The following is a 56661-nucleotide window of genomic DNA, read 5'->3' as shown; positions in this document are numbered from 1 at the left end:
GGCGTGCTCTCCACCGCCGACGTGGAACGCGCGTTCGTCGCGGCGATGGCCCGCCCCGAACCCCGCTGACGCCGCGAGCCGGACACCCCTGCGCGGATACGCCTTGGGCCGTACGGCGGACAGAGGCACCGGATAAACCAGCTAGGCTGAACAACATGTCCGAACCGACCGGTGCCGCCCGCCGACGCGGGCCCTTCAAGGTCGGGGACCAGGTCCAGCTCACCGATCCCAAGGGACGCCACTACACCTTCACGCTCGAAGCCGGGAAGAACTTCCACACCCACAAAGGGTCCTTCCCGCACGACGAGCTGATCGGTGCTCCCGAGGGCAGCGTGGTCCGAACCACGGGAAACGTCGCCTACCTCGCGCTGCGCCCCCTGCTCCCCGACTATGTCCTGTCCATGCCCCGCGGCGCCGCCGTGGTCTACCCGAAGGACGCCGGCCAGATCCTGGCCTTCGCCGACATCTTCCCCGGCGCGCGCGTCGTCGAGGCCGGAGTGGGCTCCGGCTCACTCAGCGCGTTCCTGCTGCGGGTCATCGGCGACCAGGGCATGCTCCACTCCTACGAGCGCCGCGAGGACTTCGCCGAGATCGCCCGGCAGAACGTGGAACGCTACTTCGGCGAACCCCACCCCGCCTGGCAGCTGACCGTCGGAGACCTCCAGGACAACCTGTCGGACACGGACGTCGACCGGGTCATCCTCGACATGCTCGCCCCCTGGGAGTGCGTCGAGACCGTCTCCAAGGCCCTCGTCCCCGGCGGCATCCTCTGCGCCTACGTCGCCACCACCACCCAGCTCGCCCGCACGGTCGAGACCATCAGGGAATTCGGCACGTTCAACGAACCGGCCGCCTGGGAATCCATGATCCGCAACTGGCACGTCGAGGGCCTGGCCGTCCGCCCCGACCACCGGATGATCGGCCACACCGGATTCCTCATCACCGCCCGCAGGCTCGCCGACGGCGTCGAACCGCCCCTGCGCCGCCGCCGCCCCGCCAAGGGCGCCTACGGCGACGACTACGACGGCCCCGGCAGCGCCAGCGGCGGCGCCCCGCGCTGACCCGCACCGGGCCCGTACGAGCGTCTCCAACCCGGCCGCACCGCCGCCCAGTTCTCCCCGCGTGGACGGGAACTGGGCGGCGGTTTCTTTATGTTGACCATACGGACCCCGCTGTTCCGCGCCCCTGTGACGTGTGGCACGATGCTGTCTCCCCACCGGTACCGCCCCCACAGGAGACCCTCCGCGTGCAGCTCTCCGACGTCCCGGACCTCGCGCACACCAGGCCCCGGCCGATGCACTGGCTCGCCACGGCGACCGCGATGGCCGGTGTCGTGGCGGTCGCCGGACTCCTCCAGCCCGGACCCGCGACGGCCTCCCAGGACGGCTCCGCCCCCCGGGCCACCGGCGCCTCCCTGCCCGCCCCCGACCCGGCCGGCGTGACCTTCCCGCTGGAGTGCGCGGGCGCCGGCACCGTCGTCACGGAGAAGGCCTCCGGCGACCTCGACGGGGACGGCAGCCCCGAGACCGTCGCCGCGGTCCGCTGCGTGGCGGGATCCGGCACCCCGCCCAGCGGTCTCTACGTCCTCACCCGGGCCGGGAAGGACACCGCCCGGTCACGGATCGTGGCCACCCTCCTGGACCCCAAGGAGAGGCAGAGCCTCAGCCCCGGCCTCGCCGTCCGCGACGGCGCCGTCATGGCTACCCTGCTGGGTTATTCGGGCCCCGACGTACCCCGCTGCTGCCCGGACGAGAAACAACAGATCACCTGGCAGTGGAAGAACGGCGCCTTCGTACGCGGCACGGGCCCGGGCTCGCGGAGCATATGACCCACGCCCCCCGGTGACCGCTCACCCTGTGTGACCGTAGGCGCGGAACGCGTCACTCCGCGTCGGGGCCGTACACCTCTACCCTGTCCGAAACGCGCCGTACGTGAATGCAGTCGCCCGGGCACTCCTTCGCGGAGTCCACGACGTCACGCAACAGCGTCAGCGGGACCGGAGTCGTCGCTCCCGGTGACTGGAGCAGCTCGTCCCCGGCACTCTTCACGTACGCCAGCCCGTCGATGTCGAGCTCGAAGACCTCGGGGGCGTACTGGACACAGATCCCGTCCCCGGTGCAGAGATCCTGGTCGATCCAGACCTCCAGGGGCTCGCGGACCTCGGTGGCGCCTTCGGCGGTGGCCTCCTGCTGCACGATCATCTCTCCTGCCGTTTCCTGCGCCGGGTGGTGCAATATGGAGTAAGTCGCGCCAGCCCTGACGGGTGTTGAACACTCCGACGATACAACCGGCTGCTTTCCGGTGGCGCCGGGTGGGTATTGCACTGGCGTGAGGGAGCGTGAGGGAGAGCGCAAGAGTGAAGATCGGACACACCCGGCAGTCTTTGTGATCTAGGGGTTTCAATCACCACCCACGCAGGTAGGGTCAGGAAGCGTCCAGCTCCCCTTGGAGGAGGTGAGGACCGTGGCAGCCCACGACGACGACATCAACCGCGGTAACCGGCCGGGGCGGGGGTCAGAAGACCCAGCCGGCCAGGTTGCCTATCTCGAGCAGGAAATCGCCGTCCTGCGACGAAAGCTCGCCGACTCTCCGCGGCACACGAGGATTCTCGAAGAGCGGATCGTCGAGTTGCAGACGAACCTGGCGGGTGTGTCCGCGCAGAACGAGCGGCTCGCCAATACGCTCCGTGAGGCCCGCGACCAGATCGTGGCCCTCAAGGAAGAGGTCGACCGGCTCGCGCAGCCGCCGGCCGGCTTCGGCGTCTTTCTGCAGGCGAACGAGGACGGAACGGCCGACATCTTCACCGGGGGCCGCAAGCTCCGGGTGAACGTCAGCCCCAGCGTCGAGCTCGAAGAGCTCAGACGCGGCCAGGAACTCATGCTCAACGAGGCCCTCAACGTGGTCGAGGCCATGGCCTACGAGAGCGCCGGGGACATCGTCACCCTCAAGGAGATCCTGGAGGACGGCGAGCGCGCCCTGGTCATCGGGCACACCGACGAGGAACGGGTGGTACGGCTCGCCGAGCCGCTGCTCGACATCAACATCCGCCCGGGCGACGCCCTGCTCCTCGAACCCCGCTCCGGATACGTCTACGAAGTCATCCCCAAGAGCGAGGTCGAGGAACTCGTCCTCGAAGAGGTCCCCGACGTCGACTACGACAAGATCGGCGGCCTCGGCGGCCAGATCGAGATGATCCGCGACGCCGTCGAGCTCCCGTACCTCCACCCGGACCTCTTCAAGGAACACGAACTGCGGCCGCCGAAGGGCATCCTGCTCTACGGCCCGCCCGGCTGCGGAAAGACCCTCATCGCCAAGGCAGTCGCCAACTCCCTTGCCAAGAAGGTCGCCGAAGTCACCGGCCAGCCCGCCGGGAAGAGCTACTTCCTCAACATCAAGGGCCCCGAGCTCCTCAACAAATACGTCGGCGAGACCGAGCGGCACATCCGCCTGGTCTTCCAGCGCGCCCGCGAGAAGGCCAGCGAGGGCACCCCCGTCATCGTCTTCTTCGACGAGATGGAATCCCTCTTCCGCACCCGCGGATCCGGCGTCAGCTCGGACGTGGAGAACACCATCGTCCCCCAGCTGCTCGCCGAGATCGACGGAGTGGAAGGCCTGGAGAACGTCATCGTCATCGGCGCCTCCAACCGGGAAGACATGATCGACCCCGCGATCCTGCGGCCCGGACGACTCGATGTGAAGATCAAGATCGAGCGCCCGGACGCGGAGGCCGCGAAGGACATCTTCGCCAAGTACCTCAAGTCCTCGCTGCCCCTCCACGCGGACGATCTCTCCGAGCACCACGATTCCCGCGACGACGCGGTGCACGGCATGATCCAGACCGTGGTCGAACGGATGTACACCGAGTCCGAGGAGAACCGCTTCCTCGAAGTCACGTACGCCAACGGAGACAAGGAAGTCCTCTATTTCAAGGACTTCAACTCCGGTGCCATGATCCAGAACATCGTCGACCGGTCGAAGAAGATGGCCATCAAGGACTTCCTCGACCACAACCAGAAGGGCCTCCGCGTCTCCCACCTCCTCCAGGCCTGCGTGGACGAGTTCAAGGAGAACGAGGACCTGCCCAACACCACCAACCCGGACGACTGGGCCAGGATCTCCGGAAAGAAGGGCGAGCGGATCGTATTCATCCGCACCCTCGTCACCGGAAAACAGGGCGCGGACACCGGACGCTCCATCGACACGGTCGCGAACACCGGTCAATACCTGTAGAAGCGCGGACCGGCTGCGGATGTCCGCGAGGGCATCCGCAGCCGGTTGCTTTCCGCCACCCGTTCCGACCGCACCATCCACCACACCAGGCCAATGACGGAAATGATCTCCCCACCGGCGCTCAGGCGTTCTAGGCTCAGTGATACCGCCGAGTCGCGCAGTGCGGGGACGGGCACCGCACGCGCACCGGAGCACCAGCGGTACTTGAGCGCCGCTCCCGGACGGGAGCGACGCCGGGCAAGGAGGGCCGCATGACCGTACGGCGAGTAATGGGCATCGAGACGGAATACGGCATTTCCGTCCCGGGCCACCCGAACGCCAATGCCATGCTCACCTCGTCCCAGATCGTCAACGCCTACGCGGCGGCGATGCACCGGGCGCGCCGCGCCCGCTGGGACTTCGAGGAGGAGAACCCGCTGCGGGACGCACGGGGCTTCGACCTCGCACGGGAGACGGCCGACTCCAGCCAGCTCACCGACGAGGACATCGGCCTGGCGAACGTGATCCTCACCAACGGAGCACGGCTCTACGTCGACCACGCCCACCCCGAATACAGCTCCCCGGAGATCACCAACCCCCGCGACGCCGTCCTCTGGGACAAGGCCGGCGAACGCATCATGGCCGAGGCCGCCGAACGGGCCGCCCAGCTCCCCGGCGCCCAGCCCATCCACCTCTACAAGAACAACACCGACAACAAGGGCGCGTCCTACGGCACGCACGAGAACTACCTGATGAAGCGGGAGACCCCCTTCTCGGACATCGTGCGCCACCTGACGCCCTTCTTCGTCTCCCGGCAGGTCGTCACCGGCGCCGGCCGGGTCGGAATCGGCCAGGACGGCCACGAGCACGGCTTCCAGATCAGCCAGCGCGCCGACTACTTCGAGGTCGAGGTCGGGCTGGAGACGACACTCAAGCGGCCCATCATCAACACCCGCGACGAACCGCACTCGGACGCCGAGAAGTACCGCAGGCTCCATGTGATCATCGGCGACGCGAACCTCTCGGAGATCTCCACCTACCTCAAGCTCGGCACCACCTCGCTCGTCCTCTCGATGATCGAGGACGGCTTCATCAACGTCGACCTGGCCGTCGACCAGCCGGTCCGCACGCTGCACCAGGTCTCGCACGACCCGACCCTGGCCCGGCTGATCACGCTGCGCAGCGGGCGGACACTCACCGCCGTACAGCTCCAGATGGAGTACTTCGAGCTGGCCAGGAAATACACCGAGGAACGGTACGGAGCCGACGCCGACGAGCAGACCAAGGACATCCTGGTCCGCTGGGAGGACACGCTGAACCGGCTGGAGAACGACCCGATGAGCCTGTCGGGGGAGCTCGACTGGATCACCAAGCGAGAGATCCTGGAGGGCTACCGCCGCCGGGACAACCTGGACTGGGACGCGGCGCGGCTGCACCTCGTGGACCTTCAGTACGCGGACGTACGCCCCGAGAAGGGCCTCTACAACCGCCTGGTGGCCCGCGGCAAGATGTCCAGGCTCCTGGACGACCAGGACGTCGAACGCGCCAGGACCAAGCCTCCCGAGGACACCCGGGCCTACTTCCGCGGCCGCTGCCTGGAGCAGTACGCGGACGACGTGGCGGCCGCCTCGTGGGACTCGGTCATCTTCGACCTCCCGGGCCGTGACTCACTGCAACGGGTGCCGACGCTGGAACCGCTGCGCGGTACACGTAACCACGTCAAGGAACTCCTGGACCGCTGTCGTACGGCGGAAGACCTGGTCCGAGTGCTGTCCGGCGGCTGAAAAGGCCCCCGGAAGGGAATCATGCGGGTGGCCCCCGGACGTTGTAGCAACTGCGGGGCCGATGTCGGACCCGGCTTGTAGGGTCTGATCAAGAAGTCACATCGAGCGGGGCGAACCGAGCGGGGTGTGAGGGATATGGCGACCAAGGACACAGGCGGCGGACAGCAGAAGGCGACGCGTTCCACGGAGGAGGTCGAGGAGCAGACGCAGGACGCGTCCACGACCGAGGACCTCAAGGAACGCCAGGAAAAGCTGTCGGACGACGTGGACTCCGTTCTGGACGAGATCGACGACGTACTCGAAGAGAACGCGGAGGACTTTGTGCGCTCCTTCGTGCAAAAGGGCGGACAGTAGTCACGGATGTGAACGAGGTGAAGGGGTGCTCCCGATCGGGGGAGCACCTGCCTCGTGGGGCGCTCGGGCCGTGTCGCGGCGGCGGTGGTGACGGCCCGTCCGATCCGCGAAGCTGCTCCGGCAGTTCATGTGGATCACTGTCACGAGACGGGTAGGGTCCGTGGCGTACTGTGCTTCAACTGCAATTCGGCCATCGGTAAGTTGGGAGACGATCCCGACACCTTGCGTCGCGCCATCGCTTATCTGGAGGGAAACGCGTGGAAGCCAACACTCGTAGCACCGGGCGTCTACCAGCTGCCTTCCTGACGCCCGGGTCGTCCTCGTTCATGGATTTCCTGTCCGCGCAGTCGCCGGACATGCTGCCGGGCAAGCGGTCGCTGCCGCCTCTCCAGGGTGCGATCGAGGCGCCGCACGGCACGACGATCGTCGCGGTGACGTTCCCGGGTGGGGTGGTGCTGGCCGGTGACCGGCGGGCGACCATGGGGAACATGATCGCGCAGCGCGACATCGAGAAGGTCTTCCCGGCCGACGAGTACTCGGCCGTGGGCATCGCGGGCACGGCGGGTCTGGCCGTGGAGATGGTGAAGCTCTTCCAGCTGGAGCTGGAGCACTTCGAGAAGGTCGAAGGGGCCACGCTCTCCCTGGAGGGCAAGGCCAACCGGCTCTCCACGATGATCCGCAGCAATCTGGCGATGGCCATGCAGGGCCTGGCCGTCGTCCCGCTCTTCGCAGGCTACGACGTGGACCGCGGCAAGGGCCGCATCTTCTCGTACGACGTGACGGGCGGCCGCTCCGAGGAGACGGGGTACGCGTCCACCGGGTCCGGTTCCATCTTCGCCCGGGGCGCGATGAAGAAGCTCTACCACGAGGAGCTGACGGAGCAGCAGGCCACGACGCTGGTGATCCAGGCGCTGTACGACGCGGCGGACGACGACTCGGCGACGGGCGGCCCGGACGTGGCCCGCCGGATCTACCCGATCGTCACGGTGATCACGGAGGACGGTTTCCGGCGGCTGAACGACGCGGACTCCGCCGAGATCGCCCGCTCGATCCTGGAGCGCCGCCTCCAGCAGCCCGACGGGCCGCGCGCCGCGCTGCTCTGACCGCCACCCCTCTTCTGAACACCATGCCACTGACAGAAAGGGACGGATAGCCGGTGTCGACGCCGTTCTATGTCTCACCCCAGCAGGCGATGGCCGACCGGGCGGAATACGCCAGGAAGGGCATCGCCCGCGGTCGCAGTCTGGTTGTGCTCCAGTACGCCGACGGCATCGTCTTCGTCGGCGAGAACCCGTCCCGGGCGCTGCACAAGTTCAGCGAGATCTACGACCGGATCGGCTTCGCGGCCGCCGGCAAGTACAACGAGTACGAGAATCTGCGGATCGGTGGTGTGCGCTACGCGGATCTGCGCGGCTACACCTACGACCGCGACGACGTGACGGCCCGTGGCCTCGCCAACGTGTACGCGCAGACGCTGGGCACGATCTTCTCCAGTGCCGGTGAGAAGCCGTACGAGGTGGAGCTGGTGGTGGCCGAGGTGGGGTCCACGCCGGACGGTGACCAGATCTACCGGCTGCCGCACGACGGCTCGATCGTGGACGAGCACGGCTCGGTCGCGGTGGGCGGGAACGCGGAGCAGATCAGTACGTTCCTGGATCAGCAGCACCGTGAGGGCATGTCGCTCGCGGAGGCGCTGAAGCTGGCGGTGCAGGCGCTGTCGCGGGACACCAACGGTGGTGAGCGGGAGATTCCGGCCGAGCGGCTGGAGGTGGCGGTCCTGGACCGTGAGCGTCCGCAGGCGCGGAAGTTCAAGCGGGTGGTGGGCCGTCAGCTGGCGCGTCTCCTGGAGGCGGACGGGGCGGCGTCGACCCCGACGGACGCGCCGTCGGACACGGAGGACGCGGAGCCCGGCTCCGACTCCGGTTCGGGCTCCGACTCCGGTTCGGGTGGGACGTCGGCGGACTCCGACAAGTAGGTTCCGACAAGCAGGTGAGGTAGCGCGCGGGGCGCTGAGAGCCTCGTACGTACCGGACGGCTTTACGCGCCGGGCGGGCCGAGTGATGGCCTGCCCGGCGTCGTGCTGTCCGGCGCCGGTGCGGGTGCCGGTGCGGTGGAGCCCCGTACCACGAGGGAGACGGGAAGGTCGCCCGGCTCGGGCCGCCGGCCTTCGAGGACGGCCAGGAGCGCCGTCATGCCGCGTTCGCCCACCTGTTCGGCGGGGAGGCGGACGGTGGTGAGCTCCGGTTCGACGGCGGTGGCCAGCGCCAGGTCGTCGAAGCCGGTGACGGACACGTCGTCGGGGACGCGGAGGCCGAGGTGGCGTACGGCCTTGCAGGCGCCCGCGGCGAAGATGTCGCCGTCGCAGACGACGGCGGTGGGGCGGGGGCCGGGGCCGGTGAGGGCGCGCAGGGCGGCCTCCTTGGCGGCGCCGACGTCGAAGGGCGCGGTCACAGTGGTGACGCTCGCGTCGGGGACGTCCCGCACGGCGTCGGCGAGGGCTCCCGCGCGTACGCCGAAGGTCCAGGAGTCGACGGCGGACGCGAGGTGGACGAGGCGGCGGTGGCCGAGGCCGAGGAGGTGGCCGGTGACCTGCCGGAAGCCGTCGGCGATGTCGAGGTTGACCTGGGCGGCGGCTCCGGGGGCGGCCGGATCGCTGTCGAGCATGACGAGGGGCAGTCCGGTGGCGCGGATCGCGGCGAGGGCGTCGGTGGCCATGGAGGAGGCGATGACGCCGTCGAGTGCGGTGCGGGCGGAGCCGAAGGGGTCCCTGGCGGGTCCGACGCCGGCGGGTGAGGGGTAGATGACGACGCCGAAGCCGTGTGCGGCGGCGACGGCCGCGGCGCCGGTGTAGACGCGGGCGAAGAACTCGTTGGTGAGCGCCGGTACGACGAGCAGGGCGGTCCTGGTGCGGCCGAGGCGCAGGCTGCGGGCGGCGAGGTTGGGGGTGTAGCCGAGGGTCCGCGCGGTCTCGCGCACCTGGGCGGCGGTGGGTTCGGAGACCCGGCCGCGCCACTTGTCGCCGAGGACGAGCGACACCGTGGCCTGGGAGACGCCGGCGGCGCGGGCCACGTCCCGGCTGGTGGGCCGCGGGGGCTGTGCTGTCATGGCTGCCGATCTCGGTGGTGTGGACCTGCGGACTGCTCTCATGGTACGTATGACGTCCGCACGTTATACGTAAAACTCGGCAGGCCGGAAGGGATCCGGCCACGCCGGGCACGAGGGGACGGGACATGGCCGCGGGGTACGCAGACATACTCAGGGCGCCGCACGCGGCGCGCCTGCTGACGGGCACGCTGGTGGGGCGGCTGCCGAACGCCACGGCCCCCATCGCGATCGTCCTGCTGGTGCGCGCGGCGGGCGGGAGCTACAGCCTGGCCGGCGGGCTCGCGGCGGTGTACGGCATCGCCAACGCGGTCGGCCAGCCGCTGCTCGGCCGGGCGGTGGACCTGTACGGCCAGCCGCGGGTCCAGCTGCCCGCCGCCGTGGTCTCGGCGCTGGGCGCGGTCCTGCTGGTGACCGCCGGCATCGGGTCGCTGCCGGTGGCGTACGCGGCCGTGGTGGTCGCGGGTCTGGCCACGCCGCCGCTGGAGGGCGGGCTGCGGGCCCTGTGGCCCCGGGTCCTGGGTGCGGAGGAGCGGGTGCACCGGGCGTACGCGATGGACGCGGTGGCCCAGGAGGTGATGTTCACGGTCGGCCCGCTGCTCGTGACGCTGCTGGTCTCGCTGTGGTCGCCGGGCGCCGCCCTGCTGGTCCTGAACGCGGTCGGGGTGCTCGGCGCGCTGTCGGTGGTGCTGTCGGAGCCGTCGCGCGCCTGGCGTTCGGCGCCCCGGGAGGCGCACTGGCTGGGCGCGCTGCGCTCGCCGGGGCTGCTGGCGCTGCTGGGCGCGTTCCTGTTCGTGGGCATCGCGCTGGGGTCGATCACGGTCGCGGGGGTGGCGTACGCGGACGACCACGGCCGGGAGGCGGTGTACACGTGGCTGATGGCCGCGCTGGGCCTGGGGGCGCTGGTGGGCGGGTCGGTGTACGGGGCGCGGGAGTGGACGGGTGCGCCGGAGCGGCGGCTGCGGGTGATCGTGGCGCTGCTGGCACTCGGCTATCTGCCGCTGATCCTCACCCCCGGTGTCCTGGCGATGACGGCGTTCGCCACCGTCGCCGGGGTGTTCCTCGCGCCGGCCATCGCGTGTGCGTTCCTGGTGGTGGACCGGCACGCCCCGCGGGGCACGGTCACGGAGGCGTTCTCGTGGCTCGTGACGACCTTCGGGGTGGGCGCGTCCCTGGGGACGGCCGTCGCGGGACCGGTGGTGGAGCTGGCCGGGACGCCGGCGAGTTTCGCCGTGGCGGGGGCGGGCGGGACCGCCGCGCTGCTGGTCCTGCTGGCCACTCAGCGGGTCCTCTCGGCTCCCGTCCGTCCTTCGAATGCCGTACCCCTGATCGAAAATGATCGAAGCGGGGCGGCCGAACCCGGTTTGGGCTCAGGCCATCAGGCGTAATGTTCAGACATGGACCGCCGCATTTTCGGGCTGGAGAACGAGTACGGCGTCACGTGCACGTTCAGGGGACAGCGCCGACTGTCACCTGACGAAGTGGCGCGCTACCTCTTCCGCCGTGTTGTCTCATGGGGCCGCAGCAGCAATGTCTTTCTGCGGAACGGCGCCCGCCTCTACCTCGATGTCGGTTCGCATCCGGAATACGCCACTCCCGAATGCGACAACGTGACCGAGCTGGTCACCCACGACAAGGCCGGCGAGCGCATTCTCGAAGGCCTGCTCGTCGACGCCGAACGCCGCCTGCACGAGGAGGGAATCGCGGGCGACGTCTATCTCTTCAAGAACAACACCGACTCGGCGGGAAACTCGTACGGGTGCCACGAGAACTACCTCGTCGCCCGGCACGGAGAGTTCTCCCGGCTCGCGGACATCCTCATTCCCTTCCTCGTCACCCGCCAGCTCCTCTGCGGCGCCGGCAAGGTGCTCCAGACGCCGCGCGGGGCGGTCTACTGCGTCAGTCAGCGCGCCGAGCACATCTGGGAGGGCGTCAGCTCCGCGACGACCCGCTCCCGGCCGATCATCAACACCCGTGACGAGCCGCACGCGGACGCGGAGCGCTACCGCCGTCTGCATGTGATCGTCGGCGACTCGAACATGTCCGAGACGACCATGCTGCTCAAGGTCGGGGCCACCGACCTGGTGCTGCGCATGATCGAGGCGGGCACGGTGATGCGCGACCTGACCCTGGAGAACCCGATCCGGGCGATCCGCGAGGTCAGCCACGACATCACGGGCCAGCGCAAGGTGCGCCTGGCGAGCGGCCGGGAGGCCTCCGCCATCGAGGTCCAGCGGGAGTACTACGAGAAGGCCGTGGACTTCGTGGACCGCCGGGGCATCCGCACCGGTGTGGTCGCGCAGGTCCTGGAGCTGTGGGGCCGGACGCTGGACGCGATCGAGGCGGAGGACCTCGACCGTATCGGCACGGAGATCGACTGGGTCATGAAGTACAAGCTCCTCGAGCGCTACCGCGCCAAGCACAACATGACCATGTCCAATCCGCGGGTCGCGCAGATAGACCTCGCCTACCACGACATCCACCGTCGCCGGGGTCTCTACTACCTCCTGGAGAAGCGCGGGCAGGCCGCCAGGATCTGCAACGACATGAAGATCTTCGAGGGCAAGTCCGTGCCCCCGCAGACCACCAGGGCCCGGTTGCGCGGCGACTTCATCCGCCGGGCGCAGGAGCAGCGGCGGGACTTCACCGTCGACTGGGTCCACCTCAAGCTCAACGACCAGGCGCAGCGCACGGTGCTGTGCAAGGACCCCTTCCGGTCGGTGGACGACCGGGTGGAGAAGCTCATCGCGGGGATGTGATCCCCGTCCGTACGGGTGTCCGCCGGGGCACTCGTCACGGGTACGGCAGCACGCCAGGACCGCCGCGGTCCTGGCGTGCCGCTGTGTCGGGCGTGCCGGATGAGGTTGATAGCAAACGCACAAGCCGTAGAGTGGCGGGCGTTGCCCTCACCCCCCTAGCCCGAGTTGGACTCATGAACCACACGAAGAACAAGCGCCGTCTCGCTGTGGCACTGGCCGTGCCCGCCCTGCTGCTGTCCGCCGTGGCGTGCGGTTCGGACGACAAGAGCGGTGGTGGCGGTGACGACGAGGGCGGGTCGAAGCCCGTGGTCAAGGTGGAGGGGGCGTTCGGGGCCCAGCCGAAGATCACCACCCCGAAGGACGCCAAGCCCTCGGACAAGCTGATCGCCACGACGGTCATCCAGGGCAAGGGCGCGAAGGTCACGAAGGACAACTTCGTCCGCCTGGACTTCGAGGGCCAGACGATGAAGGACGGCCAGAGCCTCGGCGGCAGCTGGTCCGCGGCGGCGCAGGCGCAGACGAAGGGGCCGCGGCCCCAGCTGGTGTCGCAGCTGAACGAGCTGGGCATCCAGCAGAGCAGCCAGCGGATCCCCGCCAAGGTCCTGGAGGCGGTCATCGGCCAGAAGACGGGCAGCCGCGTCGAGGTGGAGGGGACCGCCCAGGCGCTCATCGGCGCCGGCCTCAACCCGGAGTCGGGCATCAAGGCGACCGACGGCCTGGTGTGGGTCGTGGACGTGGTGAACGCCGCGTCGGTGGACGCGAAGGCCGAGGTCAAGGGCGCACAGGCGGCTCCGGACGCGGGTCTTCCCACGGTGAAGGCCCCGTCCCAGAAGGCCGCGGAGATCACTATCCCCAAGGGCGAGAAGGCCCCCAAGGAGCTGGAGCAGCAGGTCCTGATCAAGGGGACGGGCCCGGAGGTCAAGGCGGGCGAGGGCCTGATCGGGCAGTACACCGGGGTGAAGTGGGAGGACGGCAAGAAGTTCGACTCGTCCTGGGACCACGGCGGTGCCATCGGCTTCCAGATCGGTACGGGCTCGGTGGTGGCGGGCTGGGACAAGGGCCTCACCGGCAAGCACGTCGGCGACCGGGTCGAGCTGGTGATCCCGCCGAAGGACGGCTACGGCGCCGTGGACGGCAACGAGCTCCAGAAGAACACGCTCGTCTTCGTGGTCGACATCATCGGCAAGGTCTGACGGCCGTCTGCGAGACTGGCACGGTTTGAGACTGCGTTCCTAGGAGTAATCACGTGAGCATCGAGAAGCCCGAGGTCGACTTCCCGGGCGGCAAGCCGCCGACCGAGCTGGACATCAAGGAGATCTGGGAAGGTGACGGGGAGGTCGCCAAGGCGGGGGACACCGTCTCCGTCCACTACGTGGGCGTGGCCTTCTCCACGGGCGAGGAGTTCGACTCGTCCTGGAACCGCGGTACGCCGCTGAAGTTCCAGCTCGGTGTCGGACAGGTCATCAAGGGCTGGGACCAGGGTGTGCAGGGCATGCGGGTCGGCGGCCGCCGCCAGCTGATCATCCCGGCGGACCTGGCGTACGGCGACCGCGGCGCGCCCGGGGCGATCGAGCCCGGCGAGACGCTGATCTTCGTCTGCGATCTGGTCGCCGTCTGATCACAACCGGACACCCCGAGGGCCCATGCCGACCGGCGTGGGCCCTCGGCTTTGTCCCACCCCCCGGTGGCGGTACGGTCAGCGGGGCGGGCAGCGTGTGATCCCGCACGACCGAAGGGGAGCAGAGCGTCGATGGCCATTGCCAAGGCCGAGCGGTTGATGAATCTGGCGCTGTGTCTGCTGGGCACCCGCCGCCCCCTCAGCAAGCGCGAACTGCGCGGCTCCATCGAGGCGTATCTGGAAGCCGGCACCGACGACTCCTTCAACCGGATGTTCGAGCGCGACAAGGACGACCTGCGCGAGCTGGGCCTGGTCATCGAGACGGTCGAGAACCTGGACGGGGACACCGGCTATCTGGCCCGGCGGGACAGCAACCGGCTGCCGGCGATCACGCTGGACGCCGAGGAGGCCGCGGCGCTGGGCCTGGCGGCCAAGGTGTGGCAGCAGGCGCGGCTGGCGGGCGCGGCCAGCGGGGCGCTCCAGAAGCTGCGGGCCGCCGGGATGCCGGAGGCGGAGGACTCGTACGAGGCGCACCACAGCGCCCTGGAGCCGCGCATCCCCGTCCACGAGGCGGCCTTCGAGCCGCTGATGCTGGCCTGCCGTGACCGGCGGCCCGTCGTCTTCGACTACCGCAAGGGCAACGCGGCGACCGCGGAGTCGCGCCAGGTCGAGCCGTGGACGCTGGAGTGCTGGCGCGGGCACTGGTACCTGGCGGGCTGGGACCGCGACCGGGGCGCCGAGCGGGTCTTCCGGCTGTCGCGGATCACCGGCCGGGTCCGCTCCCGGTCGGGGTCGTTCAGCGCGCCGGTGCCGGACGTGGTCACCGTACGGGAGACCGTGGAGAGCTGGGCGGGGGAGACGGCGACCCGGTCGGCGCTGATCCGGCTGCGGGCGGGCGCGGGCTACCCGCTGCGGTCGCGGGCCCTGTCGTCGCGGGAGCTGGGCGACGGCTGGGACGAGCTGGAGATCCCGTACGGGCACGGTCTCGACGCCTGGCTGGTGGAGTTCGGCCCCGACGTGGCCGTGGTGGAGCCCGCGGACCTGCGGGCCGACGTGGTGGAGCGGCTGCGCGCCGTGGCCAAGGGCTAGGGCGTGTCCGCGAAGTGGGGTCTGGCTCGCCCTCCGGGCGGACGACCCCACTTCGCGGACACGCCCTAGGGCTCCGGCTCCGGGCGGGGCCCGGCAAGATCCGATCGACATGGCCTGAGGGGAACGCGTACACCATGGCAGCCAACGCCATCGACCAGACCCGGCGGATGCTCTCGCTGGTGACCTATCTGCGGGAGCGCCCCGGCGCGCACGTCAGCGATGTCGCCCGCGCCTTCGGCATCACCGAGGACGAGCTGATCTCCGACCTCGACGTGCTGCCCATGTGCGGGACGAGTTTCCGGGGCGGTGACCTGCTGGACATCGACACCGACGGCGACCGGATCTGGTGGCACAACCCGGACGACGTGGCGGAGCCGCTGCGCCTCGCGGCGGACGAGGCGACGGCGCTGCTGGTCGCGGCCCGTGCGGTCGCCACGCTCCCGGGGCTGCGGGAGGGCGACCGGCAGGCGCTGCTGCGGGCCACCGCCAAGCTGGAGACGGCGGCGGGGGAGGTGGCGGGGGCCAGTTCCCGGCTGTCCGTGACGTTCGAGTCGGAGGGCGGGGTGTTCGCCGAGGTCGACCGGGCCATCTCCGAGCGGCGCCGGCTGTGGCTGCGCTACTACTCCCCGGCGCGCGACGAGTTGACGGAGCGTGAGGTCGATCCGATCCGGCTCTTCGCGGTCGGGCACACGTACATGGAGGCGTGGTGCCGGCTCTCCGAGGACCGGCGTACGTTCCGTCTCGACCGGGTCGCCGAGATCAAGCTGCTGGACGCCCCGGCGGCGCCCCCGGAGCTGGAGCTGCGTGATCTGTCGGCGGGGCTGGTGCAGCCGTCGGCGGACGATCCCGAGGTGGTCGTCGAGGTCGGGCCCGGCGGGCGGTGGGTGGCGGAGTACTACCCGCACGACAGCGCGGAGGAGCTGTCCGACGGCGGGCTGCGCATCACCCTGCGGACCCCCGCGCCGGCGTCGCTGCGGCGTCTGGCGCTGCGGCTGGGCGGGGACGGCCGGATCGTCTCCCCGCCGGAGCTCGCGGACAGCGCGCGGGCGGCGGCGGGCGAGGCGCTGGCGGCCTACGGGGACGACGCGTAGGCCCGTGGGGGCCGGAGACGGTCGCTGGAGGTCGGAGATGGTCGGAGATGGCGAGAGAATGAAAGATGTCGGCAATGTCTGAGATGTCGGAACTCTCCATGGTGGGCCCGGTCCTTTTCAAGGCGGCCTGCCCGGAGTGCCGTGCCTGCTTCGAACTCTCCGCGGGCGCGCTGCGCCTGGCGATAGGGGCGAGCCGGCGCACCACGTTCTACTCGTTCGTGTGCCCCGAGTGCGACGCGGCGGTGCGGAAGCCCGCGGGGGAGCGGATAGTCGAGCTGCTCACCCGCGGCGGGGTCCGGACGCTCCGGCTGACGACCGCGGTGCCGTCGCCCCCACCCGTACCCGCTCCACCCGTACCCGCCGGGCCCGCTCCGGCGGGCTAGGCTCTGGGCATGTTCTGGCCCATGCTCGCCATCGCCCTCGGTTTCTGCGGGATCGCCGTGCTCGGTGTCCTGGCGGTCCGTGTCTTCCTCGAAGTCCAGCGCCTGGGCCGTCAGGTCGCCACCACGACGGACCGGATCAACCGCGCGGCGGAGGATCTGGAACGCGCGGCGACCCGCCTCGCGGCCACCGGTGACGCGTTGCGCTGAGGCAGGTGGTGGCGACCACCCCCTCCTGATTCACAGGACCGGACGGTACGCTCTGACCGTGGCCCCGACGAGGCATGGGCCCCCACGGGGAGTATGCGCAGGCATTGCCCCGCGTTTACCCACTCGGGTTACGATCGCTGACAGCACCATGACGTGACCTCGGTCCGGTGGTACGGGCAGCACCCACCCAGCCGCCTCAGTGAGAAGGAAGTCGCACATGATCGGCAATCTGAAGCCGCTCGAGATCGTTCTGATCATCGTTGTCATCCTGTTGCTGTTCGGTGCCAAGAAGCTTCCCGACATGGCGCGTTCGCTCGGCAAGTCCGCCCGCATCCTCAAGAGCGAGGCGAAGGCGATGAAGAAGGACGACGACGTGCCGGTGCCGCCCGTGGCCGACACGGTGGTCGACCCGACCGCCCAGCAGCAGCCCGTCGCACGGACGATCCAAGCCGCTCCCGGTGATGTCACCAGCTCCCGTCCGGTCACCGAGCCGAACCGCACCACCCAGGGCTGAACCTCTCCACCGACGGCTGCTGTTACGAGACGAGGAACGTGGGTTGCTCAAGTCTGCCCGCAAGCAGGAGAAGGACGCCGAGGGGCGCATGCCCCTCAAGGAGCACCTGCGTGAGCTGCGAAACCGCCTGCTGAAGGCGGTGTTGGCGATCATGGTCATCACCGTCGTCGCCGCGTTCTACTACAAGGACCTGATCGACTTCATGCTGAAGCCGATCCTCGACTCGGTCGGCTGTGTCGACGGCGCGCGCAGGCAGGTGAACGGCAGGCCGTGCGCGGACATGACCGTGAACGGTCTGATCGCGCCCTTCTCCATCGCGCTGAAGGTCTCGCTCGTAGCGGGTGTGGTGCTCTCCACCCCGGTCTGGCTCTACCAGCTCTGGGCCTTCCTGGCGCCCGGTCTGCACCGCCACGAGAAGCGGTACGCCCTCTCCTTCGTCGGAGCCGGGGTGCCCCTCTTCCTGGCCGGTGCCGTCCTCGCGTACAAGATCCTTCCCCAGACCGCGCAGATCCTGCTGGAGTTCACTCCGGACGACGCGCGCAACCTGCTGCCCGTGGACGAGTACCTCGATCTCGTCGTGCGGATGGTGATCGTCTTCGGGCTCGCCTTCGAGCTGCCGCTGCTGCTCGTCCTGCTCAACTTCACCGGGGTGCTGACCGCGAAGCGGCTCGCCTCCTGGTGGCGGATCATGATCGTGGGGATCACCCTCTTCGCCGCGTTCGCGACCCCCACCGGCGATCCGCTCACGATGCTGACGCTGGCGGCGCCGATCGTGCTGCTGTACTTCATCGCGCTGGGCATCTGCCTGCTCAACGACCGGCGCAGGCGGCGCAACAACCCGGACGCCGGTCTGGACGACGACGAGGCGTCCGACCTCGATCTGACCCCCGAGCCGGTCGGCGGGATCGAGCCCGTCGGATCCGTGCCGATGCTGCCCGAGCAGTCCGACGGCGGCCGGAACCACCGGGTCAACGGATACGACGACGTGACGTGAGACCGGCCGTCCCTCTCCACGGGCGCCACCGGCGGTCCCGGCCGTGGGGGCGGCCGTGACCGGGGAGATCACCCTCCTCGTCAATCCCACCGCAGGGCGCGGCCGGGGCGCGCACGCCGCGCGGCCGGCCGCTTCGGCGTTCCGGGGCGCCGGCCTCTCCGTGACCACCGTCACCGGCACGGACGCCGCCGACGCGCTGCGGCGCGCGCGGGACGCCGTCGCCGCCGGGACCGGCGCGCTCGTCGCCGTCGGCGGCGACGGGATGGTCTCCCTCGCCCTCCGGGCCGTCGCCGGTACGGCCACCCCGCTCGGCGTGATCGCCGTCGGCACCGGCAACGACTTCGCCAGGACCCTCGGACTGCCCCTCCGCGACCCGGCCGCCGCGGCCCGCCTCGCCGCCGACGCGCTCAAGCGGGACGGCGGGTCCCCCGTGGACCTGGGGAAGGTGGCCCGGTCCGCCGGTGACGAGGGACAGGCCGGCGGGACCTGGTTCGGTACGGTCCTGGCCACCGGCTTCGACTCCCGGGTCAGCGACCGGGGCAACCGGATGCGGTGGCCGCGCGGCCGCGCCAGGTACGACCTCGCGATGCTCGCCGAACTGGCCGCCTTCCGGCCCGTGCCGTACCGCCTCACCCTGGACGACGGCGCCGAGCGGGAGATCGAGGCCACGCTCGTCGCCGTCGGCAACGGCTCCTCGTACGGCGGCGGCATGCGTATCTGCGCCGGCGCGCGCACCGACGACGGGCTCTTCGACGTGACGGTCGTCGGAAGCTGTTCCCGTACGACCCTGCTCACCGTCTTCCCGCGGGTCTACCGGGGCACCCACCTCGGCCACCCCGCCGTCACTGTCCACCGCGCCGCCCGGGTGACGCTGGCCGCGCCCGGGCTCACCGGCTACGCGGACGGGGAACCGCTCGGCCCGCTGCCGCTCACCGCGGTCTGCGTCCCGGGCGCGGTACGGGTCCTGCGCGCGGAGAGCACGCCGGAGGCGCTGTCCAAGGACGGATAAAGATCGGGCTGACTGTCAGAGGTGACGGGTAGGCTCGACAGCAAGATGACAGAGGACCTCTCCCCAGCCGAGCGGTACGCCGCTTCCCGGATCCGCGCCGCCGAGCAGGCCACGGCGCTCGCCCCCTTCCGTGAGATGTACGACTTCGGGCTGGACCCGTTCCAGATCGAGGCGTGCGAGGCACTGGAAGCCGGAAAGGGCGTGCTCGTCGCGGCGCCCACCGGGTCGGGCAAGACCATCGTCGGCGAGTTCGCCGTGCACCTGGCCCTGGCCGAGGGCCGGAAGTGTTTCTACACGACGCCGATCAAGGCGCTGTCCAACCAGAAGTACGCCGACCTGTGCAAGCGCTACGGCGCCGGCAAGGTGGGCCTGCTGACCGGGGACAACAGCGTCAATTCGGACGCGCCGGTGGTCGTCATGACCACCGAAGTCCTGCGGAACATGCTGTACGCGGGCTCGCAGGCGCTCCTCGGCCTCGGCTATGTGGTGATGGACGAGGTGCACTACCTCTCCGACCGCTTCCGGGGCGCCGTCTGGGAAGAGGTGATCATCCACCTCCCCGAGTCGGTCACGCTGGTCTCGCTGTCGGCGACGGTGTCGAACGCGGAGGAGTTCGGCGACTGGCTGGACACCGTGCGCGGCGACACCCAGGTGATCGTCTCCGAGCACCGCCCCGTGCCGCTGTGGCAGCACGTGATGGCCGGCCGGCGGATGTACGACCTGTTCGAGGAGGAGAGCGACCACGGCGGCCGGGGCGTGGGCAAGCGGGAGACCAACCCCGACCTCGTCCGGCTGGCCCGGATGGAGAACCAGCGCACGTACAACCCGCGCGACCGCCGCCGCGGCAAGATGGTCCGCGAGGCGGACCGGGAGCGCGAGCGCAGACAGCGCAGCCGGATCTGGACGCCCTCGCGGCCCGAGGTCATCGAGCGGCTGGCGGCCGAGGGCCTGCTGCCCGCGATCACGTTCATCTTCAGCCGTGCCGCGTGCGAGGCCGCCGTACAGCAGTGCATGTTCGCCGGGCTGCGGCTCAACAACGACGAGCAGCGCCGGCAGGTCCGCGAGATCGTCGAGGAGCGCACGGCCTCGATCCCGGGCGAGGACCTGCACGTCCTCGGGTACTACGAATGGCTGGAGGGCCTGGAGCGGGGCATCGCCGCGCACCACGCGGGCATGCTGCCGACCTTCAAGGAGGTCGTGGAGGAGCTGTTCGTCAAGGGCCTGGTCAAGGCGGTCTTCGCCACCGAGACCCTGGCCCTGGGCATCAACATGCCCGCCCGGTCCGTGGTCCTGGAGAAGCTCGTCAAGTGGAACGGCGAGCAGCACGCGGACATCACCCCCGGCGAGTACACCCAGCTGACCGGCCGCGCCGGGCGCCGGGGCATCGACGTCGAGGGGCACGCCGTGGTGCTCTGGCAGCGCGGCATGGACCCGGGCGCGCTGGCCGGCCTGGCCGGGACCAGGACGTACCCCCTGCGCTCCAGCTTCCGCCCCTCGTACAACATGGCGGTCAACCTCACCCAGCAGTTCGGGCGGCACCGCTCGCGCGAGCTGCTGGAGACGTCCTTCGCGCAGTTCCAGGCCGACAGGTCGGTCGTCGGGATCTCCCGGCAGGTGCAGAAGAACGAGGAGGGCCTGGACGGCTACAAGGCGGGCATGACCTGCCACCTCGGGGACTTCGAGGAGTACGCGCGGCTGCGCCGCGACCTCAAGGACCGCGAGACGGACCTGGCCAAGCAGGGCGCGGCCCAGCGCAGGGCCGCCGCCGCGTCGTCGCTGGAGCGGCTGAAGCCCGGCGACGTCATCCACGTACCGACGGGGAAGTTCGCCGGCCTCGCGCTGGTCCTCGACCCCGGCGTGCCGGCCGGGCGGGCCAACGGCCACCGGGGGATGGAGTACCAGGACGGGCCCCGCCCGCTGGTCCTCACCGCCGAGCGGCAGGTCAAGCGGCTGGCGTCGATGGACTTCCCGGTGCCCGTGGAGGTGCTGGAGCGGATGCGGATCCCGAAGTCGTTCAACGCGCGCGCCCCGCAGTCCCGGCGCGACCTCGCGTCCGCCCTGCGCTCGAAGGCCGGTCACATCGTGCCCGAGCGGCACCGCAGGGAGCGGGCCGCCGCGGCGGACGACCGGGAGATCGCCCGGCTCCGCACGGAGCTGCGCGCCCACCCGTGCCACGGCTGCGACGAGCGGGAGGACCACGCGCGCTGGGCCGAGCGGTACCACCGGCTCCAGCGGGACACGCGCCAGCTGGAGAACCGGATCGAGGGGCGGACGAACACCATCGCCCGTACGTTCGACCGGATTGTGGCGCTCCTCACGGAGCTGGACTATCTGCGCGGCGACGAGGTCACCCAGCACGGCAAGCGGCTGGCCCGGCTCTACGGCGAGCTGGACCTCCTCGCGAGCGAATGCCTGCGGGAGGGCGTCTGGGAGGGGCTGGGCCCGGCCGAGCTGGCGGCGTGTGTCTCGGCGCTGGTGTACGAGTCGCGGCAGGCGGACGACGCGGGGCCGCCCAAGGTCCCGGCGGGGAACGCGAAGGTGGCGCTCGGCGAGATGGTCCGCATCTGGGGCCGTCTCGACGCCCTGGAGGAGGACTTCAAGATCAACCAGGCGGAGGGGGTCGGACAGCGCGAGCCCGACCTCGGCTTCGCCTGGGCGGTCCACCGCTGGGCCTCGGGCAGGGGCCTGGACGAGGTGCTGCGGGACGCGGAGATGCCGGCGGGTGACTTCGTCCGCTGGTGCAAGCAGGTCATCGACGTGCTGGGGCAGGTCGCGGCTGCGGCGCCCCGGGAGAACAGCACGGTCGCGAAGAACGCGCGCAAGGCGGTGGACGCGGTGCTGCGCGGGGTGGTGGCGTACAGCTCGGTGGGGTGAGGGGCCGTCAGCGGCTCCAGCCGTCTCCCGGGCCGGGTCCTTCTCGGTCCGGGGGACGGCTTTTCGAGCGTCAGCGGGTGAGGTGGGCGCGCCAGCCGCCGTACCGGGTGATGTCGTCGCTGTCTTCGAGTGCGGAGGGTTCGCAGAGGAAGCCGGGGACGCTGGTGGTGTCGGACAGTTCGACGCGGCCCAGGGTCATCGGCCGGGGCAGCGCTGCCGTCAGGGCGCCGAGACCTTCGGTCGGCAGCTGCCAGATCTCGACCTCGATCGCGTGGCCGTCCCGGGAGCCGGTGTGGACCAGGCCCGGTTTGGGCGGGTCGGTGCGCAGGGCGTGCAGGCGGTAGACCGGGGCCGTCGTGGTGGTACGGATCAAGCGGGCGCCCAGCGCAAGGAGTTGGGGGTTCAGCGGCTGGCCCGTCAGGTGGGCGCCCACCACCGCGACCTGGGCGGGCGGGGTGAGCAGGGCCGCGACGGTGGCCAGGTTCTCGTCCGTGCCCGCCGGGCCCACGAGCATCACGCCGAACGGGCGCCCGTCCACCTCGCCGCCCGGGACCGCCACGGCCGCCAGGTCGAAGAGGTTGGTGGAGTTGGTGAACCGGCCGAGGCGGGCGTTGGCGCCCAGCGGGTCGGCCGCCACCTCGGCGAGCGTGGGATGGCCGGGGGTGGTGGGCAGCAGGAGCGCGTCGGCGTCGCCGAGGGCGGTCAGCGCGGTGGCCCGCAGCGCGGCGAGGGCGGCCTGGTCCGCGTACAGCCGGTGCGCGGGGATGTCACGAGCCCGGCGGACGATCGCGGCGACGGTCGGGTCGAGGTCGGGGGAGTCCTGGTCGACAAAGGCGCCGACCGCGGTGTACCGCTCGGCGACGAACGCCCCTTCGTAGAGCATCGCGGCGGCCTCGGTGAACGCCGTCAGGTCGACGGGCGTCAACCGGGCTCCGGCGGCGGCGAGCCGGGCCGCGGCCGCTTCGTACGCCTGCGCCCAGCCGTCGTCCAGCTCGCCGAGCCGTGCGAGCGGCGGTACGGCGACCCGCCAGGGTCCCGGGGTACGGGGCGGGGTGGCGCGGCCGCCGTCCGGCTCGGACATCAGGGCGAGGGCGAGGCGCGCCTCGGGGAGCGTACGGGCGAACACGCCGACGCAGTCCAGGCTCGCGCAGGCCGGGACCACCCCTTCGGTGGAGACCAGGCCCCGGGTGGGCTTGAGGCCGACGATGCCGTTGAAGGCGGCGGGGACGCGGCCGGATCCCGCCGTGTCCGTGCCGAGTGCGAGATCCACCAGGCCGAGGGCGACGGCGACGGCCGACCCCGAGCTGGACCCGCCGGAGACGCGCAGGGGATCGCGGGCGTTGCGGACCGCGCCGTACGGCGAACGGGTGCCGACCAGGCCGGTGGCGAACTGGTCCAGGTTGGTGGTGCCGAGGACGAGGGCGCCCGCGTCCTTGAGGCGGGCCACGACCGGGGCGTCGTGGTCGGGGAGGTAGGCGTAGGAGGGGCAGCCCGCGGTGGTGGGGAGGCCGGCGACGTCGATGTTGCCCTTGACGGCGAGGAGCCGGCCCGCCAGGGGAAGCGGGGCGCCGGTGCCGCGCCGGGCGTCGAGGACGCGGGCCTCGGCCTCGACGTCGGGCTGCGGGCGCAGCGAGATCCAGATCTCGGGGCGGTCGACGTGCGCGATCCGGGCGTAGGCGGCGCGGACCCGGTCGAGCGCGGAGGGGGCTGCGGGGGCTGAGGCGAGTGTCATCTACGAACTCCTCGGGTCGGGGCGGGGCGGCGACAGCACCAGGAGGGGCGTGCCCGCCTCCACCTGGGCGCCGGGAGCGGTGAGGAGGTGGGTGACCACCCCGTCCGCCGGCGCGTCGACCCGTGACTCCATCTTCATCGCCTCCAGCGCCAGCAGCGGCTGGCCCGCGCTCACCCGGTCGCCCACCGAGACGTTCACCTGCCAGACCGACGCGGCGAATTCGGCCTCCAGCAGGCGGGATCCCGGGGGCAGTGCGATGTCGGTACGGGGGAGCGGCGGCGCGGCCGCCGACTCCGCGCGGGCGAACTCGCCCGACGCCTCCCACGCGTCGCGCTCCGCGCGGAACGCGGTCGCCTGGCGCGCCCGGAAGGCCGCGATCGAATCGGCGTTCTCCGCCAGGAAGCGTTCGTGGCCGGCGAGGGCGAACGTGCCCTCCTCGATGCGGGGGACGAACCGGCCGGCCGCCATGTCCGCGCGCAGCGCCAGCAGTTCGTCCGCCCCGACCGGGTACCACGTGATCCGGTCGAAGAAGCGCAGCAGCCACGGCTTGCCCTCCTCGAACGCGCCGCGCTGCTGTCGGCCCGACCACACCTGGGTCGTGCGGCCCACGAACTGGTAGCCGCCGGGACCCTCCATGCCGTACACGCAGAGGTAGGCGCCGCCGATGCCGACCGAGTTCTCGGCCGTCCAGGTGCGCGCCGGGTTGTACTTGGTGGTGACCAGGCGGTGGCGTGGGTCCAGGGGGGTGGCGACGGGGGCGCCCAGGTAGACGTCCCCCAGGCCCAGGACGAGGTATTCGGCGCCGAAGACCGTGCGGTACACGTCGTCGGGCGAGTCGAGGCCGTTGATCCGGCGGATGAACTCGATGTTCCACGGGCACCAGGGCGCGTCGTCCCGCACCCCCGTCATGTAGCGCTCGATGGCCTCGCGGGTCGCCGGGTCGTCCCAGGACAGCGGGAGGTGGACGGTGCGCGACGGGACGACCAGGGCGTCCGTGGGCGGGAGTCCGGCCTCGATCCGGGTGAGGACGGGGAGGAGGGTCTTCTGGGGGAGGACGTCCGGGTCCAGCTGGATCTGGAGCGAGCGGATGCCGGGCGTGAGGTCCGTGATGCCGGGCAGCGCCTCCGCCCGTACCGCCTCCGCCAGCGCGTGCACGCGCATCCGCAGGGCGAGGTCGAGTCGCATCTCGCCGTATTCGACCAGGACGTTGTCGTCGCCGCTGCGGCGGTACGTGACCGGAGGGGCGTCGGGGCTGTCCGGCCGGGCGCGGCGTTCCCCGCGCCCGAGGATGCCGCCGTCGACCACGCCGAGCCGGTCGGCGACGGGGGGTGTCGCGGGCGCGCGGCGCAGGGCCGCCGCCGCGCGGGCCGTCACGGGGACGAAGCGGACCGTGTCGCCGGGGCGCAGCTGGCCGAGCTTCCAGCGCTGGCCCACCACCACGGTCGCCGGGCAGACGAAGCCGCCGAGGGAGGGCCCGTCGGGGCCGAGGAGCACCGGCATGTCCCCGGTGTAGTCGACGGCTCCGACGGAGTAGGGGGTGTCGTGGATGTTGGAGGGGTGAAGTCCCGCCTCCCCGCCGTCGGTTCGGGACCAGCGGGGTGTGGGGCCGACCAACCGGACGCCGGTGCGGGCGGAGTTGAAGTGGACCTTCCACTCGGCGTCGTAGAACGTCCCCATGTCGTCCTCGGTGAAGAACTCCGGGGCCGCGTGCGGGCCTTCGACCACGCCGATGCGCCAGCCGGTGGGGATGTCGGGCCGTTCGGTACGGGGGACGGGGGCGCCGGGGCCCTTGGATTCGGTGGTGCGTGCGGGGTGCAGGACGTCGCCCGTGCGCAGGGCCCGCCCGCCGTGGCCGCCGAGACCGCCGAGGGTGAAGGTGGCGGCGCTGCCGAGGAAGGCGGGGACGTCCAGGCCGCCGCCCGCGACGAGGACGTACGTACGCAAACCCCGTTCGGCGGGCGCGCCGACGGCCAGTGAGCCGCCGGCGGGGACCGTGAACGGCTCCCACATCGGGGCGGGTTCGCCGTCGACGGTGACGGGGGCGGGCGCGCCCGTCACACAGACGGTGGTGGTGTGGGTGAAGCGCAGGGCCGGGCCCTGGAGGGTGCACTCCAGGCCCGGGGCGCCCTCCTCGTTGCCGAGGGCGCGGTTGCCCAGCCGGAACGACAGGCTGTCCATCGGCCCCGAGGGGGGCACGCCGACCTGCCAGTGGCCGGTGCGGCCCGGCCAGTCCTGCACGGTGGTCAGGGTCCCGCCGGAGGTCACCTCGATGCGCGGGGTCGGGTCGCTGATCGTGGCGAGGGTGGCCGTGGAGTGGGTGGCGGCGCGCACGGACGGGTCGGCCAGGGCTGCCCGTACCAGCCCCAGGTTGGTCTCGATGCCGTCGATCCGGGTCGCGGCCAGGGCCCTGTCCAGGGCGGCCAGCGCCTCGGCGCGGTCGGCGCCGTGCGCGACGATCTTGGCGAGCAGCGGGTCGTACGCCGTGGTCACCTCCGTCCCCGTCTCGATCCAGGAGTCGACGCGGACGTCCGGCGGGAAGGAGACCCGGGTGAGCAGTCCGGCGCCGGGGCGGTGGTCGCGGGAGGGGTCCTCCGCGTAGAGGCGGGCCTCGACGGCGTGGCCCTGCGTCGGGTCCGGTTCCCGTACGACCGACGTCTCGCCCTGCGCGAGGCGCAGCATCCACGCGACGAGGTCGATGCCGTGGACGGCCTCGGTCACGGGGTGTTCGACCTGGAGGCGGGTGTTGACCTCCAGGAAGTACGCCTCGGCGCGGGCGGCGTCGTAGACGAACTCCACCGTTCCCGCCGACCGGTAGCCGACGGACGCGCACAAGTCCCGTGCCCGTGCGGCGAGTTGTTCGCGGACGGCGGGCGGGAGGTCCGGTGCGGGGGCCTCTTCGAGGACTTTCTGGTTGCGGCGCTGGAGGGAGCAGTCCCGGTCGCCGAGGCTGACGACCTGGCCCAGGCCGTCGCCGAAGACCTGTACCTCGACGTGGCGGGCGTTCTCGACCAGCCGTTCCAGGAAGAGTCCGGCGGAGGAGAAGGAGGCCGACGCCACCCGCCGTACCCCCTCCCAGGCCTCCGCGAGTCCCGCCGGGTCGTGGACCGCGCGCATCCCGATCCCGCCGCCCCCGCCGGTGGCCTTGAGCATCACGGGGTAGCCGATCGACTCGGCGGCGGCCAGTGCCGTCGCGAGGTCGGGCAGCAGGTCCGTGCCGGGGGCGAGCGGCACCCCGGCCGCCCGGGCGGCGGCGCGTGCCGTGTGCTTGGCGCCGAACAACTCCAGCTGGTCCGGGGTCGGTCCGACGAAGACGATCCCGGCGTCCTCGCAGCGCCGGGCGAATCCGGCGTCCTCGGAGAGGAACCCGTAGCCGGGGTGGATGGCGCCCGCTCCGGTGTCCTTCGCGGCCCGCAGGATCAACTCCCCGTCGAGATAGGACTCCTTGGGCGCGGCGGGACCGATCCGTACGGCGTGGTCCGCGAGCCGGACGTGGGGGGCGGGGCGGTCGGGGTCGGAGAAGACCGCGACGGTACGGAGGCCGAGGCAGCGGGCGGTGCGGATGATCCGGACGGCGATCTCACCCCGGTTGGCGACGAGGAGGGTGTCGAAGGCGGCGGTGGGCGCGGTGGTCATGAGGCGGCCGCCGTGATCGTCATCTCCACCGGCGTCGGGTCGAAGCCGTTGCAGGGGTTGTTGATCTGCGGGCAGTTGGAGACGAGGACCAGGACGTCGGTCTCGGCGCGGAGGGTGACGCGCAGGCCGGGCGCGGACAGGCCGCCCACGATGCCGAGCGTGCCGTCCTTCTCCACCGGCACGTTCATGTACCAGTTGATGTTGGAGACCAGGTCGCGCTTGCCGAGGCCGTAACGGGCCCCCTCGGAGAGGAAGTTGTCCACGCAGGCGTGCTGCGACCAGGTGTGGTGGCCGTAGCGCAGGGTGTTGGACTCCTTCGAGCAGGCGCCGCCGAGGGTGTCGTGGCGGCCGCAGGTGTCCTCGGTGACCGTCATCAGCGGGGTGTGCTCGTCGGACAGCAGCACACTGCCGGTGGTCAGGAAGATGGAGCCCTGCGCGTGGAGGGTGTCGGGGGCGCTGTAGCGGACGGCGGTGTCGTGGGCGTCGTACACCAGGAAGTCGACGGCCTGGTTGCCGCCGAGGTCGGTGAGGGTGAGGTGTTCGCCCCGGCGGACGACGGCGGACCAGGCGGCGCGGGCGGGGACGACGGCGGAGCGCTGCGTGGTGGTGGGTATGGGCGTCCGGTTCATCGGATCCCCCTGGAGGCCAGTGCTTCGTCGGTGTTGAGGAACGCGCGACGCCCTTCCGGGGTCGCCTCCCGGAGCGGGTCGCCCGGCGGCGTCGGTCCGGCGGCCCAGGCCAGCACCTCCAGCGGGGTGCTCGTGTAGGCGGGGCGCGGGTCGAGCGGGTGCGGCACGTTCGCGATCAGGACGGTCAGGTCCTGCTCGGCGCGCAGAGTGACGGAGCCGCCGGGGCCGTACGAACCGGTGAAGACGAGCGTGCCGTCCTCCCGCACCTGCACGCCCTGGAAGAAGGAGACCGACGGCGGCAGGTTGCGGGGTCCGAGCCCGTGCTTGAGGGCGGCCAGCTTGAGGAGTTCGCGGCCGGCGGGGGTGGCGGAGTGCGGGGCGCCGCCCCCGTACCGCTCGGTGTTCCGCCGCAGGGTCGACGTGCCGCAGAGGGCGTCGTGCCTGCCGCCGGTCGTGTCGGTGACGAGCGAGGCGAGGACGCGGCCCTGGTCGGAGAGGAGCAGCCGGCCCGCGCCCAGGTAGGCGTTCCACTGGACCTTGACGGTGTCCGCCGTGTTGAGCCGCTCCCAGGGGCGGCCGTCCACATGGAGCAGGAGGTGCGCGCAGGCGTCGCCGCGCAGGTCCGTGAGGCGGATCTCGGTGCCGCGCGCCACGGCCCGGTGGGTGTAGCCGCCGCCGGCGACGGTCTCGGCCCACACCAGGTGGCCCGCCTCGCAGGGGGGCGCGGGCCAGTCGGTGGCGGGCACCACCGGCATGGCGTCGGTTTTGGTCCCGGCCTGGGCACGGGCGTGGTCCCTGGCGCCGTACGTCGTGGCTGTCGCTTTCGCTCTCGCCGCCGCTCTTGCCATGGCGTGACCTCCGGTTTCTGTCGTCCGACAGAAATTAGAGGGGCGGGGGGATTCGGGCCGATTGCCCGTCCGTTGCGCGGGAGTTACGGGACGCTCACCGCACGCCGGTCAAGATCCGCCGAAACACCCGTGTGCGACGATCGGTGCCATGGGCACGACGGGACGACGGGTCGGAAGGCCGCGCGCCGCGCAGCGGCCGGACAGCGGGCTCGCGGTGCGGGACGAACTGCTCGGGGCGGCGGCCGAACTGTTCACGACGCTTGGATACGCGGCGACCACGACGCGGACGGTCGCCGAGCGCGCGGGCCTGCGGCAGGCGACGATGTACCACTACTTCGACGGCAAGGAGGACCTTCTCGCCGAGCTGCTGGAGTCGACCGTCACGCCGTCGCTGGCGCTCGCGCGCGGGCTGCTCGCCGAGGCGGGGCGGTCGCCGGAGGCCAGGCTGTGGGACCTGTGCCGCTCGGACGTGGAACTGCTGTGCGGCGGCCCGCACAACCTGGGCGGCCTGTACCTGCTGCCGGAGGTGAGGGCGGAGCGCTTCGCCGGCTTCCACCGGGTGAGGGCCGACCTCAAGGACGCCTACGGTCAGCTGCTCGCCGCGACCGGTCCCGGATCCCTCCTGGACAAGGGGGAGTTGGCGGTCCGTACGGACCTGGTGTTCGGCCTGATCGAGGGCGTGATCCTGGTACACCGCTCGGACCCCGACCGCCCGGTGGAGGCGTTCGCGGCGGCGACGGCGGACGCGGCGCTGCGGATCGTGGGGGTGACGGCGGCGGGAGCGTGAGGGCGCGGGCGCGGGCGCTCCGGCGGGGCGTGCGGCGCTCGGTCGAGGCCGGCTCGCGCCCCGGCCCCCGGTTCGCGCCCCGGCCCCGGCACGGGCGTCGGCCCCCGGCCTGCCCCGGCACCTGCCCCCGGCTCGGCACGGGCCACGGACCCGCCTTCGGCCCGGCTCGGCCCGTCGCCCGGCCCCGGCTCGGGCCTGGCCCCGGGGGCCCGCTCCGGCCCGGCCCCGCTCGGAGCCGACCCAGGTCCGGCTCAGGTCCGGCTCAGGTCCGGCTCAGGTCCGACCCAGGTCCGGGGCAGGTCCGACCTTGGCTCAGAGGTAGGGCCCGCGCCGGGCCCCGTACCAGTGCCTCCGCCAGTGCCACCAGATCCGCCGCGTCCAGCACCCGGTCCCCGAAGCCGGGGAGGGGGACGTGCAGCGGTCCGGTCCAGCGGGGCGGGATCGCGGACAGCCCGTGGAGCGCGCCCGCCAGCATGCCGGTCACCGCCGCCACCGTGTCCGTGTCTCCGCCCAGGTCGATCGCGGCGGCCACGGCCGTCTCGTACGAATCCGTGGTGCGCAGCGCCCAGAGCGCCGAGCCGAGGCAGGGCCAGACGGCTCCGTTGAACTCCGTGGCCAGGCCGGGGTGCCAGTCGGGGGCCAGGACGGTGGCCCAGCGCGGGCGGTGCTCCTCCGTCACCCGGGCGAGGGTGGCCGGTACGGCGGCCACCGGATCGCCGCCGTCCAGCGCGACCCGTACCAGCTCGTGGAGGACGGCCGTGCCCTCCCAGGCCGCCCCGGCGCCGTGGGTGAGCGCGGCGATCCGCCGGGCGGCGGACATCGTGGCCTCCCGGCCGGCGCCGGCGAAGTGGACGGCGGAGGTGGCGGCCCGCATCAGCGAACCGTTGCCCGCCGCCCGGCCGGTTCGCCGGAAGTGGACGGACGCGGCCCGGTCCCATGGTTCGCCGGACGTCAGTACGTCCTCGGTCTGGAGGCCGATGTCCTTCGGGTCGGCGGCCGCCCAGCGCCGGAACCGGTCGAAGACGTCGGCCGGTTCGAGCCGGCCGTGCTCCAGCAGCGACTCGCCGATGAGCACCGCCATCTGCGTGTCATCGGTGGCCTCGCCCGGGTCCCACCCGCCGCCTCCGCACATCGCGCCCACCCCGTCGGGGAACCGCGCGGAGAAGACCCCGGCGGGCCCGAACTCGAAGGAGGCGCCGAGCGCGTCGCCGACGGCGGAACCGACAACGGCCCCCGCCGCGCGGTCCGTTCGGCTGAGGTGATCTGTGCGGGTGGGGTGGTCCGTTCCGGCGGAATGGTCCGGTGGTGTCATCGGGTCAGCGTAGGCAGCGTCGCGCCGCGCCGCGCGCGTACCGTCAGCCAGAGCGTTCCCGCGCCGACCGTGACCGCCAGGAACAGGACCGTGAACCACTGGAAGTACCAGTGGCCGCCCGCCGGATCGTAGACCGGGCCCCGGGGCCAGGCCAGGTTGAGCGTCATCACCGCGCCGTACAGCACCGCGAGGATGTTCACCGGAAGGCCCCAACGGCCCAGGGAAAACAGGGGCTTGCCCGTCTCGTCGAGCCCGGGGGCGGCCGGTGTGTACGTGCCGCGCAGGCGGCGCAGCAGCATCGGGCCCGTGACCATCACGTACGCGAGGTAGAGCATCGCGATGCACGTCGTGCCGATGGCCAGGAACGCGTCCGGCGACGCCAGGTTGAGCAGGCACAGCGCGGCCGCCGCCGCGCCCACCACCAGGGCCGGGCCCGTCGGCATGCCCGTGCGGGGCGAGACCTTCGACAGCGGGCCCGAGGCGGGCAGGACGCCGTCGCGGGCCATGGAGAACAGCATCCGCGAGCCCGACGTCTGGATCGCGAGCGTCGCCACCGCGATCGCGACCACCACGTCGGCGAGCAACGCCCGGCCGACCCCGTCGCCCAGCGTGCTCGTCAGGACGTACGAGAGACCCTCCGTGCCGAGCCGGCCGTCGGTCAGGCTGGGCGCGGCCAACAGCCCCCCGAGCAGCAGCAGTCCGCCGAGGACCCCCGCCGAGGCGAGCGCCAGCAGGATCGTGCGCGGGGCGGTACGGCGCGGTGCGCGCGTCTCCTCGCTCAGTTCGCCCGCGCTGTCGAAGCCGATCAGGACGTATGCCGCCGTGAACGACCCCACCAGCAGCGCGCCGATCGCACCGCCCTGCCCGCCGGTGTGCAGGGTGACGCCGGGACCCCGGTCCGCGTGGGTGAACAGGAGCACCACGATCAGTACGGCCCCGATGATCTCGGCGGTCACCCCGACGCGGTTGACGGCCGACATGACCCGGTTGTCCAGCAGATTCACCGCCGTCGTCAGGACGAGCAGCACCACCGCCAGCAGCGCCGCGTTCGCCGCGCCGCTCGCCGACGCCGGCGACGGATCGCCGCCGACCAGCTGGAAGCCGGACCAGATCGCGGGCAGTACCACCTGGAGCGCGAGCGCGGCGGCCGCCACGACGACCACCTGGCCGATCACCATGATCCAGCCCGCGAACCAGCCGAACACCGGAGTGCTCAGCCGGGTCGACCACTGGTAGACCGCCCCCGACAGCGGGTAGCGCGCGGCGAGTTCGCCGAAACAGGCCGCTACCAGCAGCTGGCCCACGAGCACCACCGGCCAGGTCCAGAAGAAGGCCGCGCCGCCGAACGAGAAGCCGAACGCGAAGAACTGGAACACGGTGGTGAGGACCGAGATGAACGAGAATCCGGCCGCGAACGAGGCGTACCGCCCCATGCTGCGACGGAGCTCCTGCCGATAGCCGAAACCGGCCAGCCCGACCGAGTCGAGCCGGCCGGTCCCGGCCGGGTCAGGCTGTACGTCCGTGGATGCGGTGGCGGTCATGGCGGCCCCTGTCGCTGATTCCTGTCGATTGACAGAAATTAGGGAGGGCCTGTTTCACCGGCGTCACACGCCCGTGTCCGCCCGGGGCACATCTCCTCACGGGAGGGCCCGCCGCCGACCGCCCGGCCCGTACCGCTCACATCTTCGGCATCAGCACCGTGTCGATGATGTAGACCGTCGCGTTGGAGGTCGGCACGTTGCCGCAGACCACACTCGCCGAGTCGTTGACCTTGTACGACTCGCCCGAACCGGCCGTCGCGAGGGTCGACTTCTCCAGCGTCGGGTACGTGCCGCTCTCCAGCTGCGCGGGCGCCAGCTTCTCGCCCACGACGTGGTAGGTGAGGATCTTGGTCAGCGTGGCCTTGTCGGCCAGGACCTTGTCCAGGTCCGCCTTGGGGATCTTGGCGAAGGCCTCGTTGGTCGGCGCGAACACCGTGATGTTCTGGGCGTTGTTGAGCGTGTCGACCAGACCGGCCTTCTTCACCGCGGTGACCAGGGTGGAGAGGTCGGGGTTGTTGGACGCGGCGGTCGCGACCGGCGCCGTCGACATGCCGTCGAAGCTGCCCGCGCCGGTCGCGGGGACCGACGCGCAGCCGGGACCGAACGGCTTGTCCGTCATGCCCGCCGCGTCGTCCGTCGCGCTCTGCGACTCCTTGGGCGCGGCGGCGGCCGAGTCCTTCGACTTGCCGTTGTCGCCGTTGTCCGCGCTGTCGTCGCTCGAACAGGCGCTCAGGGCGAGGGGCAGGACAAACACGCCGACGGCGGCGAGGGCGGCACGCTGAATACGGGTGGTGGTCATGGAATGTCTCCTTGTTGATTTTTCTGGGACGGGATGAGGGGAGTCAGGGGAGAAAGGTCTGAGGGGGTGCTGGGGTGCTGGGGCGTGTCAGGTCACCGCGACCACCACCGAGTGCCTGCCGGTCGCGCCGTTCGGTACGGTCCCGGCGCGGCGGTCCGTCTGGGTGTAGCCGTCCCGGTCGGTCGCGCGGACCTCGAGGGTGTGGCTGCCAGCCGTGGCCGGCCACTCCCACGTCCACTGCCGCCAGGTGTCCCGGCCGCTCTCCTCCGCCAGCCGGGCCGACTGCCAGGGGCCGCCGTCCACCCGGACCTCGACGCGGGCTATGCCCCGGTGCTGCGCCCACGCCACCCCGGCGACCGGCACCCGCCCCGCCTTGGGGCTGGCGAACGGCCTCGGGGTGTCGATCCGCGACTGGGTCTTGATGGGGGCCTCGCGGGACCAGGTCCGCTTCACCCAGTACGCGTCGTAGGCGTCGAACGTGGTGAGTTCGAGGTCCTGGATCCATTTGCAGGCCGAGACATAGCCGTACAGTCCCGGCACCAGCATCCGGACGGGGAAGCCGTGGGCGAAGGGGAGCGGCTCGCCGTTCATGCCCAGCGCGAGCATCGCGTCGCGGCCGTCCATGACGGTCTCGACCGGTGAGCCGATGGTCATGCCGTCCACCGAGCGGGCCACGAGCTGGTCGGCGGGGCCGCCGTCGGACGGCGGCCGGACACCGGCCTCGCGCAGCAGGTCCGCGAGCCGGACGCCGATCCAGCGGGCGTTGCCGACGTACGGGCCGCCGACCTCGTTGGACACGCAGGTCAGGGTGATGTCCCGCTCGATCAGCTCCCTGCGGAGCAGATCGTCGAAGCCGACGGTCAGGGGGCGGGTCACGCCGGTGCCGTGGATCCGCAGACGCCAGGCCGAGGCGTCGACGCGCGGGACGACGAGGGCGGTGTCCACCCGGTAGAAGTCCTTGTTGGGCGTCGTGAACGGACTCAGACCAGGGATACGGAGATCCGCGCCGGCCGGCACCGGACGGGCCGGTGACGCGGGCGGCGGGAGCACGATGTCCTCGCGGGTGGCGGCGGCCTTCGCCAGCTCCGTGGTGTTGAGGTGGCGGCCGACGCCACCCGCGACGGCCGAGGCGGCGACGGCGGCGCTCGCGGCGATGACGAAGCCGCGGCGGTCGAAGGCGCCGGGGGCGGGCTCGGGGGTGGGCTCGGCCAGGACGGCCGTGGATCCGGCGGACGGTCCCTGCGGGGCGGCCGTGGATCCGGGGGCGGGTTCGGGCGTTGCGGTCGTGGTTCCGATGGCGGGCTCAGGTGCCGCGCTCGTGGTTCCGCCGGAGGGCCCGGGTGCCGTGCTCGTGGCTCCGCCGGAAGGTCCCGGCGTCGCGGTCGTGGTTCCGGCCGCCCTGCCGGGTCCGGGCCCGCCGTCGGGCCCGGACCCCTCGGCCGGCTCGCCGTTCCCCCGTGCCGCCGGTACCCTGCGCGCCTCCGGCGCGGTCGGCGCCGGACGGGCGGTCAGCGTGCCGGCCAGCAGGTACAGGACCCCCGCCGCCACCACCGCCCCCACCGCCGACGGCCAGGCGTCCGGCAGATGCCCGTCAGGACGCTCCACCGCCGCCCAGGCCCCGACCACGCCGAACACCAGCACCACCGCGGAACCGGCCACCCGGCGGCGCGCCGCGAACACCCCGGCCGCCAGGGCGAAGAGCCCCAGCACGGCCAGGATGCCGAGCTGGAGCACGAGCTTGTCGTCGGTCCCGAAGTTCCGTACCGCGAACTCCTTGAGCCACGGCGGGGTGCGGTCGATGAAGGCCCCGCCGACCGCCGTGACCGGGCTCGCCTCGGGGCGTACCGCCACCGACACCAGCTCCGCCACACACAGCGCGGCGAGTCCCGCGACCAGCCCGCTCGACGCGGCCGCCGCGTACCGCAGCAGGCGCGCCGGCCGGCCGGGGCGGCCACCCCGGCCGAAGAGGACTTTCCGATCTTTGCTCACGGCGGCTATTCGGCACGGGAAGCAAGGCGGATTGGTCCGTCACTCCAAAGAATTAAAAGTCGGGGAGGCGGCAAGAAAGATCCCGTCCCTCACCAATCCCCGGCGCCCCCTGTCTCGAATGCTCAGTGAGGGGCTGTGCCCGAGCACCCCGGACGACCCCCGAGGCAAGGAGCGACATGAGCGGTGACCAGCGCCGGCGTACGGCGGTGATCGGCGGCGGGATCGCGGGGCTGACGGCCGCGTACGTCCTGAGGCGCGCGCACGACGTGACGGTGTACGAGGCGGACGACCGGCTCGGCGGCCACGCCCACACCCACGACGTCCCCTCCGCCGACGGCCGCGTGCACCACGTCGACTCCGGCTTCATCGTGCACAACGAACGGACCTACCCGTACCTCCTGCGGCTCTTCGTCGAACTGGGCGTGACCACGCAGGAGTCGGAGATGAGCATGTCCGTACGGTGCGACGGCTGCGGGCTCGAATACGCGGGCGCCCGCGGCCCCGCCGGGGTGTTCGCCCAGCCGCGCAACGCCCTCAGCCCCCGCTATCTGCGTCTGCTCACCGAGGTCCCGGCCTTCCACCGGCGGGCCCGAAGGCTGCTGGACACGCCGGACGGCGCCGAAGCCACCCCCACTCTGGGGGAGTTCCTCGCCGAGGGGCGCTTCTCGCCCTATTTCGTCTCGCACTTCATGACCCCGCTCGTCTCCTGCGTCTGGTCCTGCGACGCCCGGACGGCGATGCGCTACCCCGCCCGCTACCTGTTCCGCTTCCTCGCGCACCACGGCCTGCTGTCGGTCGGCGGCTCGCCCAAGTGGCGGACCGTGAGCGGCGGTTCGCGGGTGTACGTGGACCGGCTGGCCAAGCAGCTCGCCGCCGCGCGCACCACCACTCCGGTACGGGCCGTGCGGCGCCTCGCGGACGGGGTCGAGATCACCGCCGAGGACGGGGACGTGCGGCGGTACGACTCCGTCGTCGTCGCCGTCCATCCCGACCAGGCGCTGCGGCTGCTGGCCGACGCCACCGACGACGAGCGCCGGGTCCTCGGCGCGTTCCGGTACTCCCGCAACCCCACCCAACTCCACACCGACACCGGTGTGCTGCCACGTGCCCGGGGCGCCCGCGCCTCCTGGAACTACCTCATGCCGTCCTGCGACGCGGACTCCGGAGCCGTACGGGTCAGCTACGACATGAGCCGCCTCCAGCGCCTCGACGCCCCCGAGACGTACGTCGTCACCCTGAACGGCGCCGACCGCGTCGACCAGGAACGGGTGATCGCCCGCATGGTGTACGAACACCCCGTCTACACCCCGGAGTCGGTGACCGCGCAGGGCAGGCTGCCCGCGCTGAGCGGCCCGGTCACCGCCTTCGCCGGGGCGTACCACGGCTGGGGATTCCACGAGGACGGCTGCCGCTCCGGGGTCCTGGCCGCCGCCGCCCTGGGAGTGGCGTGGTGAGCGCCGCCCCGGCGCCCGGCGGCGCGCCCGGTGCTCCGCCCGCCGCCCCGGCCACCGCCACGCCCGCGCTCTACGCCTGCCGCATCAGCCATGTACGGACCGCGCCCCGCCGCTACGCGCTGCGCCACCGCACGTACATGTGGCTGATCGACCCGGACCATCCGCCCCTCCTGCCACGGGTGTTGCGCCCGCTCGCCCGCTTCGACAGCCGCGACCACTTCGGCGGCAGCCGCCCGACGATCCGCGCCGGACTGGAGGCGTTCCTCGCCGCGCAGGGGATCGAACTGGCCGGCGGGCGGGTGACGATGCTCGCCCACGCGCGGGTCCTCGGGTACGTCTTCAACCCGCTGAGCCTCTACTGGTGCCACGGCCCCGGCGGCGAACTGCGCTGTGTGGTGGCCGAGGTGCACAACACGTACGGCGAACGGCACTGCTATCTGCTGCGTCCGGACGCCGAGGGGCGCGCCGACGTCGCCAAGGAGCTGTACGTCTCGCCGTTCTTCCCCGTCGACGGCGGCTACTCCATGCGGCTGCCGGAGCCGGACGGCCGGCTGAGCCTGACGGTCCATCTGAACCGTTCCGGCGGGCGGCCGTTCACCGCGACCGTGCACGGCGAGCGCCGCCCCGCCACCGTCCCGGCGCTGCTGCGCCTCGCGGTGCGCCACCCGTGGTCCACCGCGGTCGTCTCCGCCGCGATCCGTCTGCACGGCATCCGGCTCTACCTGCGCGGGCTGCCCGTGCGTCCCCGTCCCCATCACCGTGCCCAGGAGGGCGTGAAGTGAGTCTGTCCTCAATGACCTCGTCATCTTCGTCAGCGTCGTCTTCGTCAGGGCCGGCTCCGGCCACCACCTCGCCGGACCGGGCGTCACGCGCCGTGGACGAGCACCGCTGGCCCGACGTGGCCCGCACGCCCCGTACCTCGCGGATCCGTACCGCCGTCGCGGAACGGATCCTCCGCCGCACCTTCGGTCAACTGCCCCTGCGCGTACGGCTCGGCCCCACGGAGACGCTCGGGCTGGGCGGCCCGCTGGTGGAGGTACGGGATCCGGCGGCGTTCTTCCGCCGGATCGGCGCCCACGGACTGATCGGCTTCGGCGAGTCGTACATGGCGGGGGAGTGGGAGGCACCGGACCTGGTCGGGGCGCTCACCGTACTGGCCGAGCGGGCGGCGTACTTGATCCCCGCGCCGCTCCAACGGCTGCGCTCCGTCTGGGCGTCGAGGCAGCCGGCCGCCCAGCGCAACACCCCCGACGGCTCGCGCGACAACATCAGCCGGCACTACGACCTGTCGAACGACCTCTTCGCGCTGTTCCTGGACGACACCCTGTCGTACTCCTCCGCCCTCTTCCGCAGCTTCCCCGCCGACCGGTCCCTGCTGGCCGCCGCCCAGCGCCGCAAGATCGATCGGCTGCTGGACGGGGCCGGCGTCGGACTGGGCACCCAGCTGCTGGAGATCGGCACCGGCTGGGGCGAGCTGGCGATCCGGGCGGCCGAGCGCGGCGCGCGCGTGATCACCGTGACCCTCTCGGAGGAGCAGCGGGACCTCGCCGAGGCGCGGATCAGGGCGGCGGGGTACGAGGAGAACGTCACCGTCCTCCTGCGGGACTACCGGCGGGTGATGGGCACGTTCGACGCGGTGGTCAGCGTGGAGATGATCGAGGCGGTGGGCGCGGAGTTCTGGCCGGAGTACTTCCGGACGCTGGACCGGCTGCTGGCGCCGGGCGGACGGATCGCCCTCCAGGCGATCACCATGCCGCACGACCGCATGCTCGCGACCCGGGACACCTTCACCTGGATCCAGAAGTACATCTTCCCCGGCGGCTTCCTGCCGTCGGTCGAGGCGATCGAGGAGATCACCGCCGGACACACCGGCCTGCGGGTCACCGACCGGGACGGCTTCGGACCGCACTACGAGCAGACGCTCCGGCTCTGGCGCGAACGCTTCACCGAACAGGCCGAGCGGGTCGAGGCGTTGGGCTTCGACGAGACGTTCCGGCGGATGTGGACGTTCTACCTGGCCTACTCCGAGGCGGGCTTCCGCTCCGGCTATCTGGATGTGCAGCAGATGGTGCTGACCAGGCCGGGGGACTCCGCGTGAACGGCGGTTATCCGTGGGCGGAGTTCGGCCGGGGCGTCGGGTACGCGGCGGCCGCCGCCCTCGCCGTCATGCTGGTGACCTTCGCGATCGCCGTGGTCAAGGGCCTGCACCGGATCGTCGACGTCGCCTGGGGCCTCGCCTTCGCCGCCGTCGCGGTCGTCTCGTACGCCGCGTCGGCGGGGGACGGGGACGACGCGCGGCGGCTGGCCGTGACCGTACTGACCGTGGTCTGGGGGCTGCGCCTGGCGGCCCACATCGCGGCGCGCGGCCGGGGCCACGGGGAGGACGAGCGGTACGAGAAGATGCTCGCCAAGGCCCCCGGGCACCGGAACCTCTACGCCCTGCGGATGGTCTACCTCCTCCAGGGCGCCCTGGTCGTGCTGGTGTCGCTGCCGGTGCAGGCCGCGCAGTACGTACGGGGCCCGGTCGGCCCGGTCGCGTACGCGGGAGCGGTCCTCTGGCTGACCGGCGTGTTCTTCGAGGCGGTGGGCGACCACCAGCTGGCCCGCTTCAAGTCCGACCCCGCCCACCGGGGCCGCCTCATGGACCGCGGCCTGTGGAGCTGGACCCGCCACCCCAACTACTTCGGCGACTTCTGCGTCTGGTGGGGCCTGTTCCTCTTCGTCTGCGACAACCCCGCGGCGGCCGCGGCGACGGTGGCCGGCCCGCTGGTAATGAGCTACCTGCTGATCAACGGCAGCGGAAAACGCCTCCTGGAACGCCACATGGCCGACCGCCCCGGCTACGCCGCATACCGCGCCAGAACCAGCGGCTTCTTCCCCCGGCCCCCACGCGGGGGTGCGGGGCGGGGCTGATGTACGGCGCGGGGCGCCCGGCGGGCCGGGAGGCCGCGCCGGGCGCCCCGCGCCTCCGCCCGCTACCCCCGTGAGCGGGCGAAGCGGTCGCGGGCCTCCGCGAGGTCCACGATGGGGGGTGGGTAGGGGAGTTGGGCGCGGTCCGGGGGCGGGAGGAGCCAGGGGCGGTGGACCGCGTTGCCGGGGACGGTCGCCAGCTCCGGGATCCAGCGGCGGACATAGTCGCCCTTCGGGTCGAACCGGGCCGCCTGGGTGACGGGGTTGAGGACCCGGCCCGGTCGGGTGTCCGTGCCCGTGCCCGCCGACCACTGCCAGTTCAGCTGGTTGTTCGCCAGGTCGCCGTCCACCAGCAGGTCCAGGAAGTGGCGGGCGCCGACGCGCCAGTCCACGTAGAGGGTCTTGGTCAGGAAGCTCGCCACCAGCAGGCGCCCCCGGTTGTGCATCCAGCCCTCGTGGGTCAGTTGGCGCATGGCCGCGTCCACGACCGGGTATCCCGTACGGCCCTCCCGCCAGGCGGCGATCTCCTCCCGGTCCGAACGCCAGTGGTCCCCGCGCGGGCGGTAGTCCGTCCACGACACCTCGGGGCGGGCCGCGAGCACCTGGTGGTGGAAGTCCCGCCAGGCCAGCTGTCGTACGAACGCCTCGGCGCCCGCGCCCCGCTTCTCCCGGGCCCGGTGGACCGCCTCCACCGGGGAGAGGCAGCCGAAGTGCAGGTAGGGCGAGAGCCGGGACGTGGCGTCGCCCGGCAGGTCGTCGTGACGGTCCTCGTACGCCTCGATCCCGTCGGCCAGCCATGCCGTGAGCCGCTTGCGCGCCACGCTCTCGCCGCCCTCCGGGACGCCGGGGGAGACCCGGCCGGCGTCCGCGCGGCGCGGCAGCGGATCGCTCGCGACGACGTCCGGGACCCGTACGGTCCTGGGCGCGGCCAGCACCTCGCGCAGGCGCGTCTCCGACCAGCGGCGGAAGTACGGGGTGAAGACGGCGAACGCGTCACCGCCCGCCGGGGTGATCTGGCCGGGCGGCAGGGCCGTGATGACGGCCTCCCGCACGTCCAGCGCGCACCCCATGCCCCGCAGCGCCGTACGCAACCGCTCCTCGCGCGCCGTCGCGTACCGGCTCACCCCCGCCGCGACATGGACCCGCCGGGCGCCGGACTCCCGGACCACCCGGCACACCTGGTCGACGGAGTCGCCCGTACGGACGACCAGCCGGCCGCCGCGTTGACGCAGGCCGGCGTCCAGGGAGGCCAGGCAGTCGGCGAGGAAGGCCAGCCGGTTGGGCGCGTCGAAGCCCGCCGCCCGTACCCCCTCGTCCCGTACGAACAGGGGCACCACCTGGTCCGCGCCGCTCAGGGCGGCGCGGAGCACCGGCTGGTCGTGCACCCGCAGGTCGGAGGTGAAGAGCACCACCGCAACACTCATGGACGTGCGTCCTTACACGCTCGGGAAGGCCATCACGGCCAGGGGGTCGGTGGTGGGTGCCACCGATCCGCCGGTCGGTTCCACCGTGATCCCCATCCCGGAGGCCGATCCGACCGACCCCGCCATCAGTACCGCATCGGAGCCCGCCGACGGGTGCAACAGGCCCGCGGCGCGCATCTTTCCGCCGTCGTCGTACCAGAGCTGGTAGACCTTCCCGGCGGGTGTCCTCGGCAGCCCCGACGCGATGAAGGCGGCCCGGTCCCGGTCGCGGGAGACCACGACCGTGCCGGTCGCGCCGTCCGTCAGCCTTCCCGTGCTGACCTTGGCGTCCGGGGCGGCGAGTATGGCCGCCAGCTCCTCGGACCGCTGCTGGGAGCGGGCCTCGGTCGCCTCGGCCCGCTGCCGGGCGTCCCGCGCCTCCTGGTGCTGCCACACCGCGATCCCGCCGAACCCGACGGCGGCGGCCAGGCACGCGGCCAGGACGAAGCGGGACAGCGCACGCCCGCGGGCCACGCCGCCGCCCCCGCCGCCCCGGGTGGGGGCGACCTTGGGCGGGTCCTGGCGTTCGGCGGCGATGCGGCGCAGCACCTGCTCCTTGAGCGCGGGCGGCGGGACCACCGTCACGGCCCTGCCCAACCGGGCCGCCGTGGCGGCCAGTTCCCGTACCTCCTGGGCACACGCGGGACAGACCTCCAGATGCCGTTCGAACGCGGCCTCCTCGTCGCCCTCCAGCGCGTGCAGCGCGTAGGCGCCGGTCAGCGTGTGCAGATCCGCGGTGGTCATGCGCTCACCCCCAAGCAGTCGCGCAGGCGGATCAGTCCGTCGCGCAGCCGGGTCTTGACCGTGCCCAGCGGTACGGACAGCAGTTCGGCCACCTCGCGGTAGGCGAGCCCCTGGTAGTACGCCAGCGTCACCGACTGGCGCTGGAGTTCGGTGAGAGTACGCAGGCAGCGGCGCACCTGTTCACGTTCGAGGCCGGCCTCCACCTGCTCGACGACCTCGTCGTAGGCCGGGGTCCTGTCCAACAGCGCGGCCCGGTGCTCGCGGTCGCTGGACGCCTGGGCGGAGCGCACCCGGTCCACCGCCCTGCGGTGGGCGAGGGTCAGCACCCAGGTCATGGCGGAGCCCCGGGCGGGGCGGAAGCGGGGGGCGGTACGCCAGACCTCCAGCAGTACTTCCTGGGCGACCTCCTCGGACTGGGCCGGATCGCGCAGGACGGAGCGCACGAGACCGAGGACGGGCCCGCAGACCTGGTCGTACACGCGGGAGAACGCCTCCTGGTCGCCCCGGGCGACCTGCCCCAGCAACTCCTGAAGGTCGGGCCCCGCCGAGGCGGGTCCGCCGATGTGTACTGCTTCCTTCACGCGGCGTCCTCCACGATGCGTCCGGGCGGTTGTTCGACGAGGGTTCGGAGCGGTGGCCCCGGCGGATTGGTCCGGGGGCCACTTTCGTCGAATTTCTCTTCCCGCGTGACGCGGAGGCGGGTCGTGGCGCGGATCGCGGAGGCGGATCGCGGCGCGGAAGTGCCGAAGTGCGGGCCGGGGTGGCGGGGTGCCGGCCGGGGTGGCGGGCCCGCGGGACTGCCCGGGCGCCGGGGTGGCCGGGCGCCCAAGTCGCGGCCTGCGACGCCCGGTTCGCTCAGGACGCGCTTTCCTGCTCCCGCTCCACCTGCTCGTTCCACTCCCGCTTGGCCGCCCGCCACGCCTCGTCGCTCTGGCCGAGCCGCCAGTACCCCGAGATGGACAGCCGCTCGCGCGGGATCCCCCGCTCCAGCCGCAGATGGCGGCGCAGCTCCTTCACGAAGCCCGCCTCGCCGTGCACAAACGCCTGCACGTCCCCGGCGGGGAAGTCCAGCGCCCGTACGGCGGCCACCAGCGCCTCGCCCACCGGCCGGTCCCCGCGGTGCAGCCAGCGGACCTCGAACCCGTCGGGCGTCGCGATCTTCTGCTCCTCCCCGGGACCCGAGATCTCCACGAAGGCGTGCACGGTCGCGCCCGCCGGGGCCCGCTCCAGCGCGGCGGCGATCGCCGGCAGGGCGCTCTCGTCACCGGCCAGCAGGTGCCAGTCCGCCGCCGGGTCCGGCACGTACCCGCCACCGGGGCCGAGGAAGCGCATCGTCTCGCCCACCCGGGCCCGCGCCGCCCACGGCCCGGCCAGCCCCTCGTCGCCGTGCACCACGAAGTCGACGCTCAGCTCACGGGCCGCCGGGTCCCAGGCGCGGACGGTGTACGTACGGGTCGTCGGCCACTGTTCGCGCGGGAACTCCTCCCGGATGCGCTCCAGGTCGAACGGTTCCGGGTACGTCACCCCCGCCGGGGCGAACAGCACCTTGATGTAGTGGTCGGTGAACTCCCCGAGGTCCAGGCCGTCCAGCCCGTCACCGCCCAGGACGAGGCGCACCATGTGGGGAGTGATCCACTCGGTGCGCACCACCTGTGCCTCACGTGCCTTCGGTGTCCTGCGGGCGGGCTGTTCTGCCATGGCGGTCTCCCCGACTGTTCGTTGCTTAGGCTTACCTAAGCTAACACCTCAGCGCTGGAGCGCCAGGAGAAGCCGCCGCAGCGCGCCCCCCAGCCCCCACCGCTCGGCCAGCTCGTCCAGCGCCTCCGGATGCAGCGGCTCGGTGGGCAGGACGGGGTCGAAGTCCGGCAGGGGCACGTCCCGCGCGACCCGTACGACGACCGGGGCCACCGCCACGTACTCCCGGGCCTCGTCGAGCCGCTTGCGCTGCGACGGGGTGAGCTTCGACCGGGGGTCGGCGACGGCCGCCATGATGCCCGCCAGGTCGCCGTACGCGTCGATCAGCTTGGCCGCCGTCTTCTCGCCGATGCCGGGCACGCCCGGCAGCCCGTCGCTCGGGTCGCCGCGCAGGAGGGCGAGATCCACATAACCCGCCCCGTCCACCCCGTACTTCTCGCGCAGCGCCGCCTCGTCCGTGAGATGCAGCGAACCGACGCCCTTGAGGGGATACAGCACACGGACGCCCCGGGCGTCGTCGATCAGCTGGTAGAGGTCGCGGTCCCCGGTGACGATGTCCACGGGACCGGTGGCCCGGGTCGAGAGGGTGCCGATCACGTCGTCCGCCTCGTACCCCGCCACGCCGACCCGGGCGATGCCCAGCGCGTCGAGCACCTCCTCGATCACCGGCACCTGCGGTGCCAGGGTGTCGGGGGTCTCCTCCTCGTCGGGCCCCTCCGCGTGCGCCTCGGCCACGCGGTGTGCCTTGTACGACGGGATCAGGTCGACCCGCCACTGGGGGCGCCAGTCCGCGTCCATGCACGCCACCAGGTCGTCCGGATGGTGGTCCTGGACCAGGCGGGCGATGAAGTCCAGCAGCCCCTTCACCGCGTTGACCGGGGTGCCGTCCGGGGCGCGTACGGAGTCGGGGACCCCGAAATAGGCGCGGAAGTAGAGGGAGGCGGTGTCGAGGAGCATCAGGCGTCGCGTCACGTCCCCGATGATGCCGCATGGCACTGACAGCGATGATCCCGCGCGCGGAGGTGTCCGGGGCCCGGGGCCCGTCCCGGGACCGCTGTCGCGCCGTACCGGTACCGCCTTCCGCCGGACGCGCGCATCATGGAGCGAGAGGGGGAACCTCCGGGACAGCCCTTGTACCGGCGTCAACTCTGAGAGGATGACGGTCCGGTCGGGAGGGAGCCCAGACTATGGACGACAAGGAAGCGCTCAGGGTGGGCGCCGCCGTCCGCAGGAGGCGTAGGTCGCTGGGCCTGACGCTGGCGGCGGTCGCGGCCCGCAGCGGGTTGTCCGTGCCCTTCCTGAGCCAGATCGAGAACGAACGCGCCAGGCCGAGCACGCGCTCCCTGGAGCGGGTGGCCGACGCCCTGGAGACGACGATCCCCAAGCTGCACGCGGCGGCCGACTCCGCGCGGACGGTCGACGTCGTCCGGGCCGGCGACGGCGGCCCGGGGGTCCGCCGGGTGGCGCGCGGCGGGCATCAGCTGCACGCCAAGGAGTACACCGGCGAGCAGGACACGGGGCGCGAGTACCAGCACCGCAACGACGAGGTGATGTACATCGCCGACGGCGCGGCGGAGGTCGAGGCCGAGGGCCGCGCGTACCGCCTGGAGCGCGGCGACACGCTTTATCTGTCCGGTGGGGTACGGCACCGCTGGCGCGCCACGGAGCCGGGCACCCGCATCCTCGTCGTCGCTGTCGCGGAACACATCGACGCGACCGTCGACCCGCCGCGCTGACACCGGCGGTGACGTCTTCCGGGCCGGTGCGGCCGCCCGCGACCTCTCTTCCGTCCGTACCCCGGGCCGTCTCTCCCCGGTCCGTACGCCGGACAGCCTCGCCCCGGTCCGTACGCCGGGTCGTCTCGCTCGTCCCCTCCCTCACCGAGGCGGTCGCGGTCAGCGCCCCCGGTCTGCTGGTGGGCGCCACGGACTGGTGCGCGCGCCCGGCCGGCCTCGACGTCGTCCGGATCGGCGGCACCAAGAACCCCGACGTCGCGTCCGTCGTGGCGCTCCGCCCCGACCTGGTCGTCGCCAACGAGGAGGAGAACCGCGCCCCCGACCTGGCCGCCCTGCGCGCCGCCGGGCTCGACGTCATGGTCACCGAGGTCAGGACCCTGGACCAGGCCTTCGGGGAGCTGGAACGGGTCCTGGTGACCGGGTGCGGGCTCGCGGCGCCGCCCCGCTGGCTGGACGACGCGCGGGCCGCGTGGGCCGCGCCGCCCCCGTACCCGTACCGCCCGCGCACCGCCGTCATCCCGATCTGGCGGCGTCCCTGGATGGTCCTCGGGCGCGACACCTTCGCCGGGGACCTGCTGGCCCGGCTCGGCGTACGGAACGTCTACGCGGACCACCCCGAGCGCTATCCGCGCATCCCCCTGGACGAGCTGCGTGCGTCCGGCGCCGATCTGGTGGTGCTGCCCGACGAGCCGTACCGCTTCACCGCCGACGACGGCCCCGAGGCGTTCCCCGGGCTGCCCGCCGCGCTGGTCGACGGGCGTTTCCTCACCTGGTACGGGCCGTCCCTGGCCGGGGCGCGGGAGGCCCTGCGGGCAGCGCTCCGCCGAGCAGCCCCCGTACCGTGCCCGCGAAGACCGTGACCCAGGCCGACACCAGCAGGGCGAACAGGCCCGCCGCGAGCCACTGGAAGGCCGCCAGCCCTGTGCGGTGCGCCAGCGCCTCCGCGCCGGTCACACAGGTGCCGATGGGGAACGTGAACGCCCACCAGCCCAGCGAGAACGGCATTCCGCGCCGCAGCGCCCGTACCACCGACGCGGCGGACAGCGCCAGCCACAGCAGGGCGAACCCCATCACGGGCACGCCGTACACCACCGCGAACGCGCCGAGCGCCGGCGCGAGGGAGCCGCCGACCGCCGTCGGCGCCGCGTCCGCGAGGCGGCCCACCGCCGTGGTCGACTGGCCGAGCGGGCCGAGCACCAGGAACACGGCGGGCGTCAGCGTGAGCGGCAGCGGGCCGTGCAGCGTCAGCCGGCCGACGATCAGGGGCAGCAGGGCGAGCGTGGCGAGCAGGCTCAGCCCGAACATCGCGTAACAGCCCAGCAGCAGCGCCTCCCGGCCCTGCCCGGCCGGCAGGTGCGGCACCAGCCCGGCCCCGGCCCCCGCCGCGACCAGGGGCGGGACCACCTGGAGCAGCCAGACCGGCGACACGTCCGCGAGGGTCGGACGGTGCCGTACGACCATCAGGTACGGGAGCGTCACGGCGACCGCCAGTCCGAGGACCGTTCCCGCGCCGAACAGGACCCCGTCCACGAGTACGGCGGCTCGCTGCCCGAGTACGTCACCCCCCACGGCGAGGGTGGCGCCGCCCACGGCCAGCAGCGCCATGGGCAGGCATCCGTAGAAGGGCGCCACCGCCGGGTCCAGGAGATCGGCGCGGGCCGCGTCGCGGTGGCGCGCCCAGCGCGTGGCGCGGGCGGCCAGGACGGCGGCGAGCAGCACCACCGACAGCGCCCACACCGCCGTGGCGGCGGTCCGCAGGCCCGGTATCCGCAGGGGGAGGGCGGCACCCGCGCTCGCCACGACGGCCGTGCCCATGACGGTCGCGTACCAGGCGGGTCCGACGTGCCGCAGCGCGGGGACTTTGGCGGCGGCAGGGGGACGGACGAGGGGGTGGGCGAGGGTGGCCATGTCCTCACCCTGGGGCGGGGGCGGTGGCCCCACCAGCCCCTTTGTCCCTATGAGGTCATAAGCTGACCCTATGACCGACGTGGAAGTGACCCTGTGAGCGACGTGGAAGGGCCTGGTCGGCGTTCCCTCGCGCACCGCGTGCCGGATCTCGGCGCGCTGGAGCTGCTGCTCGCCGTCGCCCGGCTGGGCAGTCTCGGCCGCGCGGCGCGGGAGACGGGGATCAGCCAGCCCGCCGCCAGCGGCCGCGTCCAGGCCATGGAACGGCAGCTCGGGGTGGCGCTGCTGGACCGCTCGCCGCGCGGGTCCCGGCTCACCGACGCGGGGATCCTTGTCACGGAGTGGGCCCGGCGGGTCGTGGAGTCGGCGGAGGCGTTCGACGCGGGCGCGCAGGCGCTGCGGGCGCGTGTCGACTCGCGGTTGCGGGTCGCCGCCAGCATGACCATCGCGGAGTACCTGCTGCCGGGCTGGCTGATCGCGCTGCACCGGGCCCGTCCCGGCACGGCCGTCTCCCTGTACGCGGGCAACTCGGACAGCGTCGCCGCGCGCGTCCTCGCCCACGAGGCGGACCTCGGCTTCGTGGAGGGCCCGGCCGTACCGGCGGGGCTCGACGCCACCGTCATCGGGCACGATCGGCTGGTCGTGGTCGCGGCACCGGGCCACCCCTGGGCCCGCCGCCGCGCCCCGCTCGACCCCGCCGAACTCGCCGCCACCGGCCTGATCCTGCGGGAACCGGGCTCCGGCAACCGCCAAGTGCTGGACGCCGCCCTCGCCCCGTACGGAGGTCCCGCCGAGCCCCTGCTGGAACTGGCGTCCACGACCGCGCTCAAGGCCGCCGTGATGGGCGGGGCGGGGCCGTGCGTACTGAGCGACCTCGCGGTCGCGGAGGAACTGACGTCCCGCCGCCTGATCGCCGTCCCGGTCACCGGCCTCGACCTCCACCGCGAACTCCGCGCGGTCTGGCCGGCGGGGCCACGGCCCACGGGCCCGGCGCGCGATCTGCTGGGGCTGACGCGACGGGAGCAGTGAGGGGGGCCGGAGGGGCCGTTGGCCGTGAGGGGGGCGGGTGCCGTGACGGGCCGGGCGCCCTGACGTGCCGGGGCAGGTGTCCTGACGCGCCGGGCGCTGTACCGCGCCGGGTGCCGCGAGGGGGCGGCCGCTGTCACGGGGCGGGTGCTGACGGGCCGTGAGCTCCGAGGCGTCGGAGGCCGTTAGGAGCTGGGTGCCGTCGCGAGCGGTGAGCACTCTGACGGGGTGGGTGCCTTGACGCGCCCTGGGCCGTGTGGGGGCGGGCGTCCTGACCGACCTGGCCGGGTGCCGTGATCGACCTGTCGCTCTGACGGGCCGTCCGGCGGGGTGCGGGGCCCCGGCCCGGGGTGGTCCGACGTGCGGGGGCGCCGGGGGCCGTCGTACGGCAAGGGGGCCCTGACGCGCCGGTCGGGTGGGCGGCGCTTGGCGGTGGGTGGTCCCGCGCGCACGCGCACGCGTCAGGCGCGCCCCCGTGCTCAGGTGTCGTTGCCCGCCGCCGCTCGTACCAGGGCCGCCATGACCCGGGTGTCCTCCGCCATCTCCGGGTGCCACTGCACCCCCAGTGCCCAGTGGGGCGGCGCCAGTTCGACCGCCTCGACCGTGCCGTCGGGTGCGAACGCGGAGACCGTCAGGCCGTCGCCGAGCCGGTCCACCGACTGGTGGTGCTGTGCGGGTACGGTCGTCTCCTCCGGGACGAGGGACGCGTACAGCGTGCCCGGCACCGGCGTCACCGCGTGCGCGCCGAAGCGGCCGGCGACCGTCGACGTGTGTCCCTCCAGGTGCTGGACGAGGGTGCCGCCGACGGCGACGTTCAGCAGTTGCATGCCCCGGCAGATGCCCAGCAGCGGCGTCCCGGACGCCAACGCCGCTTCGATCAGGGCCAGTTCCCACGCGTCCCGTTCCCGGGCCGGCGGCCCGGTGAGGGGGTGCGGCTCGGCGCCGTACCGTACGGGCTCCACGTCGGGCCCACCCGCGATCACCAGCCCGTCCAGCCGGGCCACCACGGACTCCGCCGAGGCCGGGTCGTCGGGCGGCAGCATCACGGCGAGGCCGCCCGCGCGCTGGACGAGCCCCGGATAGCCGACGGGCAGCAGGGCGGCGGGCAGATCCCAGACGCCCCACCGCGCGGAGTCCTCCAGGTAGGTGCTGACGCCGATGAGCGGCTTCATGGGTGGTCGGTCCTCCATGGGTCTCCGTAGGGTTCTGCGGGGTTCTGCGGGGCTCCGGGGGGCTTGGGGGGCTGGGCAACTCCCCGCGCTGGTGTCGCGTCGGTTCGGGTGGCTGTGGTCGCAGGCGCCGCCGGCCCGGCCGCGTCAGCCCCGTTCCAGTTCCGCCTCCGCCTCGGCCAGCGCCGCGAACTCCTCCTCCGGCGCCGCCGCGACCAGCCGGTGCCGACTGTAGAAGGTGAAGTAGGCGAGGGCGACCGCGTACACGCCCAGCGCGATGAAGGCCGCGTCCTTGTCCACCAGGAACGTCGCGACCAGCGCCGACAGGGCCAGCACGAACGCCGTGCCGGAGGTGAGCGTCCCGCCGGGAGTGCGGTACGGCCGGGGCAGGCCCGGCTCGCGGCGGCGCAGCACGAGGTGCGAGAGCGCCATGAGGGCGTACGAGATGGTCGCGCCGAACACCGCCACGTTCAGCATCCGCCCGCCGTCCCCGCTGCCCGCCGCGAGCGCGAAGCCGATCGCGCCGGGGATGAGAAGACCGAGATACGGCGCCTTGCGGCGGCTGGTGAGCGACAGGAACCGGGGCAGGTAGCCCGCCCGGGAGAGCGCGAACAGCTGCCGGGAACCGGCGTAGATGAGCGAGAAGAACGACGCCACCAGACCGGCCAGCCCCGCGTAGTTCACGAACCGGCTGAGCGCGGTCGGCTCCCCGTCGCCCTGGAGCGCCACCACCAGCGGATTGCCCGCCTCCGCCACGGCGGCCGAGCCGCGCGCGCCGGTCGCGGCGAAGAAGGTGATCAGGGCGAGCAGCGCCAGTACCGCCATGGAGATCGACAGGGCCTTCGGCATCGAACGCACCGGGTCCTTGGCCTCCTCGGCGGCCAGCGGCACCCCTTCCACCCCCAGGAAGAACCACATGCCGAACGGGAACGCCGACCAGATGCCCAGGAGGCCGAACGGCAGCCAGGAGCCCGACCCGAAGGCGTCCTGGTCGACGGGGATGTCGTTCAGGCCCCCGGTGTCGAACTCGGTGAACGCGCCGACGGCGAAGATCAGCAGCGCCGCGACGGCGACGGCCGTCACCACCAGGCTGAAGCGCAGGGCCTCGCCGACGCCCCACAGGTGGATGCCGATGAAGATCACGAAGCAGGCGAGGTAGACCGGCCAGTCGGAGGTCAGCCCGAAGAGGCCGAGCGATTCGACGTAGTCACCGATGAAGAGGGCGATCGCGGCGGGCGCCAGGATGTACTCGATGAGGATCGCCGTACCGGTGAGGAAGCCGCCCCAGGTGCCGAGCGCGCGCCGCGCGAAGCCGTAACCGCCGCCCGCCGTGGGCAGGATGGCGGACAGTTCGGCGAGGGAGAAGACGAGACAGGCGTACATCACGCCCATCAAGAGGGTGGCGAGGGCGAGACCGCCGAAGCCGCCCTCGGCGAGGCCCAGGTTCCAGCCGGAGAAGTCCCCGGAGACGACGTACGCGACTCCGAGGCCGGTGAGGAGCAGCCAGCCGGCGCTGCCTCGGCGCAGCGTACGGCGGCGCAGGTAGTCGGCGTCCTCGGCGCCGGGGGCGTGACCGGATCCGGGGCCGGGGCCCTGACCGGGGCCGGGGACGGAATCGGCCGGGGTGGTGGGGACGCGCGAGTCGGTGCCGTCGCTCATGAGCAGCTCCTGCCTCGGTGGTGCCGGATGAAGGGCGAAGAAGGGGGCAAAGGTATGAGGGGGTGCGGGGCACGGGAGTGAGGGGCAAAGGTGTGAGGCCATACCATTGCGGGCCGCGCGGGCCCGCGCAAGACCCCCGCGTCAACACGCTGTTACTTCTCGGCGGTGACGGGCAACGGCGGCCGGTCACGCCGCCTCAGGCGCCCGCCGCTCACGCCAGGAACCCCCGCAGCAGCGCCGCCGTCCCCGCGCAGTGCTCGCGCGTCATCTCGCGCGCGCCGTCCGCGTCCCCGTCGAGCACCGCCCCCACCAGCGCCGTGTGCTGCCGCTGCGAGTGCTCCAAGTTCCGTACGAGCAGCGGGATGCAGTCCAGCAGGTCGTTGACCGTCGCCCGGACGGCCGCGTACTGCGCGGTCAGCGTCGGCGACCCGGACAGCTCGGCCAGCGTCAGGTGCAGCAGGGTGTCCTGCCTGCGGTACTCCGCCAGCGGGGCGTCGTGCGTCGCCGCGAGCGCCGCGCGCAGCCGCTCCGCCCGCTCCCCGTCCAGCCCGTGCGCCGCGCAGAGCCCGGCCGCGCCCACCTCCAGCACCTCGCGGAAGCGCAGGACGTCCTCGATGTCCACCCCGGCCACCCGCCGCCGCAGCTCCTCCTCGGCGCCGCCCGCCGGGGTGTCGGGCCGGGAGCGTACGAACGTACCGCCGTACCGGCCCCGGCGGCTCTCCACCAGGCCCTGGTCCTGGAGCACCTTCAGCACCTCACGCAGCGTGACCCGGCTGATCCGCAGCCGGTCCGCCAACTCCCGCTCGGCGGGCAGCCGTTCACCGGCCGCCACCAGGCCGAGCCGGACGACCTGGAGGATCTGCTCCAGGGCCTCCTCGAAACCGTTGCCGGCCCGCACGGGCCGCAGGACCGGGGCCAGCGAGTCCGGGATCGCGGGACCGGGACCGGCATCGGGTTCGGGGACCGCCGGGCCGGACCCCGGCTCCGGCTCCAGTTCCGACGCCGGCTCCGACGTCCGTTCGGACGCCGGTTCGGACCGTGGCTCCAACGGGTCCATCGGCTCGTTCTTCTTCGCCACGTCGCCGTTTCCCCTTCCCAATCAATGGTCTCCAGGAATACCTTATGGCTTCCGGCTGACCGAAGGAGGCTCCATCCCGTGGCAGACCGCACACCCCCGCTGAGCGTCGAGGAACTGCGCGTCCTGGTCGAGAACGGTCAGATCGACACCGTGGTCCTGGCCTTCCCCGACATGCAGGGGCGGCTCCAGGGCAAGCGGTTCGCCGCGCCCTTCTTCCTCGACGAGGTCCTGGAGCACGGCACCGAGGGCTGCAACTACCTCCTCGCCGTCGACACGGAGATGAACACCGTCGACGGCTACGCGATGTCCTCCTGGGACCGCGGCTACGGCGACTTCGCGATGCGTCCCGACGTCTCCACCCTGCGCCGCGTCCCCTGGAACGACGGTACGGCGATGCTCCTCGCCGACCTCGCCTGGAACGACGGCTCCCCCGTCGTCGCCGCGCCCCGCCAGATCCTCCGCCGGCAGCTGGAGCGCCTGGCCGAGCGCGGCCTCACGGCGCACGCCGGCACGGAGCTGGAGTTCATCGTCTTCAAGGACACCTACGAGCAGGCCTGGGAGAGCGGGTACAAGGGCCTGACCCCCGCCAACCAGTACAACATCGACTACTCGGTCCTCGGCACCGGCCGGATCGAGCCGCTGCTGCGCCGTATCCGCAACGACATGACGGCCGCCGGGCTGGTCGTGGAGTCGGCCAAGGGGGAGTGCAACCCGGGCCAGCACGAGATCGTGTTCAGGTACGACGAAGCCCTAGTCACCTGCGACCAGCACGCCGTCTACAAGACCGGCGCCAAGGAGATCGCCTCGCAGGAGGGCGTCTCGCTGACGTTCATGGCCAAGTACGACGAGCGCGAGGGCAACTCCTGCCACATCCACCTCTCGCTCCAGGACGAGCACGGCGCCAACGCCATGGCCGGGGACGGACCCGGCGGGATGTCGGACGTCATGCGGCACTTCCTCGCGGGTCAGCTCGCCGCGCTGCGTGACTTCTCCCTGCTGTACGCGCCGAACATCAACTCGTACAAACGTTTCCAGCCCGGATCCTTCGCCCCCACCGCCGTCGCCTGGGGCCCCGACAACCGCACCTGCGCGCTGCGGGTCGTCGGCCACGGCCGCTCCCTGCGCTTCGAGAACCGGCTGCCGGGCGGGGACGTCAACCCCTACCTCGCCGTCGCGGGGCTCGTCGCCGCCGGGCTGTACGGCATCGAGCACGAGCTGGACCTGCCCGAGGCGTGCACCGGGAACGCCTACACCGCCGACTACGCGCGCGTCCCGACCTCCCTGCGCGAGGCCGCCGAGCTGTGGGAGAACAGCCCCATCGCCCGGGCGGCCTTCGGTGACGAGGTCGTCGCCCACTACCGCAACATGGCGCGGGTCGAGGTCGAGGCCTACGACGCCGCGGTGACCGACTGGGAGCTGCGCCGCTCCTTCGAACGCCTGTGAGGAACGACGTGCCCGAGCTGCACCCCGCCGAGGACCGGCCCCACTCCACCGAGGATCGGCCCCACCCCGGCGACCACCCACCCCACCCCACCGAACACCGGATCCTCAACCCCGCCACCGGCGAGCTCGTGACCACCGTGGCGGCGACCACCCTGGAGCAGGTCGACACCGCCGTCGTACGGGCCACCGTCGCGCAGGCCCGCTGGGCCGCCGCCGCCCCCGCCGACCGCGCGCGGCTGCTGCGCCGCTTCGCCGCCGCCGTCGACGCCCACACCGAGGAACTGGCCCTCCTGGAGGTCACCGAGGCCGGCCACACCCTTGGCAACGCCCGCTGGGAGGCCGGCAACGTCCGCGACCTCCTCGACTACTCCGCCGGAGGAGTCGAACGACTGACGGGCCGTCAGATTCCGGTCGCCGGCGGCCTCGACATCACCCTCCTCGAACCCCTCGGCGTGGTCGGCGTCATCGCCCCCTGGAACTTCCCGATGCCGATCGCCGCCTGGGGCACCGCCCCGGCTCTCGCGGCCGGCAACGCCGTCCTGCTCAAACCCGCGGAGACCACCCCGCTCACCGCGCTGCGCCTGGCCGAACTCGCCCTGGAGGCGGGCCTTCCCGAGCATCTCTTCCAAGTCCTGCCCGGCGCGGGCCCCGTCGCGGGCAACGCGCTGGTCGAACACCCGGGCGTCGCCAAGATCGTGTTCACCGGATCCACCCGGATCGGCAAGCAGATCATGGCCAGGAGCGCCGGCCTGGTGAAGCGCGTGACCCTCGAACTCGGCGGCAAGAGCCCGAACATCGTCTTCGCCGACTCCGATCTCGCCCTCGCGGCCGCCACCGCCCCGATGGCGTTCCTCGACAACAGCGGCCAGGACTGCTGCGCCCGTACCCGCATCCTCGTCCAGCGGGAGGTCCACGAGCGGTTCCTCGAACTCCTCGCCCCCGCCGTCGAGTCGGTCGTCGTCGGCGACCCCTCCGACGAGAAGACCCAGATGGGCCCGCTGATCTCGGCGGTCCAACTGGAGCGCGTACGGTCGTACGTCCCCGAAGGCGCCGCGGGCATCCGGGGCAACGCGCCGGACGGGCCCGGCTTCTGGTTCCCGCCGACCGTCCTCACCGACCAGGACGCCGGCTCCCCGGTCGCGACGGACGAGGTCTTCGGACCGGTCGCCGTCGTCCTGCCCTTCGACGACGAGGAGGACGCCGTCCGGCTGGCCAACGCCACGGACTACGGCCTCGCCGGGTCCATCTGGACCCGGGACGTGGGCCGCGCCCTGCGCGTCTCGCGGGCCGTCGCGGCGGGCAACCTGTCGGTCAACTCCCACAGCAGCGTCCGTTACGGGACGCCGTTCGGCGGCTACAAGCAGTCCGGACTCGGCCGCGAACTGGGCCCCGACGCCCTCGCGGCCTTCACGGAAACCAAGAACGTCTTCATCAGCACGGAGGCCTGAGCCCACCATGACCGACCCCCAGAGCGCCGCCCTGAGCGCCCCGAGCGAAGCGCCCGTCTGCCGGCGCCTGATCGGCCGTACCGCCGTCATCACCGGAGCCGGCAGCGGCATCGGCCTCGCCACCGCGCGCCGCCTGGCCTCCGAGGGCGCGCACATCGTCTGCGGCGACATCGACGAGACGGCGGGCAAAGCCGCCGCCGAGCAGGCGGGCGGCACGTTCGTACGGGTCGACGTCACCGACGCCGACCAGGTGGAGGCGCTGTTCAGGACGGCGTACGAGACGTACGGCAGCGTCGACGTCGCCTTCAACAACGCGGGTATCTCGCCGCCGGAGGACGACTCGATCCTCACCACGGGCCTCGACGCCTGGCGGCGGGTGCAGGAGGTCAACCTGACGTCCGTGTACCTGTGTTGCAAGGCCGCGATCCCCTACATGCGGCGCCAGGGGAAGGGCTCGATCATCAACACCGCGTCGTTCGTGGCCCGGATGGGCGCGGCGACCTCGCAGATCTCGTACACCGCGTCCAAGGGCGGCGTGCTGGCGATGTCCCGTGAACTGGGCGTGCAGTTCGCCCGCGAGGGGATCCGCGTCAACGCCCTGTGCCCGGGGCCCGTCAACACCCCGCTGCTCCAGGAGCTGTTCGCGAAGGACCCCGAGCGGGCGGCGCGCCGCCTGGTGCACATCCCGCTGGGCCGGTTCGCCGAGGCGGACGAGATCGCGGCGGCGGTCGCGTTCCTGGCGAGCGACGACTCGTCGTTCGTGAACGCGTCGGACTTCCTGGTGGACGGAGGGATCGCGGGGGCGTACGTGACGCCGGTGTAGCGGGGGAGGGCCGGCCCCGTAGCCCCGGGACCGGCCCGCCTTCGTGTCAGAGGAAGGTGAGCCCTTCGCCGCGGTACGTGGGCACGCTCGCGACCACCCGGTCGTCCTCCACCAGGTGCAACGTGTCGAAGCGCTCGCAGAGTTCACCGGCCTTCGCGTGCCGGAACCACACCTTGTCGCCGATCAGCAGATCGTCGGCGGCGGAGCCGAGGAGCGGGGTCTGCACCTCGCCGGGGCCTTCCTGTGCGTCGTACCGCAACCCTTCCGGCAGGTACGGGACGGGCAGCCGGTCCCGGCCCGGCGCGCCGGACGCGGGGTAGCCGCCGCCGAGGACGGTCACCACGCCGACGCCGGGCCTGCGGACGACCGGCAGGGCGAACAGGGCGGCCGGACGGCCGCTGAACGAGGTGTAGTTGTCGAAGAGCCGCGGCTGGTAGAGGCCCGACCCCGCGGCGATCTCGGTGACCGCGTCCTCGGCGGCGGTGTGCTGCACACTGCCGGTGCCGCCGCCGTTGACGAACTCCAGGTCCGGCGCGACGGTCCGGACCGCGCGCACCACGGCGGCGCGGCGCCCGGCCAGTTCCTTGCGGGCGGCGGACTGCATGAGCCGTACCGCCCGGGAGCGGAACGGCCGTCCGGCCACGGAGTCGCCGACGCCGGCCACATGACCTTCGTACGCCATCAGCCCGACCAGCCGGAAGCCCGGCCGGCGCACGACGGACCTGGCCAGCTCGGCCAGCTGGGCGGGCTCGCGAAGCGGCGAGCGGAGGGCGCCGATCCGGACGCGGCCGCCCAGCATCCGCAGGGAGGTGTCCAGTTCGAGGCAGACCCGGATCTCCTCGGTGCCGCCG

The 56661-nt window shown here is 72.5% G+C and carries 51 protein-coding genes and 1 pseudogene (2 of these 52 running past the window's edge); 32 read left to right on the top strand and 20 right to left on the bottom strand.

Annotated features, from left to right (window positions below; genetic code table 11):
• The 3 genes from ACIODU_RS19980 to ACIODU_RS19970 all read left to right on the top strand — a co-directional run.
• Positions 1-69 carry the end of a site-2 protease family protein gene (locus ACIODU_RS19980; RefSeq protein ID WP_401769120.1) on the top strand. Its footprint begins 1179 nt before the window's first position, so the window shows 69 of its 1248 coding nt (coding positions 1180-1248); the start codon falls outside the window, past its left edge; the stop codon is at positions 67-69.
• Positions 70-155: 86 nt separating this feature from the next.
• Positions 156-1061: a tRNA (adenine-N1)-methyltransferase gene (locus ACIODU_RS19975; RefSeq protein ID WP_356428887.1), complete on the top strand. Its 906-nt coding sequence runs from the start codon at positions 156-158 to the stop codon at positions 1059-1061.
• Between the two features lie 185 nt (positions 1062-1246).
• Positions 1247-1828, top strand: a complete 582-nt coding sequence (locus ACIODU_RS19970) for a hypothetical protein (protein WP_401769119.1) — start codon at positions 1247-1249, stop codon at positions 1826-1828.
• Positions 1829-1880: 52 nt separating this feature from the next.
• Here the strand turns inward: ACIODU_RS19970 and ACIODU_RS19965 are convergent, their stop codons facing one another.
• Entirely contained in the window at positions 1881-2201 is a 321-nt protein-coding gene (locus ACIODU_RS19965; RefSeq protein ID WP_356428883.1) for a ferredoxin, read from the bottom strand.
• Between the two features lie 262 nt (positions 2202-2463).
• Between ACIODU_RS19965 and arc the strand changes: the two genes are divergently transcribed.
• The 6 genes and pseudogenes from arc (at position 2464) to prcA (ending at position 8322) form a co-directional block, all read left to right on the top strand.
• On the top strand, positions 2464-4230 hold the full coding sequence (gene arc / locus ACIODU_RS19960; protein ID WP_356428880.1) for a proteasome ATPase: 1767 nt from the start codon (positions 2464-2466) through the stop codon (positions 4228-4230).
• A 251-nt stretch (positions 4231-4481) separates the two neighbouring features.
• Entirely contained in the window at positions 4482-5993 is a 1512-nt protein-coding gene (gene dop / locus ACIODU_RS19955) for a depupylase/deamidase Dop (protein ID WP_356428877.1), read from the top strand.
• A gap of 135 nt (positions 5994-6128) precedes the next feature.
• Positions 6129-6347 (top strand): ubiquitin-like protein Pup, encoded by a 219-nt coding sequence (locus ACIODU_RS19950; protein WP_356428874.1) that lies wholly within the window; start codon positions 6129-6131, stop codon positions 6345-6347.
• A 114-nt stretch (positions 6348-6461) separates the two neighbouring features.
• Positions 6462-6653 (top strand): annotated as a pseudogene (locus tag ACIODU_RS19945) (endonuclease VII domain-containing protein); the annotation flags it as partial.
• Positions 6605-7450: a proteasome subunit beta gene (gene prcB, locus ACIODU_RS19940; RefSeq protein WP_356428871.1), complete on the top strand. Its 846-nt coding sequence runs from the start codon at positions 6605-6607 to the stop codon at positions 7448-7450. The pseudogene ACIODU_RS19945 and the gene prcB, both read left to right, overlap by 49 nt.
• Before the next feature lie 53 nt (positions 7451-7503).
• Positions 7504-8322: a proteasome subunit alpha gene (gene prcA / locus ACIODU_RS19935; protein WP_356428868.1), complete on the top strand. Its 819-nt coding sequence runs from the start codon at positions 7504-7506 to the stop codon at positions 8320-8322.
• A gap of 62 nt (positions 8323-8384) precedes the next feature.
• Here the strand turns inward: prcA and ACIODU_RS19930 are convergent, their stop codons facing one another.
• A complete protein-coding gene (locus tag ACIODU_RS19930; RefSeq protein WP_401769115.1) occupies positions 8385-9452 on the bottom strand; it encodes a LacI family DNA-binding transcriptional regulator in 1068 nt (355 codons plus the stop codon).
• A gap of 125 nt (positions 9453-9577) precedes the next feature.
• On the opposite strand from ACIODU_RS19930, the gene ACIODU_RS19925 reads away from it, so the two are divergent.
• The 12 genes from ACIODU_RS19925 (at position 9578) to ACIODU_RS19870 (ending at position 21987) form a co-directional block, all read left to right on the top strand.
• Entirely contained in the window at positions 9578-10837 is a 1260-nt protein-coding gene (locus tag ACIODU_RS19925) for an MFS transporter (protein ID WP_401769114.1), read from the top strand.
• Positions 10838-10846: 9 nt separating this feature from the next.
• On the top strand, positions 10847-12208 hold the full coding sequence (gene pafA / locus ACIODU_RS19920) for a Pup--protein ligase (RefSeq protein WP_356428859.1): 1362 nt from the start codon (positions 10847-10849) through the stop codon (positions 12206-12208).
• A gap of 173 nt (positions 12209-12381) precedes the next feature.
• Positions 12382-13401: an FKBP-type peptidyl-prolyl cis-trans isomerase gene (locus ACIODU_RS19915; RefSeq protein ID WP_401769112.1), complete on the top strand. Its 1020-nt coding sequence runs from the start codon at positions 12382-12384 to the stop codon at positions 13399-13401.
• Between the two features lie 53 nt (positions 13402-13454).
• On the top strand, positions 13455-13826 hold the full coding sequence (locus ACIODU_RS19910; RefSeq protein ID WP_356428853.1) for an FKBP-type peptidyl-prolyl cis-trans isomerase: 372 nt from the start codon (positions 13455-13457) through the stop codon (positions 13824-13826).
• 132 nt (positions 13827-13958) lie between these two features.
• The gene (locus ACIODU_RS19905) at positions 13959-14915 is read left to right on the top strand and encodes a helix-turn-helix transcriptional regulator (RefSeq protein ID WP_401769110.1); all 957 of its coding nucleotides are present in this window, start codon (positions 13959-13961) and stop codon (positions 14913-14915) included.
• Between the two features lie 134 nt (positions 14916-15049).
• Positions 15050-16006 carry a helix-turn-helix transcriptional regulator gene (locus ACIODU_RS19900; RefSeq protein ID WP_401769108.1) on the top strand — a complete coding sequence of 319 codons (957 nt, stop codon included), beginning with the start codon at positions 15050-15052 and terminating at the stop codon, positions 16004-16006.
• 74 nt (positions 16007-16080) lie between these two features.
• Positions 16081-16389, top strand: a complete 309-nt coding sequence (locus tag ACIODU_RS19895) for a hypothetical protein (RefSeq protein ID WP_401769106.1) — start codon at positions 16081-16083, stop codon at positions 16387-16389.
• A gap of 9 nt (positions 16390-16398) precedes the next feature.
• Positions 16399-16596, top strand: coding sequence for a hypothetical protein (locus ACIODU_RS19890; RefSeq protein ID WP_356424993.1), 198 nt, complete (start codon positions 16399-16401; stop codon positions 16594-16596).
• Between the two features lie 217 nt (positions 16597-16813).
• Complete coding sequence (gene tatA / locus ACIODU_RS19885) at positions 16814-17110, top strand: Sec-independent protein translocase subunit TatA (protein ID WP_327237408.1); 297 nt, start codon at positions 16814-16816, stop codon at positions 17108-17110.
• Positions 17111-17153: 43 nt separating this feature from the next.
• A complete protein-coding gene (gene tatC, locus ACIODU_RS19880) occupies positions 17154-18104 on the top strand; it encodes a twin-arginine translocase subunit TatC (protein WP_356424990.1) in 951 nt (316 codons plus the stop codon).
• A 55-nt stretch (positions 18105-18159) separates the two neighbouring features.
• Positions 18160-19113, top strand: coding sequence for a diacylglycerol kinase (locus tag ACIODU_RS19875; RefSeq protein WP_401769104.1), 954 nt, complete (start codon positions 18160-18162; stop codon positions 19111-19113).
• A 45-nt stretch (positions 19114-19158) separates the two neighbouring features.
• Entirely contained in the window at positions 19159-21987 is a 2829-nt protein-coding gene (locus ACIODU_RS19870; RefSeq protein ID WP_401769102.1) for a DEAD/DEAH box helicase, read from the top strand.
• A 70-nt stretch (positions 21988-22057) separates the two neighbouring features.
• On the opposite strand, the gene atzF is transcribed toward ACIODU_RS19870, so the two are convergent.
• Genes atzF through ACIODU_RS19850 form a run of 4 tightly spaced genes read right to left on the bottom strand, consistent with a single transcriptional unit; the run spans position 22058 to position 28829 of the window.
• The gene (atzF, locus tag ACIODU_RS19865) at positions 22058-23719 is read right to left on the bottom strand and encodes an allophanate hydrolase (protein ID WP_401769100.1); all 1662 of its coding nucleotides are present in this window, start codon (positions 23717-23719) and stop codon (positions 22058-22060) included.
• Positions 23720-27352, bottom strand: coding sequence for an urea carboxylase (gene uca, locus ACIODU_RS19860; RefSeq protein ID WP_401769098.1), 3633 nt, complete (start codon positions 27350-27352; stop codon positions 23720-23722). It lies immediately after the preceding gene.
• Complete coding sequence (locus tag ACIODU_RS19855; RefSeq protein WP_401769096.1) at positions 27349-27981, bottom strand: urea amidolyase associated protein UAAP2; 633 nt, start codon at positions 27979-27981, stop codon at positions 27349-27351. Before ACIODU_RS19855 ends, uca begins: the two co-directional genes overlap by 4 nt.
• Positions 27978-28829: an urea amidolyase associated protein UAAP1 gene (locus ACIODU_RS19850; RefSeq protein ID WP_401769094.1), complete on the bottom strand. Its 852-nt coding sequence runs from the start codon at positions 28827-28829 to the stop codon at positions 27978-27980. The genes ACIODU_RS19855 and ACIODU_RS19850 overlap by 4 nt, the downstream gene beginning before the upstream one ends.
• Before the next feature lie 148 nt (positions 28830-28977).
• Here ACIODU_RS19850 and ACIODU_RS19845 point away from each other — a divergent pair, with 148 nt between their 5' ends.
• Entirely contained in the window at positions 28978-29616 is a 639-nt protein-coding gene (locus ACIODU_RS19845; protein WP_401769093.1) for a TetR/AcrR family transcriptional regulator, read from the top strand.
• Between the two features lie 262 nt (positions 29617-29878).
• On the opposite strand, the gene ACIODU_RS19840 is transcribed toward ACIODU_RS19845, so the two are convergent.
• The 4 genes from ACIODU_RS19840 to ACIODU_RS19825 all read right to left on the bottom strand — a co-directional run bounded on the left by ACIODU_RS19840 (position 29879) and on the right by ACIODU_RS19825 (position 35257).
• Entirely contained in the window at positions 29879-30928 is a 1050-nt protein-coding gene (locus ACIODU_RS19840; RefSeq protein ID WP_401769091.1) for an ADP-ribosylglycohydrolase family protein, read from the bottom strand.
• On the bottom strand, positions 30925-32469 hold the full coding sequence (locus tag ACIODU_RS19835) for an amino acid permease (protein WP_401769089.1): 1545 nt from the start codon (positions 32467-32469) through the stop codon (positions 30925-30927). Before ACIODU_RS19835 ends, ACIODU_RS19840 begins: the two co-directional genes overlap by 4 nt.
• 136 nt (positions 32470-32605) lie before the next feature.
• Entirely contained in the window at positions 32606-33268 is a 663-nt protein-coding gene (locus ACIODU_RS19830) for a fasciclin domain-containing protein (protein WP_356424962.1), read from the bottom strand.
• Positions 33269-33355: 87 nt separating this feature from the next.
• On the bottom strand, positions 33356-35257 hold the full coding sequence (locus ACIODU_RS19825; protein WP_401769087.1) for a molybdopterin-dependent oxidoreductase: 1902 nt from the start codon (positions 35255-35257) through the stop codon (positions 33356-33358).
• Between the two features lie 176 nt (positions 35258-35433).
• On the opposite strand from ACIODU_RS19825, the gene ACIODU_RS19820 reads away from it, so the two are divergent.
• The 4 genes from ACIODU_RS19820 to ACIODU_RS19805 all read left to right on the top strand — a co-directional run bounded on the left by ACIODU_RS19820 (position 35434) and on the right by ACIODU_RS19805 (position 39624).
• A complete protein-coding gene (locus ACIODU_RS19820) occupies positions 35434-36711 on the top strand; it encodes an NAD(P)/FAD-dependent oxidoreductase (protein WP_401769085.1) in 1278 nt (425 codons plus the stop codon).
• A gap of 83 nt (positions 36712-36794) precedes the next feature.
• Positions 36795-37493, top strand: a complete 699-nt coding sequence (locus ACIODU_RS19815) for a DUF1365 domain-containing protein (protein WP_401769174.1) — start codon at positions 36795-36797, stop codon at positions 37491-37493.
• A gap of 11 nt (positions 37494-37504) precedes the next feature.
• On the top strand, positions 37505-38809 hold the full coding sequence (locus ACIODU_RS19810) for a class I SAM-dependent methyltransferase (RefSeq protein ID WP_401769083.1): 1305 nt from the start codon (positions 37505-37507) through the stop codon (positions 38807-38809).
• A complete protein-coding gene (locus ACIODU_RS19805; protein WP_356424953.1) occupies positions 38806-39624 on the top strand; it encodes a DUF1295 domain-containing protein in 819 nt (272 codons plus the stop codon). The genes ACIODU_RS19810 and ACIODU_RS19805 overlap by 4 nt, the downstream gene beginning before the upstream one ends.
• Positions 39625-39686: 62 nt before the next feature.
• On the opposite strand, the gene ACIODU_RS19800 is transcribed toward ACIODU_RS19805, so the two are convergent.
• The 5 genes from ACIODU_RS19800 to ACIODU_RS19780 form a co-directional block, all read right to left on the bottom strand.
• Positions 39687-41045, bottom strand: a complete 1359-nt coding sequence (locus ACIODU_RS19800; RefSeq protein WP_401769080.1) for a cryptochrome/photolyase family protein — start codon at positions 41043-41045, stop codon at positions 39687-39689.
• Positions 41046-41057: 12 nt separating this feature from the next.
• On the bottom strand, positions 41058-41828 hold the full coding sequence (locus tag ACIODU_RS19795; protein ID WP_401769078.1) for an anti-sigma factor domain-containing protein: 771 nt from the start codon (positions 41826-41828) through the stop codon (positions 41058-41060).
• Positions 41825-42409 carry a sigma-70 family RNA polymerase sigma factor gene (locus ACIODU_RS19790; RefSeq protein ID WP_327237426.1) on the bottom strand — a complete coding sequence of 195 codons (585 nt, stop codon included), beginning with the start codon at positions 42407-42409 and terminating at the stop codon, positions 41825-41827. Before ACIODU_RS19790 ends, ACIODU_RS19795 begins: the two co-directional genes overlap by 4 nt.
• Positions 42410-42683: 274 nt before the next feature.
• Positions 42684-43526, bottom strand: a complete 843-nt coding sequence (locus ACIODU_RS19785) for a siderophore-interacting protein (protein WP_401769076.1) — start codon at positions 43524-43526, stop codon at positions 42684-42686.
• 48 nt (positions 43527-43574) lie between these two features.
• The gene (locus ACIODU_RS19780) at positions 43575-44480 is read right to left on the bottom strand and encodes a 5'-3' exonuclease H3TH domain-containing protein (protein ID WP_401769172.1); all 906 of its coding nucleotides are present in this window, start codon (positions 44478-44480) and stop codon (positions 43575-43577) included.
• A 230-nt stretch (positions 44481-44710) separates the two neighbouring features.
• Between ACIODU_RS19780 and ACIODU_RS19775 the strand changes: the two genes are divergently transcribed.
• Together ACIODU_RS19775 and ACIODU_RS19770 are read left to right on the top strand one after the other, a co-directional pair.
• Positions 44711-45259 (top strand): helix-turn-helix domain-containing protein, encoded by a 549-nt coding sequence (locus tag ACIODU_RS19775; protein ID WP_161312802.1) that lies wholly within the window; start codon positions 44711-44713, stop codon positions 45257-45259.
• Between the two features lie 173 nt (positions 45260-45432).
• Positions 45433-46119: a helical backbone metal receptor gene (locus ACIODU_RS19770; protein ID WP_401769170.1), complete on the top strand. Its 687-nt coding sequence runs from the start codon at positions 45433-45435 to the stop codon at positions 46117-46119.
• On the opposite strand, the gene ACIODU_RS19765 is transcribed toward ACIODU_RS19770, so the two are convergent.
• Complete coding sequence (locus ACIODU_RS19765; protein WP_401769074.1) at positions 46025-47167, bottom strand: TDT family transporter; 1143 nt, start codon at positions 47165-47167, stop codon at positions 46025-46027. The genes ACIODU_RS19770 and ACIODU_RS19765 overlap by 95 nt on opposite strands.
• Positions 47168-47260: 93 nt before the next feature.
• Here ACIODU_RS19765 and ACIODU_RS19760 point away from each other — a divergent pair, with 93 nt between their 5' ends.
• Positions 47261-48193, top strand: coding sequence for a LysR family transcriptional regulator (locus ACIODU_RS19760; protein ID WP_401769073.1), 933 nt, complete (start codon positions 47261-47263; stop codon positions 48191-48193).
• Between the two features lie 476 nt (positions 48194-48669).
• On the opposite strand, the gene ACIODU_RS19755 is transcribed toward ACIODU_RS19760, so the two are convergent.
• The 3 genes from ACIODU_RS19755 to ACIODU_RS19745 all read right to left on the bottom strand — a co-directional run bounded on the left by ACIODU_RS19755 (position 48670) and on the right by ACIODU_RS19745 (position 52096).
• Positions 48670-49362, bottom strand: coding sequence for a gamma-glutamyl-gamma-aminobutyrate hydrolase family protein (locus ACIODU_RS19755; protein WP_401769072.1), 693 nt, complete (start codon positions 49360-49362; stop codon positions 48670-48672).
• Positions 49363-49506: 144 nt separating this feature from the next.
• On the bottom strand, positions 49507-51018 hold the full coding sequence (eat, locus tag ACIODU_RS19750) for an ethanolamine permease (RefSeq protein WP_401769070.1): 1512 nt from the start codon (positions 51016-51018) through the stop codon (positions 49507-49509).
• Positions 51019-51229: 211 nt separating this feature from the next.
• Complete coding sequence (locus ACIODU_RS19745) at positions 51230-52096, bottom strand: FadR/GntR family transcriptional regulator (RefSeq protein WP_401769069.1); 867 nt, start codon at positions 52094-52096, stop codon at positions 51230-51232.
• Between the two features lie 78 nt (positions 52097-52174).
• Here ACIODU_RS19745 and ACIODU_RS19740 point away from each other — a divergent pair, with 78 nt between their 5' ends.
• The 3 genes from ACIODU_RS19740 (at position 52175) to ACIODU_RS19730 (ending at position 55810) form a co-directional block, all read left to right on the top strand.
• Complete coding sequence (locus ACIODU_RS19740; protein WP_356424931.1) at positions 52175-53539, top strand: glutamine synthetase family protein; 1365 nt, start codon at positions 52175-52177, stop codon at positions 53537-53539.
• A 101-nt stretch (positions 53540-53640) separates the two neighbouring features.
• Positions 53641-54987 carry an aldehyde dehydrogenase family protein gene (locus ACIODU_RS19735; RefSeq protein WP_401769168.1) on the top strand — a complete coding sequence of 449 codons (1347 nt, stop codon included), beginning with the start codon at positions 53641-53643 and terminating at the stop codon, positions 54985-54987.
• 7 nt (positions 54988-54994) lie between these two features.
• Positions 54995-55810 (top strand): 3-oxoacyl-ACP reductase, encoded by an 816-nt coding sequence (locus ACIODU_RS19730; protein WP_356424928.1) that lies wholly within the window; start codon positions 54995-54997, stop codon positions 55808-55810.
• Between the two features lie 46 nt (positions 55811-55856).
• On the opposite strand, the gene ACIODU_RS19725 is transcribed toward ACIODU_RS19730, so the two are convergent.
• On the bottom strand, positions 55857-56661 hold the 3' portion of the coding sequence (locus ACIODU_RS19725; protein ID WP_356424925.1) for an amino acid deaminase/aldolase. The gene runs 398 nt beyond the window's last position; the window shows 805 of its 1203 coding nt (coding positions 399-1203); the start codon falls outside the window, past its right edge; the stop codon is at positions 55857-55859.

Origin of the sequence: Streptomyces sp. NPDC088261, from assembly GCF_044740805.1 — a bacterium.
Taxonomy (GTDB): domain Bacteria; phylum Actinomycetota; class Actinomycetes; order Streptomycetales; family Streptomycetaceae; genus Streptomyces.
This window is presented reverse-complemented; position numbering and strand designations above follow the sequence as displayed.

Coding starts and splice junctions, on each gene's coding strand:
- ACIODU_RS19795 (WP_401769078.1), bottom strand. CDS start 41,828: ATGACCACCGCGGATCTGCACACGCTGACCGGCGCCTACGCGCTGCAC.
- pafA (WP_356428859.1), top strand. CDS start 10,847: ATGGACCGCCGCATTTTCGGGCTGGAGAACGAGTACGGCGTCACGTGC.
- ACIODU_RS19730 (WP_356424928.1), top strand. CDS start 54,995: ATGACCGACCCCCAGAGCGCCGCCCTGAGCGCCCCGAGCGAAGCGCCC.
- ACIODU_RS19780 (WP_401769172.1), bottom strand. CDS start 44,480: ATGCTCCTCGACACCGCCTCCCTCTACTTCCGCGCCTATTTCGGGGTC.
- ACIODU_RS19820 (WP_401769085.1), top strand. CDS start 35,434: ATGAGCGGTGACCAGCGCCGGCGTACGGCGGTGATCGGCGGCGGGATC.
- ACIODU_RS19855 (WP_401769096.1), bottom strand. CDS start 27,981: ATGAACCGGACGCCCATACCCACCACCACGCAGCGCTCCGCCGTCGTC.
- ACIODU_RS19755 (WP_401769072.1), bottom strand. CDS start 49,362: ATGAAGCCGCTCATCGGCGTCAGCACCTACCTGGAGGACTCCGCGCGG.
- ACIODU_RS19900 (WP_401769108.1), top strand. CDS start 15,050: ATGGCAGCCAACGCCATCGACCAGACCCGGCGGATGCTCTCGCTGGTG.
- ACIODU_RS19840 (WP_401769091.1), bottom strand. CDS start 30,928: ATGACACCACCGGACCATTCCGCCGGAACGGACCACCCCACCCGCACA.
- eat (WP_401769070.1), bottom strand. CDS start 51,018: ATGAGCGACGGCACCGACTCGCGCGTCCCCACCACCCCGGCCGATTCC.
- ACIODU_RS19835 (WP_401769089.1), bottom strand. CDS start 32,469: ATGACCGCCACCGCATCCACGGACGTACAGCCTGACCCGGCCGGGACC.
- ACIODU_RS19895 (WP_401769106.1), top strand. CDS start 16,081: ATGTCTGAGATGTCGGAACTCTCCATGGTGGGCCCGGTCCTTTTCAAG.
- ACIODU_RS19890 (WP_356424993.1), top strand. CDS start 16,399: ATGTTCTGGCCCATGCTCGCCATCGCCCTCGGTTTCTGCGGGATCGCC.
- ACIODU_RS19810 (WP_401769083.1), top strand. CDS start 37,505: ATGACCTCGTCATCTTCGTCAGCGTCGTCTTCGTCAGGGCCGGCTCCG.
- ACIODU_RS19925 (WP_401769114.1), top strand. CDS start 9,578: ATGGCCGCGGGGTACGCAGACATACTCAGGGCGCCGCACGCGGCGCGC.
- atzF (WP_401769100.1), bottom strand. CDS start 23,719: ATGACACTCGCCTCAGCCCCCGCAGCCCCCTCCGCGCTCGACCGGGTC.
- ACIODU_RS19965 (WP_356428883.1), bottom strand. CDS start 2,201: ATGATCGTGCAGCAGGAGGCCACCGCCGAAGGCGCCACCGAGGTCCGC.
- ACIODU_RS19975 (WP_356428887.1), top strand. CDS start 156: ATGTCCGAACCGACCGGTGCCGCCCGCCGACGCGGGCCCTTCAAGGTC.
- ACIODU_RS19800 (WP_401769080.1), bottom strand. CDS start 41,045: ATGAGTGTTGCGGTGGTGCTCTTCACCTCCGACCTGCGGGTGCACGAC.
- ACIODU_RS19765 (WP_401769074.1), bottom strand. CDS start 47,167: ATGGCCACCCTCGCCCACCCCCTCGTCCGTCCCCCTGCCGCCGCCAAA.
- ACIODU_RS19930 (WP_401769115.1), bottom strand. CDS start 9,452: ATGACAGCACAGCCCCCGCGGCCCACCAGCCGGGACGTGGCCCGCGCC.
- ACIODU_RS19950 (WP_356428874.1), top strand. CDS start 6,129: ATGGCGACCAAGGACACAGGCGGCGGACAGCAGAAGGCGACGCGTTCC.
- ACIODU_RS19850 (WP_401769094.1), bottom strand. CDS start 28,829: ATGGCAAGAGCGGCGGCGAGAGCGAAAGCGACAGCCACGACGTACGGC.
- ACIODU_RS19905 (WP_401769110.1), top strand. CDS start 13,959: ATGGCCATTGCCAAGGCCGAGCGGTTGATGAATCTGGCGCTGTGTCTG.
- ACIODU_RS19830 (WP_356424962.1), bottom strand. CDS start 33,268: ATGACCACCACCCGTATTCAGCGTGCCGCCCTCGCCGCCGTCGGCGTG.
- ACIODU_RS19915 (WP_401769112.1), top strand. CDS start 12,382: ATGAACCACACGAAGAACAAGCGCCGTCTCGCTGTGGCACTGGCCGTG.
- ACIODU_RS19845 (WP_401769093.1), top strand. CDS start 28,978: ATGGGCACGACGGGACGACGGGTCGGAAGGCCGCGCGCCGCGCAGCGG.
- dop (WP_356428877.1), top strand. CDS start 4,482: ATGACCGTACGGCGAGTAATGGGCATCGAGACGGAATACGGCATTTCC.
- ACIODU_RS19870 (WP_401769102.1), top strand. CDS start 19,159: ATGACAGAGGACCTCTCCCCAGCCGAGCGGTACGCCGCTTCCCGGATC.
- uca (WP_401769098.1), bottom strand. CDS start 27,352: ATGACCACCGCGCCCACCGCCGCCTTCGACACCCTCCTCGTCGCCAAC.
- tatA (WP_327237408.1), top strand. CDS start 16,814: ATGATCGGCAATCTGAAGCCGCTCGAGATCGTTCTGATCATCGTTGTC.
- ACIODU_RS19775 (WP_161312802.1), top strand. CDS start 44,711: ATGGACGACAAGGAAGCGCTCAGGGTGGGCGCCGCCGTCCGCAGGAGG.
- ACIODU_RS19785 (WP_401769076.1), bottom strand. CDS start 43,526: ATGGCAGAACAGCCCGCCCGCAGGACACCGAAGGCACGTGAGGCACAG.